The organism is Pseudomonas fluorescens (assembly GCF_902497875.1).
In the GTDB taxonomy this organism is placed as follows: Bacteria; Pseudomonadota; Gammaproteobacteria; order Pseudomonadales; family Pseudomonadaceae; genus Aquipseudomonas; species Aquipseudomonas fluorescens_BR.
Map to the genome: position 1 here is coordinate 1 of NZ_CABVHY010000017.1, position 57,671 is coordinate 57,671.

General features: G+C 62.9%; 46 protein-coding genes (1 of these 46 running past the window's edge). 9 read left to right on the plus strand and 37 right to left on the minus strand.

Annotated features, from left to right (window positions below):
• Positions 1-124: 124 nt before the first annotated feature.
• From F8N85_RS17810 to F8N85_RS17820, 3 genes are read right to left on the minus strand one after another with little or no spacing between them, the layout of a single operon-like run.
• On the minus strand, positions 125-754 hold the full coding sequence (locus tag F8N85_RS17810; protein WP_224795710.1) for a nuclear transport factor 2 family protein: 630 nt from the start codon (positions 752-754) through the stop codon (positions 125-127).
• 5 nt (positions 755-759) lie between these two features.
• A complete protein-coding gene (locus F8N85_RS17815; protein WP_150804862.1) occupies positions 760-1,533 on the minus strand; it encodes an SDR family NAD(P)-dependent oxidoreductase in 774 nt (257 codons plus the stop codon).
• A gap of 14 nt (positions 1,534-1,547) precedes the next feature.
• The gene (locus F8N85_RS17820) at positions 1,548-2,282 is read right to left on the minus strand and encodes an SDR family NAD(P)-dependent oxidoreductase (protein WP_150804863.1); all 735 of its coding nucleotides are present in this window, start codon (positions 2,280-2,282) and stop codon (positions 1,548-1,550) included.
• Between the two features lie 258 nt (positions 2,283-2,540).
• Here F8N85_RS17820 and F8N85_RS17825 point away from each other — a divergent pair, with 258 nt between their 5' ends.
• On the plus strand, positions 2,541-3,377 hold the full coding sequence (locus F8N85_RS17825; RefSeq protein ID WP_150804864.1) for an alpha/beta fold hydrolase: 837 nt from the start codon (positions 2,541-2,543) through the stop codon (positions 3,375-3,377).
• A 134-nt stretch (positions 3,378-3,511) separates the two neighbouring features.
• Here the strand turns inward: F8N85_RS17825 and F8N85_RS17830 are convergent, their stop codons facing one another.
• The 5 genes from F8N85_RS17830 to F8N85_RS17850 all read right to left on the minus strand — a co-directional run bounded on the left by F8N85_RS17830 (position 3,512) and on the right by F8N85_RS17850 (position 10,478).
• A complete protein-coding gene (locus F8N85_RS17830; protein ID WP_150804865.1) occupies positions 3,512-4,744 on the minus strand; it encodes an NADH:flavin oxidoreductase in 1,233 nt (410 codons plus the stop codon).
• A gap of 73 nt (positions 4,745-4,817) precedes the next feature.
• Positions 4,818-6,464, minus strand: coding sequence for a DUF1302 domain-containing protein (locus tag F8N85_RS17835; protein ID WP_150804866.1), 1,647 nt, complete (start codon positions 6,462-6,464; stop codon positions 4,818-4,820).
• An 87-nt stretch (positions 6,465-6,551) separates the two neighbouring features.
• Positions 6,552-8,168 (minus strand): FadD3 family acyl-CoA ligase, encoded by a 1,617-nt coding sequence (locus F8N85_RS17840; protein ID WP_150804867.1) that lies wholly within the window; start codon positions 8,166-8,168, stop codon positions 6,552-6,554.
• Positions 8,169-8,188: 20 nt separating this feature from the next.
• Positions 8,189-9,211, minus strand: coding sequence for a ferredoxin--NADP reductase (locus F8N85_RS17845; RefSeq protein WP_150804868.1), 1,023 nt, complete (start codon positions 9,209-9,211; stop codon positions 8,189-8,191).
• 79 nt (positions 9,212-9,290) lie between these two features.
• A complete protein-coding gene (locus F8N85_RS17850; protein WP_150804869.1) occupies positions 9,291-10,478 on the minus strand; it encodes an acyl-CoA dehydrogenase family protein in 1,188 nt (395 codons plus the stop codon).
• Positions 10,479-10,780: 302 nt separating this feature from the next.
• Here F8N85_RS17850 and F8N85_RS17855 point away from each other — a divergent pair, with 302 nt between their 5' ends.
• From F8N85_RS17855 to dmpG, 4 genes are all read left to right on the plus strand, one after another.
• Positions 10,781-11,554, plus strand: coding sequence for a glucose 1-dehydrogenase (locus F8N85_RS17855; RefSeq protein ID WP_150804870.1), 774 nt, complete (start codon positions 10,781-10,783; stop codon positions 11,552-11,554).
• 69 nt (positions 11,555-11,623) lie between these two features.
• On the plus strand, positions 11,624-12,415 hold the full coding sequence (locus tag F8N85_RS17860) for a fumarylacetoacetate hydrolase family protein (RefSeq protein ID WP_150804871.1): 792 nt from the start codon (positions 11,624-11,626) through the stop codon (positions 12,413-12,415).
• A 31-nt stretch (positions 12,416-12,446) separates the two neighbouring features.
• The gene (locus F8N85_RS17865) at positions 12,447-13,373 is read left to right on the plus strand and encodes an acetaldehyde dehydrogenase (acetylating) (RefSeq protein WP_150804872.1); all 927 of its coding nucleotides are present in this window, start codon (positions 12,447-12,449) and stop codon (positions 13,371-13,373) included.
• Positions 13,374-13,383: 10 nt separating this feature from the next.
• A complete protein-coding gene (gene dmpG / locus F8N85_RS17870; RefSeq protein WP_150804873.1) occupies positions 13,384-14,412 on the plus strand; it encodes a 4-hydroxy-2-oxovalerate aldolase in 1,029 nt (342 codons plus the stop codon).
• Positions 14,413-14,480: 68 nt separating this feature from the next.
• On the opposite strand, the gene F8N85_RS17875 is transcribed toward dmpG, so the two are convergent.
• The 11 genes from F8N85_RS17875 to F8N85_RS17925 form a co-directional block, all read right to left on the minus strand.
• Positions 14,481-15,314 (minus strand): SDR family NAD(P)-dependent oxidoreductase, encoded by an 834-nt coding sequence (locus F8N85_RS17875; protein ID WP_150804874.1) that lies wholly within the window; start codon positions 15,312-15,314, stop codon positions 14,481-14,483.
• Positions 15,315-15,326: 12 nt separating this feature from the next.
• Positions 15,327-16,094: an SDR family oxidoreductase gene (locus tag F8N85_RS17880; protein WP_150804875.1), complete on the minus strand. Its 768-nt coding sequence runs from the start codon at positions 16,092-16,094 to the stop codon at positions 15,327-15,329.
• A 200-nt stretch (positions 16,095-16,294) separates the two neighbouring features.
• Entirely contained in the window at positions 16,295-17,530 is a 1,236-nt protein-coding gene (locus tag F8N85_RS17885) for a helix-turn-helix transcriptional regulator (RefSeq protein WP_150804876.1), read from the minus strand.
• 155 nt (positions 17,531-17,685) lie between these two features.
• Positions 17,686-20,109 (minus strand): efflux RND transporter permease subunit, encoded by a 2,424-nt coding sequence (locus F8N85_RS17890; protein ID WP_150804877.1) that lies wholly within the window; start codon positions 20,107-20,109, stop codon positions 17,686-17,688.
• Positions 20,110-20,123: 14 nt separating this feature from the next.
• Positions 20,124-21,110, minus strand: a complete 987-nt coding sequence (locus tag F8N85_RS17895; protein ID WP_150804878.1) for a WD40/YVTN/BNR-like repeat-containing protein — start codon at positions 21,108-21,110, stop codon at positions 20,124-20,126.
• A 288-nt stretch (positions 21,111-21,398) separates the two neighbouring features.
• Positions 21,399-22,349, minus strand: a complete 951-nt coding sequence (locus tag F8N85_RS17900; RefSeq protein WP_150804879.1) for an OB-fold domain-containing protein — start codon at positions 22,347-22,349, stop codon at positions 21,399-21,401.
• Positions 22,350-22,353: 4 nt separating this feature from the next.
• Positions 22,354-23,565, minus strand: coding sequence for a thiolase family protein (locus F8N85_RS17905; RefSeq protein ID WP_150804880.1), 1,212 nt, complete (start codon positions 23,563-23,565; stop codon positions 22,354-22,356).
• A gap of 92 nt (positions 23,566-23,657) precedes the next feature.
• Positions 23,658-25,328: a DUF1302 domain-containing protein gene (locus F8N85_RS17910; RefSeq protein WP_224795707.1), complete on the minus strand. Its 1,671-nt coding sequence runs from the start codon at positions 25,326-25,328 to the stop codon at positions 23,658-23,660.
• A 67-nt stretch (positions 25,329-25,395) separates the two neighbouring features.
• Positions 25,396-26,481, minus strand: a complete 1,086-nt coding sequence (locus tag F8N85_RS17915) for an MBL fold metallo-hydrolase (protein WP_150804881.1) — start codon at positions 26,479-26,481, stop codon at positions 25,396-25,398.
• Complete coding sequence (locus F8N85_RS17920) at positions 26,474-28,327, minus strand: long-chain-acyl-CoA synthetase (protein WP_150804882.1); 1,854 nt, start codon at positions 28,325-28,327, stop codon at positions 26,474-26,476. Before F8N85_RS17920 ends, F8N85_RS17915 begins: the two co-directional genes overlap by 8 nt.
• Positions 28,324-29,409 carry an alkene reductase gene (locus tag F8N85_RS17925; protein ID WP_150804883.1) on the minus strand — a complete coding sequence of 362 codons (1,086 nt, stop codon included), beginning with the start codon at positions 29,407-29,409 and terminating at the stop codon, positions 28,324-28,326. The genes F8N85_RS17920 and F8N85_RS17925 overlap by 4 nt, the downstream gene beginning before the upstream one ends.
• A gap of 254 nt (positions 29,410-29,663) precedes the next feature.
• Between F8N85_RS17925 and F8N85_RS17930 the strand changes: the two genes are divergently transcribed.
• Entirely contained in the window at positions 29,664-30,992 is a 1,329-nt protein-coding gene (locus F8N85_RS17930; protein WP_150804884.1) for a spinster family MFS transporter, read from the plus strand.
• A gap of 71 nt (positions 30,993-31,063) precedes the next feature.
• Positions 31,064-31,498 carry a nuclear transport factor 2 family protein gene (locus F8N85_RS17935; RefSeq protein WP_150804885.1) on the plus strand — a complete coding sequence of 145 codons (435 nt, stop codon included), beginning with the start codon at positions 31,064-31,066 and terminating at the stop codon, positions 31,496-31,498.
• Positions 31,499-31,606: 108 nt separating this feature from the next.
• On the opposite strand, the gene F8N85_RS17940 is transcribed toward F8N85_RS17935, so the two are convergent.
• The 3 genes from F8N85_RS17940 to F8N85_RS17950 all read right to left on the minus strand — a co-directional run bounded on the left by F8N85_RS17940 (position 31,607) and on the right by F8N85_RS17950 (position 35,482).
• Positions 31,607-32,512: an NAD-dependent epimerase/dehydratase family protein gene (locus tag F8N85_RS17940; protein WP_150804886.1), complete on the minus strand. Its 906-nt coding sequence runs from the start codon at positions 32,510-32,512 to the stop codon at positions 31,607-31,609.
• Positions 32,513-32,614: 102 nt separating this feature from the next.
• Entirely contained in the window at positions 32,615-33,451 is an 837-nt protein-coding gene (locus tag F8N85_RS17945) for an SDR family NAD(P)-dependent oxidoreductase (RefSeq protein ID WP_150804887.1), read from the minus strand.
• 168 nt (positions 33,452-33,619) lie between these two features.
• Positions 33,620-35,482 carry a long-chain-acyl-CoA synthetase gene (locus F8N85_RS17950; RefSeq protein WP_150804888.1) on the minus strand — a complete coding sequence of 621 codons (1,863 nt, stop codon included), beginning with the start codon at positions 35,480-35,482 and terminating at the stop codon, positions 33,620-33,622.
• Positions 35,483-35,826: 344 nt separating this feature from the next.
• Here F8N85_RS17950 and F8N85_RS17955 point away from each other — a divergent pair, with 344 nt between their 5' ends.
• Positions 35,827-37,185, plus strand: coding sequence for a spinster family MFS transporter (locus F8N85_RS17955; RefSeq protein WP_150804889.1), 1,359 nt, complete (start codon positions 35,827-35,829; stop codon positions 37,183-37,185).
• Positions 37,186-37,769: 584 nt separating this feature from the next.
• On the opposite strand, the gene F8N85_RS17960 is transcribed toward F8N85_RS17955, so the two are convergent.
• The 10 genes from F8N85_RS17960 to F8N85_RS18005 all read right to left on the minus strand — a co-directional run bounded on the left by F8N85_RS17960 (position 37,770) and on the right by F8N85_RS18005 (position 49,289).
• A complete protein-coding gene (locus tag F8N85_RS17960) occupies positions 37,770-39,128 on the minus strand; it encodes a DUF1329 domain-containing protein (protein ID WP_150804890.1) in 1,359 nt (452 codons plus the stop codon).
• A 116-nt stretch (positions 39,129-39,244) separates the two neighbouring features.
• On the minus strand, positions 39,245-40,927 hold the full coding sequence (locus F8N85_RS17965) for a class I adenylate-forming enzyme family protein (protein ID WP_150804891.1): 1,683 nt from the start codon (positions 40,925-40,927) through the stop codon (positions 39,245-39,247).
• A 198-nt stretch (positions 40,928-41,125) separates the two neighbouring features.
• Entirely contained in the window at positions 41,126-42,268 is a 1,143-nt protein-coding gene (locus F8N85_RS17970) for an acyl-CoA dehydrogenase family protein (protein WP_150804892.1), read from the minus strand.
• Entirely contained in the window at positions 42,265-43,485 is a 1,221-nt protein-coding gene (locus F8N85_RS17975; RefSeq protein WP_150804893.1) for an acyl-CoA dehydrogenase family protein, read from the minus strand. The genes F8N85_RS17970 and F8N85_RS17975 overlap by 4 nt, the downstream gene beginning before the upstream one ends.
• A gap of 65 nt (positions 43,486-43,550) precedes the next feature.
• Positions 43,551-44,720, minus strand: coding sequence for an acyl-CoA dehydrogenase family protein (locus tag F8N85_RS17980; protein WP_150804894.1), 1,170 nt, complete (start codon positions 44,718-44,720; stop codon positions 43,551-43,553).
• A 10-nt stretch (positions 44,721-44,730) separates the two neighbouring features.
• Complete coding sequence (locus tag F8N85_RS17985) at positions 44,731-45,909, minus strand: lipid-transfer protein (protein WP_150804895.1); 1,179 nt, start codon at positions 45,907-45,909, stop codon at positions 44,731-44,733.
• A 17-nt stretch (positions 45,910-45,926) separates the two neighbouring features.
• Positions 45,927-46,346 carry a MaoC family dehydratase gene (locus tag F8N85_RS17990; RefSeq protein WP_150804896.1) on the minus strand — a complete coding sequence of 140 codons (420 nt, stop codon included), beginning with the start codon at positions 46,344-46,346 and terminating at the stop codon, positions 45,927-45,929.
• A complete protein-coding gene (locus tag F8N85_RS17995) occupies positions 46,318-47,451 on the minus strand; it encodes an acyl-CoA dehydrogenase family protein (RefSeq protein ID WP_150804897.1) in 1,134 nt (377 codons plus the stop codon). Before F8N85_RS17995 ends, F8N85_RS17990 begins: the two co-directional genes overlap by 29 nt.
• Positions 47,452-47,463: 12 nt before the next feature.
• Positions 47,464-48,447, minus strand: coding sequence for a bifunctional MaoC family dehydratase N-terminal/OB-fold nucleic acid binding domain-containing protein (locus F8N85_RS18000; RefSeq protein ID WP_150804898.1), 984 nt, complete (start codon positions 48,445-48,447; stop codon positions 47,464-47,466).
• 56 nt (positions 48,448-48,503) lie between these two features.
• Positions 48,504-49,289 carry an SDR family oxidoreductase gene (locus F8N85_RS18005; RefSeq protein WP_150804899.1) on the minus strand — a complete coding sequence of 262 codons (786 nt, stop codon included), beginning with the start codon at positions 49,287-49,289 and terminating at the stop codon, positions 48,504-48,506.
• A 141-nt stretch (positions 49,290-49,430) separates the two neighbouring features.
• Between F8N85_RS18005 and F8N85_RS18010 the strand changes: the two genes are divergently transcribed.
• Entirely contained in the window at positions 49,431-50,216 is a 786-nt protein-coding gene (locus F8N85_RS18010; protein WP_150804900.1) for an enoyl-CoA hydratase, read from the plus strand.
• Between the two features lie 70 nt (positions 50,217-50,286).
• Here F8N85_RS18010 and F8N85_RS18015 read toward each other — a convergent pair whose 3' ends face one another.
• The 5 genes from F8N85_RS18015 to F8N85_RS18035 form a co-directional block, all read right to left on the minus strand.
• Positions 50,287-51,069 (minus strand): SDR family oxidoreductase, encoded by a 783-nt coding sequence (locus F8N85_RS18015; protein WP_150804901.1) that lies wholly within the window; start codon positions 51,067-51,069, stop codon positions 50,287-50,289.
• Complete coding sequence (locus F8N85_RS18020; protein ID WP_150804902.1) at positions 51,066-52,763, minus strand: FAD-binding protein; 1,698 nt, start codon at positions 52,761-52,763, stop codon at positions 51,066-51,068. The genes F8N85_RS18015 and F8N85_RS18020 overlap by 4 nt, the downstream gene beginning before the upstream one ends.
• Positions 52,764-52,771: 8 nt before the next feature.
• Positions 52,772-54,481 carry an FAD-binding protein gene (locus tag F8N85_RS18025; protein WP_150804903.1) on the minus strand — a complete coding sequence of 570 codons (1,710 nt, stop codon included), beginning with the start codon at positions 54,479-54,481 and terminating at the stop codon, positions 52,772-52,774.
• Positions 54,482-54,666: 185 nt separating this feature from the next.
• Complete coding sequence (locus F8N85_RS18030; protein ID WP_150804984.1) at positions 54,667-56,262, minus strand: amidase; 1,596 nt, start codon at positions 56,260-56,262, stop codon at positions 54,667-54,669.
• A 96-nt stretch (positions 56,263-56,358) separates the two neighbouring features.
• Positions 56,359-57,671, minus strand: the 3' portion of a protein-coding gene (locus F8N85_RS18035) for a methyl-accepting chemotaxis protein (protein ID WP_150804904.1). Its footprint extends 340 nt past the window's final position; the window shows 1,313 of its 1,653 coding nt (coding positions 341-1,653); its start codon lies off the right edge, out of view; the stop codon is at positions 56,359-56,361.

Consider the following 57,671-nt stretch of genomic DNA (forward strand, 5'->3'; position numbering starts at 1 on the left):
TTCCAAGTGACCCGCCGTAAGGGCGGAACCATAAGCCGCCGTTACCGCAGCAACGGATATGCACCCAATCCGAACAGCGCCGACATTACCGCAGCAACGGATATGTACACCGCCCAACCATCCTTCAGCGCACGCGAATCTTCGGATCACCCGCCCCGCGCCGCAAAGTCGCAAGAAACCCCTCCAGCGGTGCCGGCTCGGCAATTTCCGGCAAGGCCTCCTTGTCCGGCCGTTGCGCCCAGAACGCATCCCAGGACGGGAACAGCTCGTGAAACGTGCCGGCATAAGGCTCGCGCCCCGGCCAGCGCATTTTCAAGCCGCCAATCGGTGGTTTATTCAGGTCGGTGGCGTACCAATAGCACGGCAAGCGACGACGGAAGCACCAGCGTCCGTCGATCCGCTCGTAGTCGTCCCAATACAGCATCTGCATGATCACCCACTCCGGACCCGTCTCATGCTCGTTCTTGGAATAGACCACGCCCGTGGCATGATCCGGATCGCTGAACTCGATGATGTGCTGCCCCAGGTGATGGGAAGTGCCGTGAAACTGCTTGCGCATGGTTTCGTCCAGCCATGCCTTGAGGTGTGCACGGCCCGTCTTGTCGCGCCCCACACGCACGTCCGGGGCGAAACAGTTGGCCATGGCATCCATGTCGCGCATGTCCAGGGCCAACGCGTACTTGCCGGCCAGTTGACGGATCGCGTCCAGCGATTCAAGGCGGTCGATGCGCTCAAGCAGCGCGGCGGATTCCAGGCCCATCAGTCGAACACCGTATACAGGTCGGAACCGCGTCCGCCGTCCACCGCCAGACTGGCACCGGTCACGTAGGAAGCTTCGTCGCTGGCCAGGAACAGAATGGCGTTGGCCAGTTCCACCGGCAGGCCGACCCGTTTCATCGGGATGACTTTCTCGGTGTTGGTGCGGGCCTTGGCGTCGCCGAGCATGCCGGCGGTGGCCGGGGTATCGACCACGCCGGGGATGATCACGTTGCAGCGAATGTTGTTTGGCGCGCCTTCACTGGCCGCCGCCCGGCTGAAGTTGATCACCGCGGCCTTGGCCGCCGAGTAACCGGCCATCCACGCGGTGCCGAACAGGCCGCAGATCGAGGCAATGTTGACGATCGAACCGCCGCCCTGCTCTTTCATCAGACGCATCGCGGTGCGAGTGCCAAAGAAGGTGCCGTCGACGGTAGTGGCGAAGTTGGCGTGCCAGTCGGCGGTGGACATTGTGTCGATGCTGCCCCAGGTGTAGGCCATCGCATTGTTGACCAGAATGTCCAGGCGACCGTGGCGTTGCGCGGTGGCTTCCAATGCGCTGACGTAGGCCTGCTCGTCGCTGACGTCGGCCACCGCAATTTCAGCGTGCCCGCCGAACCCAATGATTTTTTCCTGCACACCTTGCAACGGCTCCACGCGTCGCCCGCAGAGCACAACAGTGGCGCCCTCCTCGGCGAACCGCAGCGCGGTGGCTTCACCGATGCCCGAACCGGCGCCGGTCACAAAGGCGATTTTTCCCTGTAAACGCTTGCTCATCAGTCATTCTCCGATCAAATAAAGGCCATGCCGCCGTTAACCGCGATGTTCTGGCCAGTCATGAAGCTGGCGTCTTCGCTGGCAAGGAAGACCGCAACACGGGCGATCTCGTCGGTCTCGCACATGCGACCCAACGGTACGTTTTTCAGCAGTGCTTGCATGTAGTCATCAGGGATGCCGGCCATCATCGGCGTGTTGGTCGGCCCCGGCACGAGGGTGTTGACGCGTATGCCGCTGGCCGCCAGTTCACGGGCGATCGAACGGGTCAGGCCCATCACCCCGGCTTTCGAAGCGCAGTAATGGCTAGGACCGTCGCCGGTCAGCGCGGCAGTGCTGGAGAGGTTGATGATCGCCCCTTTGCGCCCGCCCTTGACCATCAGCTTGGCGCCTTCGCGGCAGCACAGGAAGGTGCCACCCAGGTTCACGCCGATCACCCGCGCCCAACTCTCGTCCGGGGTTTCGAGGAAGCTGTCCAGCGCGCCCACGCCAGCGTTGTTGACCAGGATGTCGAGGCCGCCGAAGTGCTGCTCGGCCTGGCCCATGGCATCGGCCACGGAGGCGCCGTCACCGACGTTGCAGGCCAGGGCCAATACGTTGTCGCCGAGGTCCGCCAGGCTCTCGGCGAGTGCGGTCTGATTCAGGTCGACAGCCACCACCTTGGCGCCTTCGGCAACAAAACCACGCACGATGGCCTGGCCCATGCCTTGCCCTGCGCCGGTCACAAAGGCGACTTTATTGAGTAACTTCATAGCGATCTCCGAATGTGCAAATACCCTGCGGCCCGCCGCCCTTGCAGTGGGCCGTCCCCTGAATGATTAGCGGCAAGTGCCTTGGCACACATCGTCCGATGGGACTATCGCCGCGTGGTCTGAACGGACGATGCCGGCAATCCCCCACGGCCCCAGCATTCATAGGTGCACACCACGTCAAGCTCAGCGTTCCCCTTCAATTCGCTGTCGCGCCTGACGCGGCTGTGCTTTATGAATCAGCAGAAAATGGAGAACCCCATGAACCAACCCGTAGACCTGCCCCTGCCCGTCGGCCATTACGCAACGCTGCCCAACAACGGCTTGCGCCTGCACTATCTGGATGAAGGCGCGGGCCCCGTGGTGCTGTGGCTGCACGGCAGCGGACCGGGCGCCAGTGGTTTCAGCAACTTCAAGGGCAACTACCCGCAATTCGTCGCCGCCGGCTACCGCAACATCGTGCTCGACCTGCCGGGTTTCGGCCGTTCGGACAAACCCGAGGACGCCCAGTACAACCTGGATTTCTTCGTCGACTGCGTAGCGGCGTTTCTGGAAGCCGTCGGCGTACAGCGCTGCACCCTGCTGGGTAACTCGCTGGGTGGCGCGATTGCCCTGGGCCTGGCCCTGCGTCTGCCGCAATTGCCTCAGGGTCTGATCCTGCTGGCACCGGGCGGTGTCGAGGAGCGGGAAACCTACTTCAAGATGGAAGGCATCGTGCGCATGGTCAGCCTGTTCAACGCCGGTCCCATCGGCATGGACGAGATGCGCAGCATGATGCGCCTGCAGCTGTTCGATGATTCGATCCTGCCGGAAAGCCTGCTGCAAGAACGCGTGGCGGTGGCGGTGACCCAGCCAAAGAACCTGTTCAGCACGATGATGGTGCCGAACATGGAAACACGCTTGGGCGAGATCCAGTGCCCGATCCTCGGTTTCTGGGGCACCAACGATCAATTCAACCCTGTCAGCGGCGCCCAGCGCATCATCGACGGCGCGCCAAACGCCCGGTTCATCGTGCTCAACCGTTGCGGGCATTGGGTCCAGGTGGAACACCGCGAACTATTTAATCGCAGCTGCATCGACTTCCTGCAGAACGGTTGATCTCCCAATACCGCTCCTCCTCTGTAGGAGCGAGCTTGCTCGCGAAGGAACCAAAGACAACGCGTTCATCCAGCAGACACGCGTTTTCGTTAACGTCCTTCGCGAGCAAGCTCGCTCCTACAGCGGGGGGTGGTTTAGCGATCTGCCGCCTTCTGGCTGTTCAACTCGGCATCGCCGGGCTGGCCCAGCACACAGGAGGTACCGCCGGGGGTGTACATCATCGCCACGCAGCGGTTGCAGGCGGTGCAGATCGAGTCGCGGCTGGCACCACTTTCGAGCTTGTTGACGTAGTCATTCTCGGCCAGCAATACCCGGCCCATGGCGACCAGGTCGAAACCCTCGGCCATGATCTTTTCGATGCTCGCCAGGCTCTTGGCGCCGCCCAGATAAGCCAGTGGCATTTTCACCGCGGCACGCACCTTGCGCGCATGTTCCAGCAAATACAGCTCACGGAATTCCACGGTTGGCTCTTTACGGCGCTGAATGGCCATCGCAAAGGCAATCACCTTGTTCTTCTGCTGCACCCGGTTTTCCTTGGGGAAGGAAGAGCCGAACATGGTGGTGATCGACTCGGCGTTCATCCCGGCGCTGAGCACCAGCAGGTGCGCACCCTCCTCTTCCAACATGCGGGCGATCTGTGCCCCGTCTTCGGCACTGTTACCGGCGCGCACGCCTTCAGTGACGCTGTATTTGCAGATCACCGCCATGTCCTGGCCGACCGCATCCAGTACCGCACGCAGCACCCGGCGCGGAAAGCGCAGGCGGTTTTCCAGGCTGCCGCCGTACTGGTCGCGGCGCTTGTTGTACATCGGCGAAATGAACTGGCTGAGCAGGTAGCCGTGGCCCATGTGGATTTCCACGGCATCGAAACCCGCCTGGCGTGCCAGGCGCGCTCCTTGTGCGAAGTCGCGCACCACTTGCTGCATGTCGGCTTCGTTCATCGCCTGTTTGAGGAACATGCCACTCATCAAGCCGATCTTGTTGAAGCCGCCGCTGGCTGACAGCGGGCGTTTGGTCGAGCGCTCGCGGATAAAGGTAAAGCAGCCGCCATGGGTGATCTGCGCGCTGGCCAGGCCACCGGACTGGTGCACACCGTCGGTCAGGGCCTTGAAGTGCGGCACGCTGGATGGGGTGAGGGTCAACTGGTTGGGCAAGGTGCGGCCATCATTGCTGACCGCGCAATAGGCCACGGTGGTCATGGCGGTGCCCCCAGCGACCAGGGCCGAGTGCAACTTGACCAATTGTTTGGAAGGCACGCCCTGGGCACTCATGCCCTCGTTGGTGGCGGACTTGATAAACCGGTTTTTCAGGGTCAGTGGGCCAATCGCAATAGGGCTGAACGGTGATGGGGTCGGACGAGGGTTCATGACAGGCCTCTCTTTGTTGTTATCAGGCTACAAATGAAGGCTGCGTCGCCATCTCGCGACGCAGCCATGATCATCAGAAGGTGTACTTGGCGTTGAGCGACAGGTAATCGCGGTCAGCCAGCAGTCGGCCTTGGGCGACATCCGGCGAGCTCAGGTAGGCGACATAGGTCATGCCGATCTGGAAGTTGCCCAGGTACTTGAAATCGCCACCCACGGTCAGGCGCTTCTCGTCACGGCCCAGGCCCTGATAGGCGCTGCCGTCGACGTTCTGCGTCCAGACCACTTTGGTGCTCAGGTCCAGGCCCGTGGCGATGGACGGGTAATCCATGTAGGCACCAATGCCCAGCAAGGTCGAACCGCGGGTCTGGGTCTTCGACTCGAACGTGTCGAAGGTGCCGTCCACGCCGGGCCCGCCGCCAGTGATCGTCAGGCTGTCCACCCCGTCGATGTGTTGATGCACCACTTCGCCCATGAAGGTAGTCTGATGGGCGAGCAGGCTTGGGCCCAGGATGTACATGGCGTTGAGGTTGCCTTGCCAGATCTGCCCGGTGGTGGGCGCGCCGTTGTTCAGGTAGACCGACGCGCCATCGCGGTAGCTCAGGTCACCGGCGTACTGCACCGAGTCGCCAACCTTGGAGGTGAAACTGATGCCCGTCAGCTTGACGTCTTCGAAGTAACCCAGGCGATAGGACGGCGCGGTGCCGTTATGGCCGATGCTCTTGAGCGAGGAGTATTGGGTGGTGCCGGTGAAGTCGAAGAACATCGAGCCGATGCGCTCGTTATAGCGGTAATGGAACAGCCCCACTTCGGTGTTCTCGGTGATCCGGTAGCGCGCGCCCAGGCCCCATTGGCCGCTGTCGCTGGCGTCTTTTTCACCGGCATAACCGACCGCCAGACCGTTGGGCAGGCGGTCGACCGCACCGCTGCCCAGGCGATAGAACTCGGCGCCGGGACCGAAGGTGTCGCTGCCGAAGTAGTCGCCCACGGGGTTGAGCTGGGTCTTTTCCCACTCGTACTGGTAGTAGCCCACCAGCGCCAGGTTTTCATTCAGCGACCACGATCCGGACACCTGCCCTACCGGCAGGTACGAGTCCTTGGCCTCGGTACCCGGCACGTTAAACTTGGTGGCGTCCACCGGGGCCTGGCCCTGGCTGATGTTAGGCCAGAACAGGCTCTCGCCCCAGGCCACCAGGTGCCGCCCGGCCTTGAGCGACAGGTACTGAGTCTCGCCGACATCGAAGTTGCCATACACATACGCATCGAGCAGTCGCGCCATGCTGCCACTGAGCCTGCGGGTTTCGTCGCTGAAGCCATCGTTGTGGCCGACCTTGTTCACCGTCTGCGGCGAGTCATTGGCGTTTTTCTGGTTGTAGACATCGTCGTAGAACTGACTGCCGCGCAACACCGCACCGAGGTTGTCGTGCTTGAGCTGCAATTCACCGAACAGGCTCAGGCGGTTGTTGATCAACGAACCGCGCTTGAAGTTGCGCGTGCCATCGTCGTTGTTCGGGTCGTTGAGGTATTGGCTGGCCTGCTTGGCGGTACGCATGGAGGCGGTGTAGTTGACCGTCAGCGACGAATCCAGGGTGGTGTTTTCCCCCAGTTCGATAGTCGGTGCAGCGCCGGCTGTGGCACTGGCGATGGTGATGGCCGTTGCCAACAGGCAGCGGCTACCGGTCAGGTTCCCCGAATGGCGCGCGACAGTGTTTCGCGTAAACATGCTCCTCTCCTTTTGTTGTTGTTTTTTCTTGTGTCGCCACAGCATGAAAAAAGCCCGTGCCGCGCGGTTTGGTGAGACGGGTGCGCCTTATGCCTGAGCGTTGTTGGCCACCACCGCCCGCAATTCGTTCTTCGCCACCTTGCTCGACGGATTGAGTGGCAAGGCGCTGAAGAAGCGCACCTGGCGCGGCACCTTGTAATTGGCCATCTGCTCACGGCTCCAGGCGATCAGTTGCGCCTCGTCAAGTGCTTTACCTTCGCGCAGCACCACGCAGGCACATCCGACCTCGCCCATGCGTTCATCGGCGATGCCGATCACCGCCACCTGGGCAATTGCCGGATGCCTGATCAGCGCCGCTTCGATTTCCGCCGGGTAGCAGTTGAAACCGCCGACGATGAACATGTCCTTCAGGCGGTCGGTGATGATCAGGTTGCCCGCCTCGTCCAGGCGCCCGACATCGCCGGTGTGCAGCCAGCCTTCGGCGTCGATCGCTTCGCGGGTCGCTTCGGGGTTCTGGAAATAGCCCTGCATGATGTGGAAGCCACGCAGGCAGATCTCACCGGTAAGCCCGGTGTCCAGTGCCTGGTTGTCCGGGTCGCGAATGCTCACTTCGGTCCCGGCAATTGGCCGTCCGCTGGTGCCGGCGATCACCTGCGCCGAGTCCCGGGGATCGCAGATCGTCGCCAGCCCGCCGCACTCGGTCAGGCCGTAAGCAGTGGTGACCACGGCAAATCCCAACTCGTTGCGCATGCGCTCGATCAGACTCGGTGGAATGCTGGCCGAACCGGTGACCGCAATGCGCAGGCTCGACAGGTCGGTCTGCTTGAGTCGCGGGTGGGCCAGCAGCGACAGGTACAGGGTCGGCGCGCCGGGCAAGACGCTGATGCGCTCTCGGGCAATGCGCTGGAAGACTGCTTCTGCGTCGAATACCGCGTGGGGCAGGATGGTCGCGCCGCCGATCAGGCAAGTCAGCCAACCGGCCTTGTAGCCAAAGGCGTGGAAGAACGGATTGACGATCAGGTAGCGGTCACCCGGCACCAGGCCGATGACCTTGACGTATTCGCTGAAGGCCCGCAGGTTCTGGCCATGGCCGCTCATCACGCCCTTGGGTTTGCCGGTGGTGCCGGAGGTGAACAACAGGTCGCACATGGCCTCGGGGCCGATTGTTAATGTGCGGCGCCTGGCACTCTCGGCATCGATGGTCGCGGCACCGCGCAGGAACTGTGCAAGGGTCAGGTCCGAAGACAGCTCGGGCGTGTCGCCATCAAGGATCACCAGGTGTTCAAGGTTGGCCGGCCGATGGGGAGCGAGCAACGCCGGGTAGTCGACGTCGAGAAAGCGCTGCTGGACAAACAACAGCCGGCAGCCGCTGCGTTCCAGCACATCGGCCGCCTCAAGGCCCTTCATGCGCGTGTTGATCGGCACCAGCACCGCACCGGCGCATTGAATGCCCAGCGCAGCGAGGATCCAGTCACCGCTGTTCGGCGCCCACACACCGACCCGGTCGCCAGCCTGAATGCCCAGCGCCATCAAGCCCCGAGCAAAGCCCATGACCCGTTCTGGCAGCTCGGCGTAATCAATGCACTGTCCGTTGTCTTCGATGGCCGTGCGACCGGCAAAACGTTTGGCGCTTTGAAACACCAACCGGGCAATGGTGGTGGGCACTGCGCTCAGCGGCAGGGAAATCTTCAGGCTCTGGTTCATCGTAGGCTCGGTGATCTGCATCATTCGGGAAAACGGATACGCAAGTGGGCGCTGGTCGGTACAGCCTGACAGGCCAGGATCCAGCCTTCGGCCAGTTCACCGCTGTCCAGCGCATCGTTGTGCAGCAGCTCGATCTCGCCACTGTCCAGCGTGCACATGCACGAGGCGCAGCCACCCACCCGACAGGCGCTGGGAGGTTTAAGGCCGGCACGCTCCATCGCTGCCAGTACGGTTTCGCCGCTATCGCAGGCCAGGCTGTGGTCCTCGCCATCCAGGCGCACCGATAACTGCGCAGCCATCGCCGCTTCACTGCTGACCGCCAGGGGCAGTTCGCCTTCGCCAGGCAGCGAGACAAAGCGTTCGACATGGACCCGGCCGCCAGGCAGGCCCAGGTTTTTCAGCGCACTGACCGCTGCGTCCATGAACGGCCCGGGGCCACAGATAAAGGCCTGGGCGTCTGTGAACGGACGCGCCAGCTCAGCCAATTGCTCAACGCTCGGAATGCCCTGCACCGAATCGAGCCAATGGACAATCTGCAGGCGTTGCGGGTGCGCGCTGGCCAAGGCCTTGAGTTCGTCGCGAAAGATCACCGAGGCTTCATCGCGGTTGGCGTAGATCAACAGAATCCTGCCGTGGCCGACCAATAACGCCGAGCGCAGGATTGAAAGCACCGGCGTCACGCCGCTGCCCCCGCCGAACAGCAGCAGGTCGTCGTCCAGACTGCGTGGCACAAACACCCCGGCGGGCGGCAGCACCTCCAGGATTTGACCGGCCTGCAGCTCGCCGCAGAGCCAGTTCGAGGCCCGGCCGTCACGCACGCGCTTGACCGTCACCCGCAGCGGTTCGCCCAGCAACGGTGTGCTCGACAACGAATAGCAGCGCGGCAACCAGCCGTCTTCGAAGGGGATGCGCAAGGTCAGGAACTGGCCAGGCTGATAACGGAAACGTTCGCCAAGATGCTCTGGCACGTCGAACACCAGGGAGCGCGCATCGGCGGTCTCCTCGATCACTCGCGCCACGCGCAGGGCAAGATAATTGTTCATAGGTCAGGTACTCATGACCACCTGCCCGTGTATCACGGGAAGGTGTAAACCCAGGGGTATCGAAACGGGCACCATGGCCTCAGACGTACGGGTCCGGGTTGGGCAGGCCCAGCATCACCGCGCCGTAGCTGCGCCCGTAGGCCATGTAGTTGTTGGCGATGTGCCCACGCGCCTGATGCAGGTCGCGGAACAGCCGCGCCACCGGGTTGGTGTTGTACAAGCCCGAGGCGGCCATGCTGCGCAGCAAGTCGTTGACCCGTTCGGCGCAGATATTGGTCACGTAAGCCGATTGGTAGCGGTACAGCAGGCGGGTCTCGGTGTCCGGGTATTCGCCGGCACGGGCCAGGCTCATCAGGTGCTCGTAGTTGCGCTCCAGCACCAGGCGCAGGCTGTCGACGGTAATCATCGCTTCGGCAACAGCGGTTTGCGCCACTGGATCGTCAGCGGTACGGGCGCCGTGCTTGCCGATGTGTTTCGCGGCGTTGTCGCGGAACTCGTTGATCGCGCCTTGCAGGGCGCCGATGGCCGAGGTCGAGACCGCGCGCGAGAACACCTGGGCGAAGGGGATCGCGTAGATCGGGTTGGTGTTGACCAGGCGCCCGGGCGTCGCTTCGAGGGTCCAGTTATTGGTGCGTTGTACGCGATGGGTCGGGACGAACACATCCTCGACCACGATGTCATGGCTGCCGGTGCCGCGCAGGCCCATCACATCCCAGTTACGTTCGATCTGATAGTCGTGACGCGGCAGCAGGAAGGTGCCGTGCTCGGCGGCCAGTTCGCCATCGGGCGGCAGGATGCCGCCCAGAAACACCCACTGACAGTGCTCGCTGCCGCTGGAGAAACCCCAGCGCCCGCTGATCCGGTAACCGCCCTCGACTACCGTGACCTTGGCCGCCGGCATGTAAGTCGAGCAGATCAACGTGCTGTGGTCATCCGCCCAGACTTCACGCTGTGCTTCGATCGGATAACGTGCCAGCTGCCAGGGGTGAACCCCCATCACGCCGTAGATCCAGGCCGTGGACATGCAACCCTCGGCGAGGATGGTCTGGATTTCGAAGAAGGTACGCGGGTCCACTTCATAGCCACCGAACGCCCGTGGCTGCAAGGCCCGCAGCAAACCGGCGGACTGCAACTCGGCAACGCTCTCCTGCGGCACCTTCAAATCCTTCTCGGCCTGCGCCGTGCGCGCCTTGAGTGCTGGCACCAGGCTGCGTGCACGTTCAAGCAGATCACGTTCGTCCTGGGTCTTTTCTCGCATGCTGTGCATCACTCAATTCTCCCGATCTCACTGCGCCACTGCGCGAGTTGTGATGGATCATCGGATCGAGCGAACAATCATTCATCGTCAAAGCGGACTAGGGCTGCACTCGGTTCCCCTGTAGGAGCTGTCGAGTGCAACGAGGCTGCGATCTTTTGACTTTGTTTTTTAAAAGCAAGATCAAAAGATCGCAGCCTGCGGCACTCCTACAGGTTGTGTGCCCTGCTTGATAGTCCGTTGAGACGATGCCCCGCCAAGCCACGCTGGCGATAGTAGGCGCATCAACAGTCGACCCCACGGAGCAAGGGCCCATGAGTATTTTGCAGCGTTTCCAAATGCACGGCAGCGTCGCCATTGTCACCGGCAGCGGCCGGGGTATCGGCCGGGCGATTGCCCTGGCGTATGCCGAAGCAGGCGCCGATATAGTGTGCTCGGCGCGCTCGCTGGACGAGGTACAGGCCGTGGCCGAAGAAGTTCGTGGTCTGGGCCGACGCGCCCTGGCGTTCGCCTGCGACGTCAACGATGCCGAGCAACGCCAGGCGCTGGTGCGCCATAGCGTTGAGCAAATGGGTCGTATCACTCACCTGGTGAACAACGTCGGCGGGGGCGGGCCCAACGATCCGCTGGCCATGACGCCTGAGCAGTTCGCCCAGGTGCTGAACTTCAACGTCGCCACCAGCTACGCCTTCTGCCAGTTGTGCGTGCCGCTGATGCGCGAGGCCGGTGGCGGCAACATCATCAATATCAGCTCGGTGGCGGCGCGCTATGCCCAGCGCCATTTCAGCGCCTACGGCACGGCCAAGGCTGCCCTCAGCCACCTGACTCGCTTGCTGGCCCAGGACTTTGCGCCGCAGATCCGGGTCAACGCCGTCGCCCCCGGCCCCACCCTGACCGAAGCGCTGAATGGCGTGATGCCGGCAGCCATGCGCCAGGTCATGGAAACCAACACCCCGCTTAAATGCCTGGGCACCCCGCAAGACATCGCCGCCGCCGCGCTGTACCTGGCCAGCCCCGCTTCGGCCTGGGTCACCGGCAAGATCATTGATGTCGATGGCGGTGCCGACTCGTCGGTCTGGCCCGGCTGAACCGACTCCTTTGGGCCCGTCCCTGTTGATGTTGGGGCGGGCTTTTTTTCCACCCTCTGGAGCCCCGCCATGGACGCCCATTTGATCAACGCGCTCGGTGACGAGCTGTTCAACGCTTTACGCAGCCGCCAGACCCTGGCGCCACTGACGCGGCGCTATCCGCAGATCACCCTGGAGCAGGCATATCGGATTTCCCTGCACTTCCTGCAACGCCGCGAAGCCCTCGGCGAGCAGGTGATCGGCAAGAAAATCGGGGTCACCAGCCGCGTCGTGCAGGAAATGCTCGATGTCCACCAACCGGACTTCGGGTTCCTCACCAATGCCATGCAGGTCGAGGATGGCAGCGATGTCAGCCTGGCCCGCTACAACTTGATCCAGCCCCGGGCCGAAGGCGAAATCGCTTTTATCCTCGGCGAAGACTTGCAAGGCCCGGGCATCAGCGCCGAGGACGTGCTGGCCGCCACTCAATCGGTGGCGGCATGCTTCGAGATCGTCGATTCGCGAATCGACGACTGGCAGATCCGCATCCAGGACACCGTGGCCGATAACGCGTCCTGTGGTGTGTTCGCCCTCGGCACTCAGCGCATCGACCCGCGCTCGCTGGACCTCGCCGCGGTGCACATGCAACTGCTGAAAAACGGCCAGCCGGCAGGCTCGGGCCTGGGCTCGGCGGTGCAAGGTCACCCTTGCGCGGCCGTGGCCTGGCTGGCCAATACCCTGGGCGAGCTGGGCATCCCGTTCCGCCGGGGCGAAATCATTCTCTCCGGTGCCCTGGCGCCGCTGGTCCCGGTGGTGGCTGGTGACCGTATCAGCCTGTCAATGACCGGGCTCGGTGAAGCCAGCCTGCGTTTTGTCCCTTGACCACCCCTTCCCTCCCCTGGAGCCAAAGACCATGAGCAAAAAGATCAAATGCGCGCTGATCGGGCCGGGCAACATCGGCACCGACCTGCTGTACAAACTGATGCGCAGCGAGGTGCTCGAACCGGTGTGGATGGTGGGCATCGACGCTACCTCCGAAGGCCTGGCGCGCGCTCGCGAACTGGGCCTGAAAACCACCGCCGAGGGTGTCGATGGCTTGCTGCCACACGTTCTTGAAGACCAGATCCAGATCGCCTTCGACGCCACCTCGGCCTATGTGCACGCGCAGAACTCGCGCAAGCTCAATGCCCTGGGCGTGTTGATGATCGACCTGACTCCGGCGGCCATCGGCCCGTACTGCGTGCCGCCCGTCAACCTCAAGGCCCAACTGGGCCAGGGCGTGATGAACGTCAACATGGTCACCTGCGGAGGCCAGGCCACCATTCCGCTGGTGGCGGCGGTGTCCAGCGTGCAGCCGGTGGACTACGCGGAAATCATCGCCACCGCGGCCTCCAAGTCCGTCGGCCCCGGCACCCGGAAAAACATCGACGAGTTCACCCGCACCACCGCAAGTGCGGTGGAAAAGGTCGGCGGCGCGAAGAAAGGCAAGGCGATCATCATCATCAACCCCGCCGAGCCACCGCTGATGATGCGCGACACCGTGCACTGCCTGACCGCCAGCGAACCCGACCAGCCGGCGATCACCGCCGCCATCGAGGCCATGATCAAGCAAGTGCAACGCTATGTGCCCGGCTACAGGCTGGTCAACGGCCCGGTGTTCGACGGCAATCGGGTGTCGATCTTCATGGAAGTCGAAGGCTTGGGCGACTACCTGCCCAAGTACGCCGGCAACCTCGACATCATGACCGCCGCGGCGGCGCGTACCGCCGAAATGTTCGCCGAGGAAATCCTCAAGGGCGAACTCGTGCTGACCGCCACCGCCCAAACCGCCCACGCATAAGGAGCCGACCATGGATCTTCGCGGCAAAAGCATCACCGTTCACGACATGTGCCTGCGCGACGGCATGCACCCCAAGCGCCACCAGATCAGCCTGCAACAGATGAAAGACATCGCCTGCGGCCTCGACGCGGCCGGCGTGCCGCTGATCGAAGTCACCCATGGCGACGGTCTGGGTGGCAGTTCGGTGAACTACGGCTTCCCCGCCCACTCCGACGAGGAGTACCTGTCGGCGGTGATCCCGTTGATGAAAAAGGCCAAGGTCTCGGCGCTGCTGTTGCCCGGCATCGGCACCGTCGATCACCTGACAATGGCCCATGAACTGGGGGTCAACACCATTCGCGTGGCCACCCATTGCACCGAGGCCGATGTCAGCGAACAGCACATCTCCCATGCCCGTGGCCTGGGCATGGACACCGTCGGTTTCCTGATGATGGCCCACATGAACAGCCCTGAAGGCCTGGTCAAGCAAGGCTTGCTGATGGAAAGCTACGGTGCCAATTGCATTTACCTGACCGACTCGGCGGGCTACCTGTTGCCCCATGACGTCAGCGCCCGCGTGGCGGCGATGCGTGCGGCACTCAAGCCGGAAACCGAGATCGGCTTCCATGGCCACCACAACCTGTCGATGGGCGTGTCCAACTCCATCGCCGCGATTGCCGCCGGCGCCAACCGTATCGACGCCGCCTGCGCAGGCCTCGGCGCCGGTGCCGGCAACACGCCGATGGAAGTGCTGGTGGCGGTGTGCGATCGCATGGGCATCGACACCGGTGTCAGTGTGTTCGGTATCCAGGACGTCGCCGAAGATTTAGTGGTGCCGATCATGGACTTCCCGATCCGCAGCGACCGCGATGCCCTGACCATGGGCTACGCCGGGGTCTACGGTTCGTTCCTGCTGTTCGCCAAGCGTGCCGAGAAGAAATACGGCGTCTCGGCCCGGGAAATTCTCGTCGAGATGGGGCGGAGGGGAATGGTGGGCGGCCAGGAGGACATGATCGAAGACACCGCCATGACTCTCGCCCGTCAGCGGCGGCAGGCGTAAGGCCGCACTGCCCCTGTGGGAGCGAGCCTGCTCGCTCCCACTCCTGATTGGTGTCAATGGAATAGGTTTCAACGCCAGTCGGCGACAATCCCGTGTTCCAACGCAAACGGCTGTGCCGCAATGGTCCGGCGTTGAAACGCCGGTGCCTGTTCGGCAGTGGCCAGCCACAGCATGACCGCCGCCGGCACATGGGGCGGAGCGCTGCCGGAACGCAGAGCGATCAAGCCTTTGTCGCCGATGGTCGCCTTGAGCGCTTCGGTGGTGACCACCCCCGGATTGAGGGTGTAGGCGCGAACGCCGGCATCACCCAACTCTGTGGTCAGCACCCCGGACAACCGCGACACCGCCGCCTTGCCCGCGCCGTAGGCATAGCCCCAGCCACCCTTGCCCGCCGCCACCGGTGGGTCGCTTTCGCCGGCGCCGGAGGTGACGTTGATCACCACCCCGCCGCCGCGCGCCACCATGTGTTGAGCCACCGCCCGGGTCAGCAGGAACGGTGTGAGGATGTAGCCCTGGAACATTCGCTCGAGGGTTTGCACCTGCAGGTCCATGAACCCGGCGTTGAGGTCGCTGCCCTGATAGATCGCGTTGTTGATCAGCACGTCGATGCGCCCGTACTCGGCCAGCACCGCCTCGCAGGCGCCGAGGGCCGAGGCGCTGTCGAGCAGGTCCATCGGCACCACGAGTACCCGGCAACCGAGTTCGCGCAACGCCTCGGCGGTGCCGTTGAGGCTGCCGGCCAGCGGCGCCCCGGCGGCATCGCGCAGCGCATGTTCATGCTGTTCGCCCTCGTTGAGGGTGCGGGCGCTGATCGCCAGGTCGAAACCGGCACGGGCGAACGCCAGTGCCGCTTCGCGGCCAATACCACGGCTGGCGCCGGTGATGAATGCCACCTTGTTCATACAGGTTCCTTTTTAGAAGCGCGGGGCGCGGACCATGGCGTCCATACCGCCATCGACGAACACCACGCTGCCATGGATAAACGATGCTTGCGGCGATTGCAGGAAGGCCACCACGGCGGCGATCTCATCAGGGTGCCCGGAGCGGCCGAGGGGTGCCACGAAATCGCGGGTAGCCTGGCCAAAACGTGCATCTTCCAGCGAGGCCTGGTGCAACGGGGTGGTTACCGCTCCCGGCGCCACCACGTTCAACCGCATGCCCTGCTTGCCCCAGCTCACAGCCAGGCTGCGGGCGTGGTGACTGATGGCGTATTTGGAGGCGGCATAGGCGACGTGAGGCTCGCCCAGGGTGTTGGCCAACTCCAGTGACTGGGCCTCATCGCCGGCGAGCATCATTTCGATCATCGGCTGGCCGTCAGGGCCCGTATGAGTCGCCGCCACCGAGCCGATCACCAGCGCTGCCGGTTGTTGGCTTTTGGCCAACGCCCCTTGCAGGCCGTCCAGCAACTGACTGACGCCGAAGTAGTTGACCGCCAGCATCAACCCGCAGGTGGGCGCCGTGACACCGACCCCAGCGCAGCAGATAAGTCCGTCGAGGACCCCGCCACTCTGCTCAAGCACTTGTGCGATGGCCGCGTCACGCCCTTGGGCGGTGGACAGGTCGGCGATCACTTCAGCGTTGCTGCGATCGATACCGATGACCTGATGTCCGGCTGCGCGCATGGCGGCGGATACGGCGGCCCCAATTCCCGAGGCACTCCCGGTAATGGCTGTTATAGGCATAGTGGTTCTCCGTGATAGGTCCGCCCAGTATCGACAGGGCAATCACGCGACGGCATCGTCTGTGCGGACTACGTAGGAGAGAGGCTTGCCCCAATGCCAGTCAGTTATGCGCAATTCATGTGGGAGCGGCGATGCGGTGTATCTGTCACACCGCGTCATCGTTCTTCGCCGGCAAGCCAGGCTCCTGCGGCGAGCCGGGCTTAGGCCTGGCGATAGATAGGCACGGCCAGTTTCAGCGGCGGAACCTTGATTTTCTCGCCCATTTTCAACACGAGCTTGGGTTTACCCAAGGCCACCACGCTGTTGAGCATGATGCGCACCAGCTCGGTCTGTCGTCGCACGCCGGTCTTGGAGAAGATCGAGCGCAAGTGCGCCCGCGCGGTGTTACGCCGGATATTCAGGGCCTCGGCAGCTTCTTCCAGGGACAGGCCGTTGGCCAGTTCCATGGCCAGGGCGGTTTCGGCCTTGGTCAGGTTGAACAGCTGCTTGGTCACCACTTCGCTGGCCAGGGATCTGCTCGACGCATCGCGGATGTACACCAACGCCGTCGGTTGGCCCTTCTCCTCGGCCCAGTCCAGGGACGGAATCGATTCGACCACCACACCGAGGTTGACCAGGCCTGAAGGCCGCGTCACCGACATGGCCTCGGCACTTTTCGGGGCATCCGGGCAGAACGCGCCGCGAATCAAGCGTTGCAGTTCACGGTTGTCACTTGGATAGGTCGCCTCCAGGCGCCCGCCCACCAGTTTCAGGCCATCGGAACGGGCGAGAATTTCCTGGGCCACCGGGTTGATCTGCAATACGCTGCCGCTCTCGTCGAGCACCAGGGTCGCCACCGATAACCGGCTGATGGCCTGGGAGTACAGCCCGCTCAGCGATTCGCTGCGGTCCAGCAGGTTATGCAATTGCGAGGCACGACGCAGGTGTGGCAGGAAACTGGCGCACAGCGCCCGCTCGTTGGCGCAGAAGTTGGGGGCGTGTTTCGGGCGGGTGACGCGAAAGCGCAGTTTGCCGCCGTCCGGGGTGGAAATGTCTGCGCACATCACGTGATACACATCGTTGGGACCGCAGAACGCCTTGAAGTAGGCGCTGTGTTCCCATTCCGTGGAGCTCATGATGTCATCGACGGTGAACACCGTGTCCAGTGGCTGGTTGGCGAACGGCGTATTGGTCTGCGGGTAAGTCATGTAGCAGACGTCACCGGCACCTTCGCGATCGCCAACGAGGATCATCACGCCCGTATCGGGTTGGTCCGGCACCCGCAGGATCAGCGTGACGTAGTTGGCCTCGTAGAGTTTGAGAAAGCTTCTGAGGGCGTGGGCCATCAGTTTCGGATCGAGGGCGCCGTCGTAGATCTCGCCCACCAGCTCGTTGTAGCGCGTGAGATCCAGGCCAAGGCTCGCCAGGGCTTCCGGGGTCAGGACACCATCTTGCATAGTCTTCTCCTCGCTCGGGTAAGGACGGTGCCCTTCCCTTGTTATTTTTATATTTTCGGCTAGTGGCCTGCGGGGGCCCCGAAAACAGGGGCCCGCGCATCAGTTTCCCTGTCGCCTGCCTACTCCACAATAGGCCCGACAGGTTTATTTTTTCGCTATTGAGAATCACGCGCAGCCGGGCTGTTTTTCAGCTGATACGTGCCTTGTGGTGCCGGGTGCTGGCGTGCCCGTTCGCTGACCAACGGTCGCCCGCGATTGAACCAGGCCGCCAGCGCCGGCAAGAGGAAAATCGCCCCCAGCACGTTGACCAGGAACATGAACGACAGCAACACACCCATGTCCGCCTGGAACTTCAGCGGCGCGAAGGCCCAGGTGCAAACGCCAATGGACATGGTCACGGCAGTGAATACCGCCGCCGTGCCGCGTTGGCACATGGCCTCGTAGAACGCCTCACGCAGGTTGGCTCCGCGCAGCATTTCATGCTGGATGCGCTCGTACAGATAAATGCCGTAGTCGACGCCCACGCCCACCCCCAACGCCATCACCGGCAAGGTGGCGACCTTCAGGCCGATCCCGAGCATGGTCATCAGGGCGTTGCACAGGATCGCGACAATTGCCAGCGGCACCAGAATGCACAGCACCGCGCGGATCGACAGGAAGGTCATCCAGCAAAACAGCGCGACTGAACCAAACAGCGCCCCCAGCATGATGATTTCGGCGCGCTTGACCGCCTCGTTGGAGGCCGCCATCACCCCGACGTTGCCACCGGCCAGAAGGAATTCGACTTGCGGCGAGCTGATCTCGGCAATGATCCGCTTGGCTTCAGTGATCGTATGACTGACCGTGCTGCCTTCGTGGTCGGCAAGGAACACCAGGATCTGCATCTGTTGACAGCCGTCGGTGACCAGCCCGTCATCGGGCACATAGGCCCGCGCGCCTTGGCTCAGGCCACGGGGCGAGCCTGGAATCGCCGCCCAGCGCGGATTGCCTTCGTTATTGCCGGCGATCACCCGCTTGCCCATGTCCGCCACACTCTGGATCGACTGCACGCCTGAGACAGTGCGCATGCGGAAATCAAAGGCTTCCACCGCACGCATCACGGTGGGCGACAGGCAGCCTTCTTCGACGCCCTTGACCTGGACGAACACCGACATCACATCGAGTCCGATGGAATAGCTGCTGATGATCTTGCCGTTGTCCAGGTTATAGCGAGAATCGGCCCGCAGCTCCGGCGCGCCCGCACCGATATCGCCCACCGCCAGGTCGCGAGCCTTGTAGGCCCCGGCCGCCAGCAGCAACAGACTGATGGCGAACACCCCGAGGGCTGGCCCCGGTTCGGCCAGCGCCGACAGGCGCCACCACAGGCGGTGCCTGCCCGCAGGACGTGATTGCGCCCGGCGCAATAGCGCAGGCTCCAGGCGCAGGTAGGAAATGATGATGGGCAGCATCAGTTTGTTGGTGATGATCATCAGCATCACGCCGATGCAGGCCGTCACCCCCAGTTCGTGGACGATGGGAATGTCGATCAACATGATCACCGCAAATCCCAGGGCATTCATCAACAAGGCCAGGGAACCGGGAATGAAAATCTTGCAGAACGCCGAACGCGCCGCTTCCCTGGAAGTGCTACCGGCCAGTACATCCTGCTTCCAGGCGTTGGTCATCTGCACCGCATGGGACACGCCGATGGAAAAGATCAGGAACGGCACCAGGATCGACATCGGATCAATGCCCAACCCCAGCAACGGCAACAGGCCCAGCAGCCAGACCACCGGCAGCAACGCCACCACCAGCGCTACCACGGTCAGGCGCAGGGAACGGGAATACAGCCACAGCAGCAACCCGGTGATCACGAAGGCCACGACAAAAAAGCCGATCACCGTGTTCAGCCCTTCGACCACATCGCCCACCAGCTTGGCGAAGCCGACGATGTTGATCTCGATATCGGGACTGTTGTACTTGGCGCGGATTTCCTCCAGGCGCTTGGCGATGTCGACATAGGACACTGGCTGGCCGGTCTTGGGGTCGGTGTCCTGCAGATCGGCACGGACCATGGCTGACTTCAGGTCATTGGCCACCAGCCGGCCTACCTGTCCGGAGGCCGCCGTGTTGCTGCGTACCTGAGCCAGGTCCGCGAGGGTGCCGCTAAAGCGCGGAGGCACCACCACGTCGCCAAAAAAACCTTCCTCGGTAATTTCGATGTAGCGCACATTGGCGGTAAACAGCGACGTCACGCTGGGGCGGCTGACCCCGGAAATGAAAAACACGTCGTCGGTGACTTTGCGCAGAGTGTCGAGGTACTGAGCGTTATAGATGTCGCCCTCGCCTTTCCAGCGCACGCTGACCAGGAGGCGGTTGGCGCCGGTGAAGTAGCGGCTGAACTTGAGAAAGTTGACCATGTACGGATGCGTCACCGGGATCTGTTTGTTGAACCCCGCATCCAGCTGCGTGTGGGTGGCGCTGTAGCCCAGGCCTAGCGTCACCAGCACGAACAGCAACAGCAGCCCCTTGCGCCAGGCCATCAGATGGTCGGCGCACGTTTCAACGCAACGCGTCACCCAGTGTTTACCTTGATTCATTGCCTGCCTCTCATTTACCGGGTGGCCTGTTTGGCCACTAGGGCAGCAACGCTGCCACCTGAACCCTGCAATACTCCGCGCTCGCCACCCACCAGCAGCCGCGAGCCGACCATCGTCGCCGAGGTCAACGTACCGAGCCCTGCCAGGCGTTCGACACCCACCAGCGCGCCCTGTGCATCCAGGCGCACCACCGAGCTGCCAGCGCCTACGATCACCAGCCCCGAGTGATCGGGCAGCAGCACATGGCCGTACAGCGGCAATTGGTTACCGACGTTGATCTGGGTCCAGCTGTCGCCGAAGTCGTGGCTGACGAACACATGCCCGCGCATACCGTAGGTCACCCAGTTATCCGCGCTCAGACGCACGATGCCGAACAGCGAGCCGCTGTAGAACGCCGGCAAGGTCTGCCAGTGCTGGCCGGCGTCGGCCGTGCGCAGCATCAGGCCCTGCTCCCCCACCAGCATGCGTCGGCCATCGTCGCCACCGGCCATGCTGTTGAGGTGCGCGCTGTCGATGTCCAGGGACTGAGGCGTCCAGGTCTGCCCGGCATCGACGGATTGATAGAACTTACCGAAGCTGCCGAACGCCATGACGTTGTCGCCACCGCCGGTCCAGATACCGAGCAGCGGTTCGCCCAGATCGGCGTCGTAGCGTATTTCCTGCCAACTGCTGCCGGCGTCTATCGAACGCAGGATCCAACCGTCATGCCCGACGGCGAGCAAACGCTTGTCGTCCAGTGCCACTACGGCAGTCAGGGTGGCATTGCGCTGCGTGGCGACGCTGGCTGGTTGCCAGCTGACGCCCTGATCGTCACTGAGCAGAATGCTGCCGCGCTCACCCACGGCTACCACGCGCGAGCCCAGGTTGAGCAGGCCGTTGATCTGCACCCGGTCGGGGCGTGTGGCCAACAGTTCCGCTTGCGGTGGAGATTTTGGGGAAAAGGTGTAGCCGATGGTCAAGGCGACCACCAGGCAAACTGCGTAGCCGATCACAGAGCGCATGAGTAATGCTCCTGTCTAAGGCACGTGTGCATAGGGCAAGTCATAGGGCCGATCCTCTTGTTCTTGTCAGGCGCCAGGGCATGCGAGGCAATCGAGATGGCTTGCCTCTGAGGGGATAGTCGACGCAAGGTCCGGGTGACACATCGTCCAAATGGCTTATGCAATGGCGCAAATGGCGTAGCAGTGTTTGCGCTGCACTGCGGACGGTGACAGGGGGTGTTCTCGGTAGCTGTGTACGACGCAGAACCACTGTGGGAGCGGGCCCGCTCCCACAGGGTTTGGTGGCGATCAGGCGATGTAGAGGATCACCAGTTCGTTGATCACCGACGGCCGGTCCTGGCCCACGACATGGATATTGAGTTCCAGGGTCAATTGGGTGCCACGGGCCGACAGGTCGACTTTTTTCACCCGGGCCCGCGAATGAATACGCGAGCCGGCCGGCCCTGGCGCCGGGAAGCGCAGGCGGTCGGAGCCGTAGTTGATCTGGGTGGTGAAACCGCTGATCTCGAAGCCCAGCGCCAGTTTCATCCGCGACTGCAGCACCTGCACCAGCGCGCCGTGGGCGATGGTGCCGCCGAACGGACTTTGCAGGCGCGCCCGCTCCGGATCGGTATGGATCCAGTAATCGTCGCCCGACAGCAGGGCAAAGGCATCGATCAGCGCCTGATCGACCAGCACCACATTGCTCCAGTCGCTGAACTGCTCGCTGATCAGGGTCTGCAAGGCCGGCCCATCGTTGAGGTCAATCTGTCGGGCTGGCGGTTGCTCCGACGCCGCAGGTGCCGGTTCGCTCTCCTGCGTGGGCAACGGCTCAAGGCTCGCCGCGTCCTTGTCCACCCCGGTAAAGCGCAGCAGGCGGTTGCCCTTGGCGTCGACTTCGGCGAACACTGGCTGCAATGGCATGCCAATGCGGATTTCGGCTTCATCAAGGCCCACCAGGTTGGTATTGATGCGCACGCCTTGGGCCAACTCGACCACCGCCAGTTTCTGCGGCATTTCGTCGATAAAGTCAGGCAAGGTGGCAATGCGCGTCACGGTGTAGCTGTACAGCGTCGCGGTGCCGTCGACTTCGCGCCAGGCCAGGTCATGTTCCAGGCACACCGTGCAATGCCGGCGGGGGTAGAAGTTCCAGTGCGCACAGGCGTTGCATTGCTGGATCAACAGGCGGCGAGCCTTCAGGCCCTCCCAGAACGGTGCGGAAATCTGCGTCGCGACCGGCATCGGTTTGTTGTTGGACATGTGCTTATGCTCCCTGAAGTATCAATGCGCCCTGCTCGCTCATCACGCCGCCGGTGCCGGAGACATAGACGTTGTCGCAGCGCCCCAGTTGGCGCTCACCGGCAGTGCCGGCGATCTGCGTCACCGCCTCGATCACCTGGCTCATGCCACCGGCCGAGGCCGACTGACCGAAACTGAGTTGCCCGCCATGGGTGTTCATCGGGAAATCGCCTCGCCAGGTCAGGTCGTGTTCGCGCACGAACGCCATGCCCTCGCCCTTGCCACAGAAACCGGCATCTTCCAGGGTCAGCAAGGTGGTGATGGTGTAGCAGTCGTAGATCTGCGCGGCATCGACGTCCTTGGGCTTGAGCCCGGCCATGGCAAAGGCCCGCTGGGAAGCCGGACCAATCGGCGTGTTCAGCATGTCCTCGGCATAGGACGGCGACTTGAACGCCAGGTGTTCGCCAAACCCGGTAATGAAGGCCGGACGCTTGCGGGACCGTGCCGCCACTTCCTTGTTGGTAATGATCATCGCGGCGCCACCGGCCACCGGCATGACGATTTCCAGGACGTGCAACGGGTCGGCGACCATTTTGCTGGCCAGTACCTGTTCGATGGTCAACGGCTGGCCGTAGAACATCGCCTGCGGATTGGCCAGGGCGTTGGTGCGCTGGTCGACGGCGATCTTGGCCATCGCCCGCTGGTCGTAGTCGTACTGTGCGGCGTAACGCTGGGCGATCATCGCGTAGCCAGTGTTCTGACCCATGTGCCCGTAAGGCAAGTCAAACTCGGCTTCGGGCGCGCCAAACGCCGTGCTGTGTCCACCGAAACGCATGGACCGGGCCATCCAGCCGGGGTCCTCATCGGGGCCCAACGGCGCCATGCGTGCCGGGATGACGCACAGCACGGCCTGGCACAGCCCCAGTTCGATGGCGGCAGCGGCGCGCCAGACCATGCCCACCGACGTGCAGCCGCCCAGGTCGACCACTTCGGCGAAGTTCAGGCGCAGGCCCAGGTACTCGGCGGCCATCGCCGGCACGAACACCGAGGTTTCATGAAAATGCGGGCCGTTGATCACCAGCCCATCGAGGTCCGAGGCCTTGAGCCCGGCATCGCGCAAGGCCTGGGCCGCCAGGTCGGCGACTTGCTCAAGGTGGAACATCTTGGGCGCGGTCGCGTATTTTTCCGGTTTGTATTGTGCGGTGCCAACAATGGCCGCATGCCCTTTGAGCCCCATAGTGCCTCCATGCCGAAGCGTTACGCTGCGGCGATTTCCAGGTTGTGTTGAAGGTCCGGGCACGTCAGACGACCCGGACCTTGCGAAGTCGATCAGAAGGTGTATTTCATCGAGAACGTGGCGTAGTCGCGGTCGGCGAACGGACGGTTGACCGGGTCCGCGTCACCCAGGTAGCTGATGTACCTCAAGCCGACTTCCAGATTGCCGAGGTACTTGAAAGTAGTGCCCATACTCAGGCGTCGGTCACCCTGCATACCGGAGATGCTGCCGGCCATGGGCGTCGCACCGCTGAAGACGTTGGAGAAACTGAAGGGCACTTCCAGATCCCAGCCTTGGAAAACTCCCGGATAACTGAACGATGCGCCCAGGGTGTAGGCACTGGCAGACTTGGTGCGCCTTCCACCACTGGTGTTGTAGGTATAGTCATCGGAAGGCGCCACTAAAGCGGCCACGGCGGGCACTAGGTTAAGACTTTGCAGGTTGGGCGCGGCCGAAGTGGATTCGACGCTGTCGACCTGCACACGGATCACTTCGGCGGTCAGGGTGGTCTGGCTGGCCCAGGGACGGCTCCCCAGGATACGCATCGCCGACAACTGCATTTGCTGGCCCTTACCCTTGGCTGGCGTTGCGCCGAGGCCGGTATTGACCATCACTGGAGCACCGTCGCGGTACGACCATTCGCCACCTACCTGAACGTCACCGAGCTTGGTCGTGGCGCTGATACCGGTCAGCTTGATGTCTTCGAAGTACTTGATCCGATAGCCATTAGGGCCAGTCATGGCAAACAGACCGCCCCCGAGTGCTCGCGGGTCGTAACCCACCAGCGCGCTGGCCGGGTTCTTGTCGTGGTAGTTGACATGGAACAGCGACAGCTCGATCGCCGGTACCGGGCGATAGCGCACTTGCACGCCCCACTGGCCACCATCGCTCGGTTCGTCGGTCCCCCGGTAGGCGACCTTCTGGCCGTTGGCGTAGAGGAACTCACGGCCCGGCCCCACCACATCGCTGCTAGACAAGTAGCTGCCCACCGGCGGTAGTTCAGTGCCCTTCCATTCGTATTGCACGTACGCGCCGAAGCTCAAGCTCGGATTGATGCGGTATGAACCGGAGAACTGACCCACCGGCAACAGTATTTCCTTGACTTCAACACCTGGCTGCGACGCTTTTACCGCGTCAGACGGGTTTTGTACGCCGTTCACACCCGGGTAGAACAGACTCTCGCCCCAGGATTCGATGTGCCGCCCGGCCTTGACGTCCAGCATGGTGTCGTTGTCAAAGCGCCAGCCGCTGAACACATAGGCATCGAGCAGTTTGCTGCGACCGCCGCTGTAGTAACGGGTGTCACTGGTGAACTCGTCGTTGCTGCCGTTTTTGTTCACGGTGGCGGGCGAATCGTTATCGTTTCCGCTGTGGTAGACGTCATCGTAGAAGGTACTGCCGCGCACCACGGCGCCGTAGTTGTCCTTGCGCAGGATCATTTCCGCCAGCGCGCCCACGCGGTTGGTGGTGAGGCTGCCACTATCGAAGTTGCGGTTGGCATCGTCGGCGTTGACCGTCAGCAAGCGATCGCTCTGACTGCCGGTGCGCACACCAATGCCGTAGCTGGTGGTCACCGACCAGTCCATGGTCAAACCGTTGTCGAACTCGATCGTATCTCCGGCCCATACCGGCGTGGACACCAGCGCAATCGCCGCCGCCAGGCTGCTGACCTGAAATGCGCTCGAAACCATGACCTTAGAGTTATTTTTGTTTTTGTTGATCACACTGACTCTCCTCAAGGGCAACCGGTTGGCTGCCTGGAATGTTCAACACTGCTGCCGTGCCATCCGCTCAAAACACGTTGAGCGGTGTAACCGCGCACGCTCCCCTTACAGCACGCCGGTAGCGATAGCGCCCCCGGTCCTCTTCCCGCGCAAGCGACCCTTCGGCCACCAGGTAGTTGGCATGGGCCAACGTTTCGCCCAGCGCCATCAGTTCGTCGAAACGACCCGACAGCTTGGGAAACAACACGGCCATCAGTTCGAGCACGGTGCGCGGCTCGTCACAGTTGGCCAGCAGCAGCGCCAGATGCCCGCGGTGATGGGCCTCCAGCTGATCCAGGCGCTGATGCAAATTGAAAAACGGCCGCTCGTGCGCCGGCAGCACCAGCACGCTGTCGGGCAAGCTGCGCAAATGCTCGATGGAGTCGAGCCAGTCGAGCAGCGGGTTGGCCAACGGCTCCGTGGAATGCACGCCGACGGTGGAAGTGATGCGCGGCAACACCTGGTCGCCGGAGATCAGCAAGCCGTCATCGGCGGCATACAGACACGCATGTTCCGGCGAGTGGCCGCGGCCGATGACCACCTGCCAGGTGCGGCCACCGATATTCAGGAAACTGCCCTCGCGCAAACGGCGGTAATGGTTCAGCGGCGCGGGCAGAAAATGGGCATTGCTCATCACCGCGAACATCTCGGTGCTTTGCTCGTCAGCCACGCCGGCCTTGCGGTAGAAGTCGAGGAAGTCCCAGCCCGGTGGTTGACCGGCGGGAAACTTGAGGTGCAGCGACTGGAACTCGCTGGCGGTCATGTAGACCGGGCATTGAAAGCGCTCCGAAAGCCATGCGGCCACCCCGGCATGGTCGGAGTGAAAGTGGGTGCAGACCACTGCCAGCAGCGGCAGGCCAGCACACACTTCATTCAGCACCCGGTCCCAGACTTCGCGGGTCTGCTCGGTGTTCATGCCGGTGTCCACCACCACCCAGCCGTCGGTGTGACGCAGCAGGTAGAGGTTGATGTGGTCCAGGCGAAACGGCAGCGGCATGCGCAACCACCAGACGCCTGGCGCCACTTCGCGCACCTGCCCGGAATCAGGCGCCTGAGGCCATGGATACCGCAGGCCGCCGCGCAGTTCGTGACCGTTGTCGTCGAGATCAGTCATGGTGGGTCACCGCGAAAGGCGTCAGGCCGGCCCGCGCCAGGGCCTCTACCGAATAGGGCACATAGGTGCGGGCTTGCTCGTCGCGGATGAACAGCGGATCGTTGCAACGGGTCGGGCAGTAGCCCTGGCGCTGTAGATCGACCTTGCGCAGCTTGAAGCTGGCCGTCAGGTCCGCCGACTGGGTGACTCGCACGAACACCGGGGTCGCATAGCGCGGCAAGCGCGTTTCGGTCAGGCGGTACAGGGCGTGCGGATCGAACGCCTGGCCCTCCTGCATCAGCACCGCGGCCATGCCGGCGCGGCCTTCATGGCCCGGTACCTGGACGCCATAGACGTTGATCAGCTCCAGGCCCGACAGATCGCTCAGGGCGTCCGCCACTTCCAGGGTCGAAACGTTCTCGCTCTTCCAGCGATAGGTATCGCCGATGCGGTCGACGAAGTAGCAGTAACCGTCGGCGTCCTCGCGCAGCAAGTCGCCGGAGCTCCAGTAGGCATCGCCCTCGCGAAACACATTGCGGCGGATTTTGCTCTCGGTGGCCTCACTTGAGGTGTAGCCCTCGAAACGTCCGCCACCGATCTCCGGGTGATCGACGATAAAGCCCATGGCCTCGCCAATCTCACCCACTTTGCAGACTTGATAGAAACCGTTTTCGTCCCGTGGATGGCAGTCGTTTTCAATGTCGTAACGCACCAGCCGCAGGTTGGTTTTGTTCCAGTCCGGCACCCGGCCGCAGGAACCGAAATAGTTGTCGACATTAATCACCGTGGTATTGGCCTCGGTAGCGCCCCAACCCTCGAACACCTGGATCGGACCGAAGCGCTCCAGCCAGCGCTGCCAGGAGTCCGGCGACAGACCGGCACCGAGCATGCAGCGCAGACTGTGCTCGCGCTCACCCGTTTGCACCGGCTGATTGAGCAGGTAGCGACAGATCTCACCGATATACTGGAAGATGCTGATCTGATGACGCGCGACGTCCTTCCAGAACTCTCGCACGCTGAACTTGCGGCGCACCACGATGGCAGCACCCACCCGCAGGGCGGTGGAGGTCACCGACGTGGCAGCAGCACCGTGGTACAGCGGCAGACAGCAATAGAACACATCCTCGCAAGTGGCTTGCAGAGTGGTTTCCATCACATCGCCCGAGGACATCCAGCGCATGTGGCTGTAGCGCGCCGCCTTGGGCAAGCCCGTAGTGCCCGAGGTGAAGATCAGCAGGGTCGGGGCTTGCGCTTCGATGTGCGCGCGGATATCGCGGGGAAACGGCGTGCGCGGGGCTTTCTCCAGACGCGCATCGAAATGCCCGTCGACGCCCTTGGGCAGCGGTCCGGTCCAGGGATTTTCCGGGTCGCGTATCAGCCAGCACGGCAGGTCCGCAAAGCCTTCGGTGGCCTGCACATTGGCCAGGCATTCTTCGCCGATCACCAACGCCTTGGCGTCGGTGGTTTGCAACGCATGCAGCAGCGGGCGACCGCTGACCTGAGTGTTGATGAATGCCACCACGACCCCGAGCTTGACCAGGCCGAACCAGGTGCAGAAAAACGCCGGGCGGTTCTCCATGGCCAGGGCGCAGACATCGCCGGCGCGCAGACCATTGGCATAGAACGTGTGAGCCATCTGATTGGCCCGCGCATCGACCTCAAAGTAGCTCAGGGTCTGCTCGCCATAGATCAGAAACGTGCGCTCACCCTGCTCAGCCACCTTTTGCTCCAGACGGTCAGCCAAGGTGTAGAGGTCTTTCGGCTTGATCTGCCCGGCGGCGATCGAACGCTGGTCGAGCAACGCCTGTGTCTCCTCCCGTGGTACCGGGTGGGCCGGCAGGACGTTGGGCAAGTCGTTCAGGTTCATTGCGCCACCTCCTGGGCATTGGCTTGATAGGCGGGGTAGTCCGAGTAACCAGCCGAGCCCGGCGTATAAAGCGTTTTGCGGTCGAAGCGACTCAGCGGCAGGCCACGCCTCAAGCGTTCCACCAGATCGGGGTTGGCAATAAAGTGACGAGCAAACGACACGGCAGCCCCCTCGCCCGACGCGAGAGCGGCACTGGCCGAAGGACCGTCGAAACCATCGTTGAGAATCAACGCATGAGGACTGTGTTGACGCGCCAGGGCGAAGGCGTTGAGGTCTTCCAGTGGCGAGCGCATGATGTGCAGGTAAGCCAGGCCCAACGGCGCCACGGCCTCACACAAGGCGGCCGCCGTGGCAGCCGGATCCTGGTCGTCGATGTCGTTGTAGGGATTACCGGGACACAGGCGAAAGCCGACGCGTCCAGCGCCAATCGCACTGGCCATGGCCTCGATCACTTCCTTGGCAAAACGCACCCGCCCGGCCACATCGCCGCCGTAGGCATCGCTGCGTTGATTGCTGCCAGAGGCCATGAATTGCATTGGCAGATAACCGCTGGTGCAGTGCAGCTCGACACCGTCGAAGCCGGCCTGGCGCGCATTCAATGCGGCCTGGCGATAGTCTTCGATGACCTCGCTAATGCCTTGCAACGTCAGCGCCTGTGGCTCGTCGGTGTCCACCAGACCCACGACATCGCTGAACACCTGGGTTCGCGCACGCAGCGCCGAAGGTGCCACCGTGGCGGCTCCCGCCGGCTTGTTGTGCTGGCTGGCCGCGCGGCCGACGTGCATCAATTGCAGGACGATGCACCCGCCCTCGGCATGCACCGCCTCGGTGACCCGTTGCCAGCCGGCGATCTGTTCGCTGCTGTAAATAGCCGGGGTCCGGCAATAGCCCAGGCCACTGGCGGACGGCGCGGTGCCCTCGGCCACGATCAACCCGGCGCTGGCACGCTGACGGTAGTACTCGACCATGGCGCTGCCGGGCACTGCATCGGCAAGAGCGCGACTGCGAGTCATGGGGGCCATGACAATGCGGTTGGCCAGTTGTAGCTCGCCCAGGGCGACCGGCTCGAACAAGACGCTCATTTCAATTCCTCAGCTTTTTTTGTTTTCAGGCTGTCGAATCGTTTGCCGCAGCTTGGGCAAGCACTGACACGCCAGCGAATATGGGCTGAATGATTGACGTTGAACGCGAGCGAAACATCGTCCGACAAGACTAGGTTCGCTATCGTGTACGGCGGCTTGCCTTGGGACGACAAAGATGGTCTGAACGGACGATGAAAAAAAACCGTGAACGGCCGAACATCGAGTCAATCAGAACAAAACCGGGAGCACCCGCCGTGAACCAATCCCCCCCTGTGACTTGGCGAACGCATTACGCGCTGTTCGTCCTCGCCAGCATCTATGTGTTCAATTACATCGACCGCCAGTTGATGGCGATTCTGATCGAACCGGTGAAGCTTGAATTCGGCATTAGCGATACCCAGATCGGCCTGCTCTCGGGCGTGACCTTCGCCGTGTTCTACACCGTGTTCGGCTTCCCGATGGGGCGCCTGTCGGACCGCGTCGGGCGCAAGCCGGTGATCGCCTTCAGCTGCATTGCCTGGAGCCTGATGACGATGCTCTGCGGCATGGCCGGCAACTTCCTGAGCCTGGTGCTGGCGCGGGTCGGCGTGGCCGTCGGTGAGGCCGGCGGCACAGCGCCGTCGGTGGCCATGGTCTCGGATTTGTACCCGGCAAACCGTCGTTCCACGGCCCTCGCGGTGCTGATGCTCGGTTCCAGCCTGGGGGCGATTGTCGGCCTGGGCCTGGGCGGCTGGATTGCCCAGAACCATGGTTGGCGCTACGCCTTCTTGCTGATCGGCGCTCCCGGGATATTCCTTGGCCTGCTCTTGCTGCTGACCGTTCGGGCGCCCCAGCGCGTAGCTCCACTGGGTAACGTCCCGGAGCAACAGGATGGCTGGTTCAAGACGCTGGTCGAGTTGCTGCGCACGCCCTCGTTCCTGTGGCTGGTACTGACCGGCGGCGCGGCGGCGATTGCGGGCTACTCGATTGGTACCTGGAGCCCGAGTTTCCTGATCCGTTCCCACGGCCTCGACCTGCAAGAGGCCGGGTTCCTGGTGGGTGTGGTGGGCGGCACCGGTGCGACCGTCGGCACCCTGGTGTGCGGCATGCTCACCGACCGTATGGCGCGGCGCGATGTCGGCTGGCAAATCGGCGTGCCGTTGCTGGGTACGCTGACCAGCATCCCTTTCGCCCTGGCGTATTTCCTCTGGCCCCAGGGCACGGCGTTCCACATCGGCAGCATCGCCGTGCCGCAAGCGTTCCTGTTCTATAGCGTCTTCGGCTTCTTTGGCGTGTGGTGGGCGACGCCGTGCCTGAGCGCCATTACCCACCTGTTCCCGTCCACGCGACGGGCCCAGGCCACGGCGATTTTCCTCATGGCCATGACCCTGCTGGGCGTTGGCGTCGGACCGCTGCTGGTGGGCATGTTGAGCGACTTCTTCGTGCCGACTCTGGGCGATGAATCCCTGCGCTATGCCCTCGCTTCGTCAGTGTCGCTGCTGGTACTGGCCAGCGTGTTCCTGACCCTGGCACTGCCGCGTTATCGCCAACAGATAAAGAACCCCGCCGTGCAGCCCGCACCGGTCCAAACCGTCACGGCCTGAGCCTCCTCCCCCACACACCATTGCGCCGCTGAAACCTGTCAGGTTCCAGCGGCTTTTTAATGAGGGTCACCATGAGCACCAGCGCCGTACAGATCAGCAACCTGCTTTACCGTTACGCCGAATGCCTGGACAGCGGACAACTGGTCGAGGCCGCCGAGTTGTTTCGTCATGCCCGCATCAAGGTCAAAAACCAGGGCGACCTGATTGATCACAAGATTCTGCTGGGCATCTGGCAACAGCGAGTCAAGCGCTACGCCTGCGGCACACCCCGCACCAAACACGTCATCAGCAACCCGATCATCGACATCGACGAAGCGGCCGGAACCGCGACGATTCGTTCCTATTACACCGTGCTGCAGGCGACTGACGACTTGCCCCTGCAACCTGTCGCCGCCGGGCGTTACCACGATGAATTCGAGCGTATCGGTGACGTTTGGCGGTTCAGTTTTCGTGATTATTCGCAGTTGGAAATGATGGGCGACTTGAGCCAACATCTATTGATGTAAACGCAATGAAGCCCAACAGACTTGAGCCTGTCGGGCTTCACATGGATTGGCTTCAAGCGACGGGTCGCTTCCTCGAGGCGCGACCCCCGGAAAAACGACTCGCTTCACTCATGCACGGTACTGATTGACCACCTCGCCAACCGCGCGCTGGATGTCACCACGCACATAACCCAGCAAGGCGGTTTCCGCAGCGTCGGGCTCGTAACTCACGGTGCTGCCGCGACCGGTATAAATGGCGGAATCCGGCAGCATCGGGTGCTCCTGATCCAGCGCCGGCACCTCGGCATCGTTGCCGGCGGCGCGCAGGAAGGCCTGGAAGTATTGCGCGTAGCTGAGGTTTTCGTCCCCTACCAGATAAGCCTTGCCCGACTCGCCACGCAGCAGCGCGCCGAGGATCGCCTGGGACAACGAGCGGGTGGAAATGAAGTTGCTGCCACCGACCGGGCCGAAGAACGGCAAAGGCGCAAACTGGCCTTCGGCATAGCGCGTATAGGCTTCGAACATTTCTACCTTCAGACCCGGCACTGAACCGACGACGAAGGGCGCGTTGATGCTGCACACCTTGAAGTCGGCGCTGGCCAAGGCGCGTACGCCCTCATCGGCCAGATGGCGCGAACGGACGTACGGCACGGTGTCGATCAGCTCCGGCGCCACTTGCGGGTAGAAGCTGCCTACCAACACCGCCTGCTGGATACCGGCGCTGCGTGCCAGTTCGAAGAGACGCGGAATCGCCTCGACGTTGGCCCGCTGCCAGTGGGCGTCGATGTCGCCCTCTTGCGGTACATGGCGAATATCGTTGCCAGCGGCGAACACCAAGGCATCGAAACCGGCCAGGTCCTCGCGCTTGAACGTACCGGCGACGTAGTCACCTTGAAGCTGCTTAAACTGCGCCAGTGCACTACCGGCGGCAGCCGGCTTGCGTCCGGCGATGGTCACTTCGTGGCCATTGTCCTGGAGGTAAAGAGCGGCATGACCGCCGATCAGGCCAGTCCCGCCAATCACGAGAATCTTCATCGGATATTCACTCTTGCTTGAGCCCGGGTTCGGGCCGATTCGGTAGGCGTGCCCAGGCGATTGCGGGCACGAAAAACAACTATCCCGCGTGCTGCGGTGTGTTCAAAAGTTGAAACCGTTGCCGCTCATCACCGGCATGTTGGTCCAGGTGCCACGCGGGTCGCGGTACCAGCCAGCGGCGGCCAGCGCTCCGCCGTCCACGTGCAGGGTGGTGCCAGTCACCCAGGCGGCCAACGGGCTGGCCAGGTAAAGCGCGGCACCCGCCATGTCCTCGACCTTGCCGAAACGACCGAGCGGAATCCAGTTGGGGATTTGCTCCCGGTGCTCGGCGCCAATCATCGCGGACATCGGCAGTTGCGGCGTCTCCGTGGATTCGGGGGCGATCTGGTTGACGCGAATGCCCACCGGCCCCAGCTCCAGCGCCAGGCTTTTGGTGAAGCCGCCAATGGCAGACTTGAAGGCGGCGTAGACGCTGCAGTTGGGGATTCCCCGGAAGCCTTCGATCGACGACAGGCTGATGATGCTGCCACCGGCACCCTGGCGGCGCAGCAGCGGCAACATGGCGCGCGTCACGCGGAAAATATGCTGCAGATTGACGGCGTACAGGCGATCGATGTCGTCGTCGGTGTAGCTGTCGAAGGGTTTGAAGATCATCAGCGAATCGCCGACGTTGTTCACCAGTACATCGAGTCCGCCGAAGCGCGCCTCGACCTGCTCGGCCAAGCTTGCCACTTGTTCCTTGCGGGTGATGTCGCCTTCCACGACCAGTGCTTCGACACCGGCAGTCTGCAGCCAGTCGCGCACCTGCGCGGCCCGTTCGGCATCGACTTCAGCCACCACCAGGCGTGCACCCGCGCGGCCGAAAGCCTCGACTATCGCCCGCCCTATACCCACGCCACCACCGGTGACGAGAACCGTCTTGCCTTTGAAATCGAGCATGCTGCCATCCTTCTTATTATTGTGCTGTCGATGGACCTGCGGTTGATTCGCAAATAACCCAGGTACTGATTTGGTGCGCAGTTGGCCCGGGATTATTTGCAACTCCCCGCACGGCAGGCATCGTCCGATGGGACTACCGTCGAAGGGGTATGAGGGTTATCGCAAACATCAGGTTTGAGGGGTAGCCGCGAAGGCCTTCAGGCCGATGCTGGCGAGCAACTCGGCCGAGTAGGGCTGATAGCTGCGGCGGCTTTCATCGCGGATGTACAGCGGATCGGCGAAGGCCGTCGGAGCATAACCCTGGCGCTGCAAGTCGACCTTGCGCAGCTTGAAGGTACTGGTCAGGTCGGCCGCGGCCGACACCCGCACGAAGATCGGTGCGGCATAGCGTGGCAGGCGAGCTTCAGTCAGCGCGTAGAACGCCTCGGGGTCGAAATCCTGGCCCGCCTGCATCAGCACCGCGGCCATTCCGGCGCGGCCTTCGTGCTCGGGGACCTGAACACCGTAGACATTGATCAGTTCCAGCCCCGGAAAATCGCCCAGGGCATCGGCGACTTCCTGGGTGGAAACGTTCTCGCTTTTCCAGCGGAAGGTATCGCCGATGCGGTCGACGAAGTAGAAGTAGCCATCCTCGTCATAGCGCAACAGGTCTCCAGAACTCCAGTACGCATCGCCCTGGCTGAAGACGTTGCGGCGAATCTTGCTGTCGGTAGCCTGCGCCGAGGTGTAACCCTCGAAGCGGCCGCCACCGATGTGCGGATGATCGATGATAAAGCCCATGCCCTCACCGATCTCGCCAACCTCGCAAAGACGGTAGAAGCCCTGCTCGTCGCGCGGATGACTCTCGCTTTCAACGTCGTAACGGACCAGGCGCATGTTGGTCTTGTTCCAGAACGGCACGCGGCCGCAGGAGCCTGGGCGGTTGTCCAGATTGATGATGTTGGTGTTGGCCTCGGTGGCGCTCCAGCCCTCGAAAATCTGGATCGGGCCGAAACGTTCCACCCAGCGCTGCCAGGAGTCCGGGGTCAGACCCGCGCCCAGCAAGCAACGCAAGCTGTGTTCACGTTCGCCATCGACCACCGGCTGATTGAGCAGGTAGCGGCAGATTTCACCGATGTACTGGAAAATGCTGATGCGGTGGCGGCGGATGTCGTTCCAGAATTCGCGGACACTGAACTTGCGGCGAATCACGATACTCGCCCCGACGCGCAGCGCAGTGGCGGTCACCGACGTCGCCGCAGCGCCGTGATAGAGCGGCAAGCAGCAGTAAAAAACGTCCTCGGTCGTGGCAGCGAGGGTCACTTCCATCACATCGCCGATAGACATCCAGCGCATGTGGCTATAGACCGCCGCCTTGGGCAAACCGGTGGTGCCCGAAGTGAAAATGAGCAGGCACGGCGTCTCGGCCGGTAGCTCGGCACGCAGCTCGCGTGGGAACGCGGTGCGCGGTGCAGCCGCCACCTGGTTGGCGAAAACCGTATCGACCCTCGCGCGCAATGACTCGCTCGCGGGGTTCTCGGCGTCCGGCATGAGCAACCAGGGCAGGTCCGGCAGGCCATCGGTGGTCAACAGATGGGTGAGGCATTCCTCCCCCACTACCATGACCTTGGCTGCGGTGGACTCCAGTGCGTGCAGCAACGCTCGACCGCTCACCTGAGTATTGATAAAGGCCACCACTACCCCCAGTTTGGCCAGGCCAAACCAACAGCAGAAGAACTCCGGGCGGTTTTCCATGGCGATGGCGCAGACATCGCCCGGGCGCAAACCACGGGCGTGGAAGACGTGCGCCAGCTGGTTGGCGCGGGCATCCACCTCGGCATAGCTCAAGCGCTGCTCGGCATAAATGATGAACGGGCGCTCAGCGAAACGCCTGGCTTGCTCTTCCACGCGGTCGGCGATGGTGTTGCGGTCCGCCGGCTTGATCTGTCCGCTGGCCACTGCCCGGCGATCGAGCATGGCTTGGGTCTGTTCGCGGGACACAGGCCCGTTGTCGAGATTCGCCAGTTGACTCAGTTTATTGAAACCGTTCATGTCTGACTCCGTAGAAAACCTGCCATTCATGCCAACGCTCGCGCTCCATTCGGCTCATCCCGATAACCGTGGGCACGAAGGCGGCACAGCGATCTTGCGCTCGCGCGATCCGACGCCTGAGGGCCGAGTACGCGGCGAATAATTAACGCTACCCGCCAGAACGACATCGTCCGATAAGACTAAAAAGATTCGGGCCGACCAACAGCCAGGACGGCCCTGCACGCCACCGGTAACATGCCGTTCCAGGCTGGAGCCCCAGTGGCTGTAGTCTGAACGGACGTCGCTTCACCCTCTCGACCAGGAGGACGATCCCGTGTACTAAAACAAGAACCGGAGTACCCGCTGTGAACCCACCCATCCATACCACCTGGCGCACGCACTACGCGTTGTTCGTGCTGACCAGTATTTATGTCTTCAACCACATCGACCGGCAGTTGATGGCGATCCTGATCGAGCCGGTGAAGGCTGAGTTCGGCATATCCGACACGGGTATCGGGTTACTTTCCGGCGTGACCTTCGCGGTCTTCTACGGTCTTTTTGGTTTCCCTCTGGGACGCCTCTCCGACCGCATCGGCCGCAAACCGGTGATCGCCGCCTGTTGCATCGCCTGGAGTGTGATGACCATGGCGTGTGGCATGGCCGGCAGTTTCCTGACACTGGTAATGGCGCGTGTCGGCGTGGCCGTCGGTGAGGCGGGCGGCACCGCGCCGTCGGTGGCCATGGTCGCAGAGCTATACCCGCCAGCTCGCCGCTCAACGGCGCTGTCGGTACTGATGCTCGGTTCTGCCCTCGGCGCAATCTTCGGGCTCGGTCTGGGTGGCTGGCTTGCCCAACATTACGGCTGGCGTTTCGCCTTTCTGCTGTTCGGCGCACCGGGCATCTTTCTCGGTCTGTTGCTCTGGCTCACGGTACGGACGCCAAAAACCGTCGCCGTACGCACAACCGCCGCTGTGCCTGCACACCTCGCGCAGAGCCCGGACGCTCAGGAAGGCTGGGCCAAGACTCTGGCTCGATTGTTCCAGACCCCATCCTTCGTATGGCTGGTGCTCACCGGCGGAGCCTGGGCCATCGCCGGTTATGCCATAGGCACCTGGAGCCCGAGTTTTCTGATCCGTTCCCACGGCTTGAACCTGCAGGAAGCAGGCGTCCTCGTCGGTGTGGCCGGTGGCATCGGCGCTACCGTCGGCACTTTGACCTGCGGCATGTTTACCGACCGCATGGCCCGGCGCGATCCGGCCTGGCAGATTGGCGTGCCTTTGTTGGCCACCTTGATCTGCATTCCCTCGAGCTTGGCTTTCTTCCTCTGGCCACCCGGCATTGCCTTCCATATCGGCGGCATTCAGGTACCAACGGCCTTCCTTTTCTACAGCGTGTTCAGCTTCTTCGGCACCTGGTGGGCGACGCCCTGCCTAGGCGCGATCACCCACTTGTTTGCGCCTAAACACCTGGGCCAGGCCTCTTCCATTTTCGTCATGGCAATGACCATGCTCGGGGTCGGCATCGGTCCGCTGATGATCGGCATGCTCAGCGATTACTTCACGCCGAGCCTGGGGGGTGAAGCGCTGCGCTATGCGCTGGCGGCGTCGGTCTCCATGGTGTTGCTCGCCGCACTGTTCCTCGCCATGGCCCTGCCCCGCTATCGGGCTCAACTGGCACGGCCGATCGAACTACCTGCCGAGCCGGCGGATGCGGCCATTGCCTGATTTCTTTTGATCCGTTTATGCCTGAGCAAAACCTGCCCCTGGCCATCGGTCACTGCGTCACCCTGAAACAGGTTGATGCTTTCAGGGAGCAATTCCCCGCCCCACCTGGCTTGTTTGAAGCGCCCGATGCAGTGCATCGGGCGTTTTGCATTGGTGCGCCAGGCGAGCAGTGCTTTCGGCACCCGCCACAGCATAGGTATACCTATGCCCACAAGAACGGCGCCAACCCTGTGGGAGCGGGCTTGCTCGCGATGCAAGCGACGCGGTCTTGCAGTTGAACTGCTGCGATGCCATCGCGAGCAAGCCCGCTCCCACGGTAGATTTGCGGCGTCCCTAAACTCGTAGCAGCTGCCGAAGGCTGCGTCCGATGGCGTAGCCGTCGTAAAGTCAGGCAGTGCCGTGTGCCCGTTAAACTTGGCACTGCGCTCCCACAGGGCATCGGTATTTACACATTTTCGAGGTCGGTCATGCGTAGTCTTGCGGCGTTCTTGCTTCTGTGTTCCCCGGGATTCCGTGATGAACCAAAAAAAAGCCTCGCCGTTATCCGGCGAGGCCTTTGCTTGTAGCGGGTGTTGCCGAACGGGTTAGCGCCCTATCGCACGCGCCGCATCCGCGGTGTATTGGTCCGGGGTGAATTTGCCTTCGTTGAGGATCGGCCCTTTCTTCGCTTCGTTGGTCATGCCGTAGCCGGTGTACTGGCCAGAGTTCAAGTCCATGAAGAACTGCGAACCGGCCTGCCAGCCGCTCATGTCGGGGTGGTAGTAGTAGTTGATCATGGCGTGTTTCCACAACTGCCCACGGGCGTCGTAGTTGTCGGCCATGACCGCGTTCCAGGTGTCTTCGTCGATGAACAGCACGCGCTTGCCATAGACATGGCGATAGCCGTCCTTCAAGTCGGCCTCCAGCACCCACACGCGTCGCAACTCATAACGCATGAAGTCAGGGTTGGGATGGTTGGGCGTCAGTATGTCGGCGTATTTGACGGTGCCGGTGTTGGGCTTGAAGGCGTTGGCCGGGCTGTAGATCTCGCGCTTGCCGATCAGTTTCCAGGAGAAGCGCTCCGGTGAACCGTTGTACAAGCGGTCTTCGTCGACGGTCATGGTGCCGTTGGTGCCGATCATCGGCTGATCGTACCCGTAACCCGGCAGTTGCCGTACGCGCCGGGTGGACGGGCTGTACGACCAGGCCTGGCGCGCATCGGTGCCGAAGTTGTAGGGTTCATGGGAAATGCTCAAGTTGCCGTTGTCGCGGGCCGGTTTGAGGGTCATGTTGTTGCTCATGGCCGCAATCTTGTCTTCGGTCCTGGAGTCGACGGTCGGTGAGTTGGCCAGTGCCAGGTTACGTGCGTAGGCACGTCCCCAGCCGATGCTGCCGTTGGGCAGCACCGAGGCCAGGTCGGAGGTTTTTTCCTCGGTGTAGGCACGTGCCGGCAGTTGGTGGTTCCACAGCAATTCCATGCCGTTTTTGGGGATCGGGAACGGCACCTGGCCGATCCCGGTGAAACCTGCACCGTCGTTGACCAGCTTGGCGGTCAGCGCATTGTCCATCACGCGGCGGCAAACGTAATCGGGGTAGCGGAAATCCCGGTGGCCGGGGTAGATGTTCATTTTGTAAGTGGTCGGGTACTTCTTCAGCAGGGTCTTCTGCCCTTCTGTCAGGTGCGACTCGTACTGGCTCATGTTCTGCGCGGTAATCACCAGGATCGGCTTCTCCGCCGCATAGGGATCAACCGGCTGGTCACCGGAGAACTTCACATGATTCCAGCCCGGCACTTCACCCAGGTATTTGCCGGTGTATGGCGGAATGGTGCCCGCGGCGTTACCGGCTTGCTCGGCGCCGACACAGGTCAGCTCCTTGCCCAGCTTGGCGGCTTCCTGAGGTGACACCTCGGCGTGCGCAGCACCCATCAGCCCGCTATTGGCTGTGACTGCGACCGCGAGCATGAGACCTGTTCTTGTTATTTTCATGTACTGCCTCCTACGCTGATAAGGCTTTGTGGTATGGACCCATTGTTCGTGTTCTGCCGGCCCAAACATCGTCCGGAAAGACTAAGGCTGCGTTATGCGCCCAACTTTTCTTGCAGTTGTGCCTTGAGCACCTTGCCGGTGGCATTGCGTGGCAAGGGCTCGAGTGCCCGATAGACCTGCGTCGGCACCTTGTAGGCGGCCAGGCGCTCAGCGATGAATGCGCAGACTTGCGCCTCCTGGGGCAGCGTCGATGCCTGGCCATGCACGGCCAGCCCCACCGTCTCACCCAGCAACGGGTCGGCGATGGCGAACGCCGCTGCCTCCAGAACGCCGGGCATATCGAGGATGCAGGTTTCGATTTCAGCCGCGGAAATCTTCTCGCCACCGCGGTTGATCAACTCCTTGACCCGCCCGGTGATGCTGAGGAAGCCCTCATCGTCGAGGTAGCCGATATCGCCGGTGTCGAGCCAACCGTCGCGCAGGCTTTGCGCAGTGGCCTCGGGCAGATTCCAGTAGGCGCTCATCAGGGTCGGCGAACGCAGCCAGATCACCCCGCGGGTGTTCGCCAACTGCGGCTGGCCAGGGCTGTCACCGATGCGAATATCGACGATCGGCAGCGCCCAGCCCGCCGTTGCCGGCTTGTACACAAACTGATCGCCACCAATCGCCGCGCCGATGCCGTTGCTTTCGGTCAGGCCGTAGCCGGCGCCGCCAATGGCGTCAGGCTTGAGCTTGAGCATGTTGTCGAGCACCCCGGCGGACGAAGCTCCACCGCCCAACCCCAAGCCAAACAGGCTGGCGGTTTGCTCACTGCCAAAGCGCGGCGAAGCGAGCAGTTGCTGCATCATTACCGGTGCCCCGTTGAACTGGGTGCAGCGCTCATCGCGAATCAGATCGATGGCCCGTTCGACATCCCACTTGTACATCAGCATCAAGCGCCGACCGCCGCGCAATGCCGACAGGAACTGCGCATGCAAGCCGCTGACATGGAACAGCGGAACAGCCGCCAGCGTGGTTGGCGCGAAGCCGCTGTTGATCACCACGCCGATGCGTTCCGGTGAGCTCATGGCGCAAAACGCGCCCTGGAAATCCAGTGCGAACAGCGCCTGGCAGATGGCCCGGTGAGTGGACACTGCGCCCTTGGCGCGACTGGTGGTGCCGGAGGTGTAAAGGATCAGTGCTGGCGCGTCGGGATCAATTTCCAGCGCAGGCAACGGTAATGCCGGCGCGCTGATCAAGTCTTCTAAACGCAGGCAGTACTCGGGCAACGTTTCTTCCTGGACTCCGACGACAATCGTCGCCCGCTGCTCACGGGCCAGATCTTCGCGCAGGGTCTTGAGGCGCGCTTCGTCGCACAGCAGCAGACGCGAACCGCTGTCTTGCAGCGCGTACTGCAACTCGTCGCGCAGGCCCCAACTGTTGAGCGGCACACACACCGCACCACAGCGCAGGATCGCGGCGAAGGCCACCAGCCACGCCGGCTGGTTGCGCATGGCAATCGCCACCCGCTCGCCCGGTTGCAGGCCAAAACGAGCGACCATCTGCTCGGCGAGGCGGTCAACCTGGTCATAGTACTGATTGAAGGTCAGGCGCTGCGACTGCCAGACCAGGAACTCACGGTCGCCGTGGACACGACCGGCGTCGATCACGTGCAGCAGGTCGTGCGCGGCGTGACGGAAATAGCGTGGTGCGCCGTCATCCGGCGTCACCACTTCAAAGGGCGAACCCGGGGCGATCAATTGTTGCCACGCGGTTTGCCAGCGTTCAATGCTCATCTGTGTTTTCTCCAGAACAGCCGAGGATGCGCACCCACAGGCGTGCAATTGGGCCGATGTCAGTCGGTCAAGCGGACATCCCTGTGGAAGCGAGCCTGCTCGCGATGGGGGCGTATCAGTCGAAATCAATGCCGCCTGTTGCACCGCTATCGCCGGCAAGCCGGTCTCGCTCCCACAGGAGTTGACTGCCTACAGGTTCTACGCGTGGGCCAAATACCGTTCGCAATGGAAATCCCGGTCGCCCAGGCAGCTCTGTGCAACGCGAGCGCGCTTGAGGTACAGGCCGACATCCAGCTCGTCGGTGACGCCAATGCCGCCGTGCATCTGCACCGCTTCGTTGGCCACCTTGATCGCCGTGTCGCCGGCCTTCCATTTGGCGAGGCTGACCAATCGAGAGCGTGTCCGGGCATCGTGGCCGGCGTCATCCAGGGTCGCCAGCGCGGCCATCAGGGCGCTGCGGCTCAACGCCAGGTCGATGTACATCTGTGCGGCGCGATGTTGCAGGACCTGGAAGGTGCCAATCGGCGTGTCGAACTGCTCGCGGGTCTTGAGGTACTCCAGGGTGGTCTCGAACAGTCGCTCGGCCATCCCCAACAGCTCCGCGGCGAGGCAGGTGCGGCCCCGGTCCAGTGCGGTTTCCAGCGCGGTCCAGCCTGCGCCCAGGCTGCCTAGCAGCGCCTCCGCCCCCAGTTGCACGTGGTCCAGTTGCAGGCGTGCGCTATTGCGCGAATCGATCAGCGACAAGGCGCTGACGGTCAGGCCCTGCGTATCGGCGGGCACCAGGAACAGGCTGATGCCTTGCGTGTCGCCCGGCTGCCCGGACGTGCGCGCCGCCACCACATAGGCATCGGCACCCATCCCGTCGACGACCCAGAATTTGTCGCCGTGCAGGCAATAGCCCTGCCCCTCGGCCTTCGCCTCAAGGGCAATGCGGCTCGGATCGTGGCGCGAGCGTTCGTCCACAGCCAAGGCCAGGCGTTGTTCGCCACCGATCACCGCTTGCAACCAGTGCGTCTGTTGCGCCGAGTTGCCCGCCAGGTGCAACAGCGAACCGCCGAGTACTACGCTGGACAACAGCGGCGAGGCGGACAGGTTGCGGCCCATGGATTCGAAGATCGGTCCCAGGCCCTTGCAGCCGAAATCCAGGCCTCCGAAGTCTTCGGGAAACGGAATTGCGCTCCAGCCCAGGTCAACTGCGTCGCGCCACAACGGCGCATCGAAGCCCAGGTCCACCGCGTCATCGCGCAGTCGACGCTGGGCACTGACCGGGCTGCGAGCGGCGAGAAAGTCCCGCGCGCTGTCGGCCAGCAAGCGCTGTTCATCGCTATAACGCAGGCTCATAGCTGTACTCCTGTTTTCACGGCAGTCTTCTTCACTTCAGGCAAACCAAGCACGCGCTTGGCGATAACGTTGAGCTGGATCTCCGAGGCCCCTCCCGAGATGGTCAGCGCGTAGCTGTTGAGCCAGGCGCGGGTAATCGCCAGTTGCTGCTCACTGAACGCCGTGCTCTCCCAGCCGAAGGCATGCCCGGCCATGGCGTCGAGCAGTACTTCGAACTTGTCGCGCTCCTGTTCGGTGTGCACCAGCTTCATGATCGACATCAGGCCGCCGATGTCATCACCGGCCCGCGCCTCTTCACCCATGCGCTGCACGGTCAGGTTGTAGGCATGCTCGTTCATCGCACAGGCCGTGGCCCGCGCCTGCAATGCGTGTTCACTCATGGTCTGTGGCGCCGGCACGTATTCACGCATCAAGGCCAGAAGGTCGAAGTGCGACGGCAGGCTGAACTCGCCGAATTTCGACATCGCCTTGCGTTCGTGCTGCAACAGGTACTTGGCCAGGTTCCAGCCACCATTCAACGGTCCGATCAACTGGCTCTTGGGCACCTTCACACCATCGAAGAACACCTGGCAGAACGCCGATTTTCCGCTGATCAAATCGATCGGCTGTGGCGTGACGCCAGGGCTGCGCATGTCCAGCACGATCAGGCTGATGCCTTCATGTTTAGGCGCGCTGAAGTCGGTGCGCACCAAGGCATACATCCAGTCGGATTTGTCGCCGTAGGAAGTCCAGATCTTGCTGCCATCCACCACGAAGTGATCGCCGGCATCACGCGCGGCCATCTTCAGGCTGGCCAGGTCCGAACCGGCGTTCGGCTCGGAAAAGCCCTGGCACCAGCGCACTTCACCACGGGCGATCGGCGGCAACAGATCGCGTTTCTGCTCATCGCTGCCGAACGCCAGCAACACCGGCCCGAGCATCCAGATGCCCAGGTTGATTTGCGGTGGGCGGCACTTGATGCGACGCATCTCGCTTTCCAGCACCGACAGCTGTTCGTCACTCAGGCCCGCGCCGCCATATTCCTCAGGCCACTCGGGACAGAACCAGCGCTTGTCGCGCATGCGTTCGAACCACAGGCGTGCGTCTTCACAGGGAAATTGCGGGTTCTGACTGCCCCACACCACATCGCCTTCAGCCATGCCGGTGCGCATCGACAGTGGGCAATTGGCCTCCAGCCAGGCACGGGTGTCCTGCCGAAATTGCTCGATAGTGCTCATGAAAGTCCCCTTCGACTCGCCCCGGATCGGGGGCGAGTACGGTTTTTGTTTTTGATGGACGAGCTTCAGCGTTGGGTACGCGGCATGCCGAGGCCAAACTGGGCGATCAGCTCGCGCTGGATTTCATTGGTGCCGCCGCCAAAGGTCAGGGTCGGGGCAGAGCGCAATTCAAATTCCAGTTCACCCTGCAACAGGGTGGCCGCCGAGCCGCTGCGCATCGAGCCATTGGCGCCGACGATCGCCGCCAGCTTGCGCAGGATCTCGATCGCCGACTCCGAGCCGAACACCTTGGTGGTCGAACTCAGCGCGACGTTCATGCGCTCGTGCTCCAGGTCGGCGGCGATGCGCATGTTGATCAGGCGCATCGCTTCCAGGCGTGCATAACACTCGGCCAGCGAACTGCGCACCCAGGCCTTGTCCATCGCCCGACGGCCCTGCTCGTCGCGGGCCCGCGCCCACAGGTAAACCCGGCGAAACAGCGCCACCACCTTGTCCGACCAAGTGCCCAGGCCCAGGCGTTCGTGGTTCAGTTGCGAGGTGATCAGCTTCCAGCCGCCGTTCAACTGACCCACCAGCATCTCGCTGGGCACCCGCACGTTGTCGTAGTAGGTGGCCGTGGTGGGAATGCTGGTAGTAGGAATCAGGGTGTGGGAGAAACCCGGTGTCGTGGTATCGACGATCAACAGCGAAATGCCTTTATGCCGCGCCTCGGTCGGATCGGTGCGGGCCGCCAGCCAGACGAAATCGGCCGATTCGGCACCCGAAGTCCACAGCTTGTTGCCATTGACCACGAAGCCTTCATCGTCCTGGCGGGCACTGGTTTTCAGCACCGCCAGATCGCTGCCGGCGCCGGGTTCGGAGTAACCGATGGCGAACATGATTTCGCCCGCGGCGATCCCTGGCAGAAAACGCTCTTTCTGCAGCTCGCTGCCATGGGCCATCAAGGCCGGGCCGACAGTGCTGATAGTCACGAACGGCAGCGGTGCCCCGGCGATGTTGGCTTCTTCGAAGAAGATCAACTGTTCGGTGGCGGCGTAGCCCTGACCGCCATGGGCCTTCGGCCAGCCGACCGCCAGCCAGCCGTCGCGCCCCATCTGGCGGATGGTCTGGCGAAACAGCTCGCCGCCTTCCTTGCCGCGCAACTGCTCGCGCATGTCCGGGGTCATCAGGGCCTGGAAATAGTCCCGCACCTTGTGGCGCAGGGCATGTTGTTCGGGAGTGAGGTCGACGAACATATGCTGCTCCTTAGGCTGCGCCGAGAATCAGGCCGCTGGTGGGTACGCCGGTGCCGGCAGTGACCAGCACGTTCTGCACATCCGCCACCTGGTTGACCGCGGTGCCACGCACCTGACGAACCGCTTCGGCGATGCCGTTCATACCGTGGATGTAGGCTTCGCCCAATTGCCCGCCATGGGTGTTGATCGGCAGTTTGCCGCCACGGGCGTGGTGCCCGGCGCGGATGAATTCCTTGGCTTCGCCGCGCTTGGCAAAACCGAACTCTTCAAGCTGCGGTAATACGAAGGGGGTGAAGTGGTCGTAGATCACGGCAGTCTGGAAAGACTCCGGACCCAGGCCTGACTGGCGATACAGCTCGCGGGCGACCACGCCCATTTCCGGCAGCCCGGTGATGTCGTCGCGGTAGAACGAGGTCATGCTCTGTTGGCCGTGGCTGATGCCTTGGGAACCGGCCTTGATGGTCACCGGTTTCTGCCGAAGGTCACGGGCGCGCTCGGCCGAGGTGATGACCATCGCCACGGCGCCATCGGATTCCTGGCAGCAATCGAGCAGGTGCAGCGGTTCGCAGATCCAGCGCGAGGCCTGGTGTTCTTCCAGGGTGATCGGCTTACCGTGGAAAAACGCCTGGGGGTTGGTGGCGGCAAAATCCCGCGCCGCCACGGCGACCCGGCCGAAGTCTTCGGAGGTGGCGCCATAGGTGTGCATGTAGCGCTGGGCAAACATGCCGACCCAGGCTGCCGGCGTATGGAAACCGTGGGGCATGTACCAGCCGTAGTTGACGTTATCGAAGGTCGGCGCCGAAGCGAAGCCGTAGTTACCGGTACCGAAGCGATACCACGAGCGTTCGTTCATGGCGCGATACACCACCACCACTTTCGCCATCCCGGTCGCCACTGCCATGGCCGCGTGCATCACCGGCCCGCAAGCCGCGCCGCCACCGTGGGGTACTTGCGAGAAAAACTTCACGTCCTTGCAACCGAGCAAACGGGCAATTTCGTATTCCGGGACCTTGTCCACGGAATAGGAACTGAAACCCTCGACCTCGCTCGGGTCGATGCCGGCGTCCTTGAGGGCACTCAAGGTGGCCTCCAGGGCCAGGCGCAATTCGGTGCGTCCGGAGTTCTTGGAAAATTCGGTTGCGCCTAGACCAACGATCGCGGCACGCCCGGAAATCGATGAATCAGTCATCTGTGTCTCTCCGGCTGTCAGGGCAGGACCAGCGCGACCGTGCCGGTCACGTGGTTGCCCATGGAATTTTTGCCGCTCAAGGTGATTTCCACCGAGCGGGTGTGCGCATCGACGCCGGTGACGCTGCCGCTGAAGGTCATGCAGTCGCCGGGGTAGTTCGGTGCGCCGAGCTTGATTTTCAGCGCGGTGAATTGCGCCAGCGGCCCGGCCCACTGCTCGATGAACCGCTGCACCAACCCATTGGTGGTGAGGATGTTCATGAACACGTGGGGCGAACCCAAGGCACGGGCCGCGTCCGCGTCGTGGTGGCCGGGGAAGTAATCACGGGTGGCAATCGCCCCGCCGTTGATCAGGGTCACCGTGATTGGCACGGCAAGCTCCGGCAGTACTTCGCCGGGGCGCACGTCTTCAAAGCGCTTGGTGTTCTTCGAGGTCATATTTCCATCCCAGCTTGTCGTTATCGTTGAGCCAGTCGCCCAGGCGTTCCAGGTTTGCAGCCGACCCCCCCAGGGCAAGACACAGGCCGCGGCTCCAGTAGAGAAAACGGTGGATCGGGTACGTCAGGTCGACGCCGATGCCGCCATGCACGTGTTGCGCGACATGGCCGATGCGGTGCCCCGCTTCACAGGCCAGCCACGCGGTGGCCAGGGCTTCGGAGGGCGCCAGCAAGCCGGCATCGATGCGGTAGGCCAGTTGCCACAGCACCGTGCGCAAGGCTTCGACGGCGATATGGGTGTCGGCCATGCTCATCTGCACGGCCTGAAAGCTGCCGATGCTGCGCTCGAACTGCCGGCGCTCGCTGACATAGGCCACGGTGCGGCGGATCTGCTCTTCGCTAACCCCCAATTGCAAGGCAGCCAGCGCCGCCACGCTGCGCAGTTCCAGCCAGGCAACGGCCTCGGCCGGCAACAGCGCTGCGCCGCTCACGGTCAAGCCCTCGATGTGCAGGTCGGCCACCGCTTCGCCGTGGGTCAACACCGCCGACACCCGTTGGATTTCGGGCGCTGACAGGTCCAACAGCAGCAAGCGCGGCTGGCCGTCGACCTGCACCAGTACCAGTGCAGCCTGGGCTTGATCACCCAGGGACAGGGCCGCGACCCGGCCATTGACCGACCAGCCCCCATCAGTCGCTTGCGCCTGCAGTTCGATGCCCAGCGCACTGCTCAACGCATCGACGGACAGGCTCAACAGCGCTTCGCCGGACGCCGCCTTGGCGACCCATCCCGCACTGTCGCTGGCATCGAAACGGGCCAGGGTCGCGGCCGCCAGTTGATGGCGCCACAACGGCACCTGGGCCAGGGCCTTGCCTTGAGCCTGCAACACCAGCATCAGCTCGGTCATGCCCAGGCCGCTGCCGCCATATTCTTCGGGAATGGCCAGGGCCTGCAGCCCGGTCTCGATGCATAGCTTCCACAGTGGCGCCATCATCGGTTCGCCGCTGGTGTCCCATTGGCGCATGTAGTCGTCATGGCAATGGTCGACAAACAGGCTGTCGGCCATTTGCGCAATGGCGCGCTGGTCTTCACTTAATTCGAAATCCATGGTGAATGGCTCCTACGCGTCTACCGGCCGGAACAAAGGCAGCGTCAACTGGTCATCGAAGGTCTGGAACTCGACCTGCAAGCGCTGGCCGATCTGTAGTTGCTCGCGCTCGATACCGACCAGGCCGGCAATCAGGCGCACGCCCTCCTCCAGCTCGATCAGGCCGATCGGGTTGGGGTAATCGAACGGCGCGACTTCGGGGTAGTGCATCACCACGAACGAGTACAGGCTGGCGCGGCCGCTGGCCTGCAAGGTGTCCCAGTCGAAGCTGTGGCACTGGATGCACACCGGCGCCGGTGGATGGCGCAAGGTTTGGCACGCGGTGCAGCGCTGGATCAGCAATTGGCCCTTCTCGCAGCCGTCCCAGAAAAACCGGGTGTCGTCGCTGATGCCCGGCAGCGGACGCTTGGGCTTGACCGGTGCCGCCTCAACCTTGGCAGGTGCTTGGGCATTCGCCGCACGGAACTTGAACACGCGGAACAGCAACTCGCCCACCGGCTCATCGCCGCTGGGCTCTTTTCCTCCAGGCTTTTCAACGAAGTGGCTCATCACCAGGGTGACAAAAAAACCGGTGCCCAGGGCAGTGGTTTTTTCATCGCCAACCGAGTCCAGGCGCGTGGTGTAGTAGAGCTTTTCGCCCAGGCGAACCGGGCGGGTGAAGCTCAGCTCGGAGTTCACCGCCACGGTGGAGGCATAACCGTAGGCTTCCATTTCCTTGAGCACCTCGTAAGGGTTCTCGTCGGTGGAGCCAAGTGGATAGTTGTTGGCGTGCAGGCCTTCCATGGTCCACACCTGCAACATCGCAGGCGGAGCGATCAGGCCCTCATGGACGGTGCCCAAGGCAAAACCCGCGTCGGTGTATAGCGGGTTGTCCACGCCCATGACTTCGCACCACTGGCGAATCATCGGGGCATTGACCTCGTCCCAGGCATACACGCGGCCGTACTGGCGCCCCACCAGGGCGCGCACATTGGATAGCAATTGTGGATCAGCCAAAGTCGTCTCCTTCACATTGAAGGCGGCCACCGAACCCGGTCGCCGCAATAGGTCGATCAGGTGGGCAGAACCTGCGCGGCACCGAGAAATGCCGGGCGTTCACCACCGCCATGCAACAACAGGTTGCAACCGCTGGCGTAACTGGCCAGCGGCGATGCGATGTAGAGACAGGCGTTGGCGATGTCTTCGGCCACTGCCATGCGGGCGGCCGGAATGCCGGCCGCGACGGCGGCGATACCGGCCTCGGAGCCGTAGTGCAAATGCGACTGCTCGGTCTGTACCAGCCCCGGGCTGACCGTGACCACCCGCACCTTGGGCCCCCACTCCACCGCCAGCGATTGCACCAGCGCCAGCACCCCGGCCTTGGCCGCGCCGTAGGCGGCGGTGCCTGGCGAGGAACGCAGCGCACTGATGCTGCCGATAAACACGATGCAACCGCCCTGCACCTGTGCCTGCATCAGCCGGTTGGCGTGCTGGGCGACGTTGAGCGGCGCGATCAGGTTCAGACCGATGATGCTTTCATGAAACCTGGGCGAAGCCGTGGCTGCGTCGGCGGAAGGGCTGCCGCCGGCGTTGTTGACCACCACGTCGAGGCGCCCGAAGTCGCGCTCGATGGTGGCGAACAGGCGTTGCAGGGAATCGTGGTCACGCACATCGGCGGCGATGAAGGTCGCGCGCTTGCCACCCTGCGTCGGCACCTGTTCAGGCTCGCGCCGGGCACAGACGATCACCCGTGCGTTCGCGGCCAGGAACCCCAGCGCGATACCGGCGCCGATGCCCTTGGTGCCACCGGTGACCAGCACCACCTTGCCGCTGTAATCAAGACCCGAATGCAGCTCCATCATGTGCTCCTTTTCTACTGACAAGAGTCACTCTAGGGACGAACTCAGGGCCAAACTACGTCTGAACGGACGATGAAAATTTAACCTTGCGAACAGGACACTGGCGGTCACTCACACATTGTCTGGTCTTTGAGGATGCCCATGTCCGACCCCTTCGCTGCACCGGTTCTGCTCGAACGCCCACTGCCGGGCGTGGCCCTGCTGCGGCTCAATCGCCCTCAGGCGAGCAATGCCTTGAGCCTGGAGTTGCAGGCGCTGCTGTCGCATCATTTCAGTGAGCTGGGGGTTGATCCCGACGTGCGTTGCATCGTGCTGACGGGCGGTGACAAGGTGTTCGCTGCCGGTGGCGACATCAACAGCATGGCCGGGGTCGGCGCCATCGATATCTACAAGCGTCACACCGAGCGGGTCTGGGGGCCGATCCAGCACTGCCCGAAACCGGTGATTGCGGCAATCTGCGGTTATGCCTATGGCGGAGGCTGTGAGCTGGCGATGCATGCCGACCTGATCGTCGCCGGACGCAGCGCGCGCTTCTGCCAACCGGAAATCCGCATCGGCATCATGCCGGGCATCGGTGGCACCCAGCGGCTGGTGCGCGCGGTGGGCAAGGTCAAGGCGATGCGCATGGCGCTCACCGGCCAACCGATCAGCGCCGAGGAAGCCTGGGTCGCCGGACTGATCAGTGACCTGGTCGACGATGACCAGGTGCAGGCCCACGCCCTGGAACTGGCGCGCGTCATCGCCGCCATGCCAGCCCTGGCCGCCGAACAGATCAAGGAAGTGATTCTGGCGGGCATGGACGCGCCACTGGAAGCCGGCCTGGCGCTGGAGCGCAAGGCCAATGCGTTGTTGTTCGCCTCACGGGATCAGAAGGAAGGCATGCAAGCCTTTATCGAGAAACGCCCGGCTCAGTTTGAGGGGAATTAACACCCCACAGGCGCGAATTACCCGTAGCAGCCTGGCTCCTACGGGTTTGTGTCGACAGATCAGGGTTGACTCAGATGCTCATGACCATCTGCCCACTATCAATGCGCAACTCGACTCCATTGATCGCCCGGGCCTCGTCGCTGGCCAGGAACAGCACGCTGGCCGCTACGTCCTCTGGCAGGCACATGCGGTTCATCGGGTCGCTGTCGATGGTCACCCGCGCCGGATCGAGACCCTTGGGGAAACTGCCACTGGTCATGTCCGTGAGGACGCCGTCCGGATGCAGGGTGTTGCAGCGGATGCGGTATTTGCGCCGTCGGCAGAACACTGCCACCGAACGCGACAATGCGGCGACCGCACCCTTGGAGGCGCTGTAAGCCAGGTAATCATCGCGCCCGGCGAGGGCCGCTATCGACGATAGGTTGATGATCGAACCACCGGTTTCCTTCATCAACGCGATGCCTTCGCGACAGCCGATAAACACGCTATCGGCATTCACCCGCATGACCTTGTGCCAGTCCTCCAGGGTCGCGTCCTCGATGTTGCCATGGAGCAGGATGCCGGCGTTGTTCAGCAGAATATCCAGGCGCCCATGCTGTTCGCGCAGATAAGCCATAACTTCCCGCCAATCGCTTTCACTGCTGGCGTCATGCCGGATAAAGGCCGCCGCCGACCCGATTTCAGCGGCCAGCGCCTCGCCCGCCGCGACATCTACGTCGCTGATCAGCACGTGGGCGCCTTCCGCGGCCAGTAAACGGGCGCTGGCCCGCCCGATGCCCTTGGCCCCGCCAGTCACCAGCGCGACCTTGCCTTGAACCCGGCCGGTTTTGTTGTTGTGGTTGCTCGTCATCATGTCGTCTCTTGTGCAAGGGTCGGATGCAACTGTTGATCCATAAACCGGGCAGCGGCGGCTCCAGCGCGACGTCCGGAGAACACACAGTCAGCCAGGGATAAACCACTGATGTAGAGGTGCGAAGGAATGCCCAGCGCGGTGCGCCCTGCGGCGTACAGGCCGGGTATCGCCTGGCCCTGCCCGTCCAGCACTGCGCCGTTGAGCTCGTCCACGCGCAATCCGCCGAGGGTCAAGGCACCCAGTGGAAAGACCGGGTTGGTCACGGAAATGTCGCAGGCATAAAACGGCCCCTGGTCGAGCACTTGACGCCCGCCCGGCGACTTGCCGAAAGGCTCGGGCGCCTCGCCACGGGCTGCTGCGTTGGCCGCCAGTACCGATTCGCGCAGCGCCGTCGGATTCATCCCGGTGGCCGTGGCCAACTGGCTCAGGTGCTGGCCCTTGCGGACCTTGAACAGCATCAGGACCAGGGCGGGCAAGCTTTGAAACCACCAATAGCCGCCAAACAATGCCTCACGGATGGCTTTCTTGCGCAACGGGGCATCCAGCACCAGCCAGGCTTTACCGCCCTGCTCTTCCATCAAGGGTTGACCCAGGGTCGCGCCGTAGACTTCTTCGTTGCAGAAACGCCGGCCCTCGCGATTGACCACGATGCCCTTGTGCCAACTGTACGGCGGGTTGAGGAAACGCCAGGCTGACACCCGCTCCAGCCCGGCACCCTGGCCCCCGATGCTGGTTCCCAGGCGCAGGCCGCTGCCGTCACAGCCTGTGGCACCGACTTTGAAGTTACGCTCGAATTTCGGCGCATGCCGTTTGATCAGTTCGCGATTGAAAATGAAACCGCCGGTACTGAGAATGACGCCGTTCCGGGCGTGAACCAGCCGTGGTCGGGCGAAGTCCCGTTCGAGCTGGCCGATCCGCTCACGCAGCTTCTTGCAGTAACCCGGGGCGAAATTCTGCAAACGCTCGGCTCGAGCGGCCAGGCGCGCATGCAGCTTCGCTTGCGGGCTGCCGGGCGGCATGCACCACATCTCGGCACCCACCACCCGCCCCTGCGAGTCCACCACCAGGCGCTTGGCCGCTGCTTGCAGCAATGGTCGAGCCCCGGCATGCAGGCAAGCGGTTTTGAGGTGGGCATACAACACCGCGCCGCACTGGCCTTTGCCCACGGTGCGATGGCCCCTTGGCGCCGGTGGCAACGGTCCGCCATGCTGCGGCACCAGCTCGTTACCGGAGTAATAGAGGAAGTAACCGTCAGGCGGGTAAGAGGTCTTGCCGCCCGGTGGCATCTGGTGGCCATAGGGCGCACCGTGGCTTTCCAGCCAGTCGAGGTTGCTGACGCTGTCGGCACAGAAGCGCCGCAGGGTGTCGTCGCTGATTACGTTTTGGGTTTCATGCTTGAGGTAGTCAAACATGGCTTCGGGGGTGTCGCTGAAACCCGCCGCCTGCTGATGGCGGGTACCGCCACCGGCGTAGACCACCCCGCCACTCTTGGCACTGGCACCGCCACCGGTGAATCGATCGGCAATCAAGACATCGGCACCCAGGGCACGAGCCTCCAGCGCCGAGCAGGCCCCGGCCGCGCCCCACCCGATAATCAACACATCGCAGTGCTCGTCCCACAGCAACGCGCTGCTGTCGGCGATTTGCAAAGGTGTCTGGATCGGCGTACAGAAACTGTCATCGAACGTCGCCATACAACCTCCTATCGCTGGCTGGCCAAGTGGTTGGCGGCGACATAAGCGAAGGTCATCGCCGGCCCCAGTGTGCCGCCCGCGCCTGGATAGCTGGTACCCATCACCGACGCCGAGCAGTTGCCAATTGCGTACAGGCCGGCGATGGCGGCGCCGTCCTCGCGGACCACTTGCGCATGTTCGTTGGTCAGCAGGCCGCCCTTGGTGCCGATGTCCCCGGCATCAAGACGCATGGCGTAGTACGGGCCTTTGCGCAATGGCGCCAGGCACGGGTTGGGCTTGATGTTGCTGTCGCCGTAGTAACGGTCGAACACATTGCCGCCGCGCCCGAAGTCCGAATCTTTACCCGTGCGCGCATAATCGTTGACCTTGACCACGGTGGTTTCGAGACCGGTGGCATCGACGCCGATCTGTCTGGCCAACCCGGCCAGGGTGTCGTCCTTCCAGTACAGGTTGTTCAACCACTCCTTGCGCAAGCGGCTGTCAGGCATGATCTGGCCCGGCATCAACGGCCCCATTGCGTAGTTGAAACGGAAATGCCCATCGAAAATCACCCAGGCCGGCACCGACTTGCCACCTGTGAGCCCGTTGTCGCGGTACATGGCATCGACGAACTCCAGATACGGCGCGGCCTCGTTGACGAAGCGCTGACCCAGGCTGTTGACCACGATGGCGCCGGGGAACGCGCGCTCGGCAAAGATCCCTCGGGGTTTTTCCTCGCCCGGTACGGCAATTGTCGGCGCCCACCAGGCCCAATCCATCAATGCGGTGGCCGCGCCCTGAGCCAGCCCGGCCTCCAGCGCAGCGCCGGTGTTGTTCCCCGGCGGTGTCGCACTCCAGGCCATGCGGGTCGGTTGCGGCAGGTATTTTTCACGCAGCGCCTGGTTCTGTTCAAAACCACCGGACGCCAGGATCACCCCGTGGCGCGCGTGCAGTTGCACCTCGGCGCCGTTACGCCGCACGGTGACGCCGCTGACCCGCCCGCCTTCGGTGAGCAAACCAGAAAAATCGGTGTTGAGCCACAGCGGCACGTTGCGATCCATCAGCGAGCGCCGCAGCGACGCCACCAGCGAGCTACCCAGGGACGCTCGGCGGTCGATCTTGCTTTTGCGGCGCCATTTGAAATCGAGTTTGTAACGCAGCATCAGGCCCATGATCAGCAGGCGCCAGCCAAAACCACGCGCCATGACCTTGTGCGCATCGCGGGCGGTCCAGGCGATGCATCCCATGAGCAAGGTCGACGGCGAAGGTTTGCGCAGGTTGTCCAGTTCGTCACCCAACAGGCTGGTATCGAAGAACTCCGGATCCAGGGTCCTGCCGCCGGCCAGCGCACCCGGCAGATGCGGGTAATAGTCGGGGTATTTGGCGGCCACCGCGTAGCGCACCCGACTGGTCCGGGCAAGCTCTTCGATCATCTTCGGTGCGTTGTCCAGATAGGTGCGCAGCCGGGACTCATCGACATGTTCGCCCGCTGCTGCCTGCAGATAAAGCAAGGCCGTTTCGTAAGTGTCGTTGCCGTTCATGTCGGCAAAATAGTGGTTGTTGGGGATCCAGATACCGCCGCCGGAGATCGCCGAGGTGCCGCCGTATTTGTCGCTTTTTTCCACGACCAGCACGCTGAAACCCTGGTCGACGAGGAACACCGCCGACGTCATTGCACCTGCGCCCGAACCAACGACAATCACGTCGTAGTGGGTCTGAGACTGAACTTGAGCCGTCATTGTTGTTATGCCATTAGCTGAGGTCAGAAATAACCGCCGACGACGCTGCGCGAATGCTGGCGGAGTGCAGCCCATGATCGGGGCTGCACTGGCCGGGCTCATCGTCAAAGCGGACTAGTAACCCGGCCGAATGCCGGTTGCTCATAAAGCTGGAACAACCGGTCGAAAGGGCCAGGCAAGCGCTGTTAGAGGACGGCGCGCCTGGCGGCCCAGGGACGATCCAGCTCCAGTTGACTGGCCAGGCGCAGCAGCCCGTCTTCGCCACCCAGGCGGGCAGTGAACATCATGCCCACCGGCAAACCGTTGTCGCTTTGGCCCAGCGGCAGCGAGATAGCCGGTTGGCCACTGACGTTGGCCAACACGGTGAAGCCGGCGCTGCCCATTGCGTGATGGGCATAGCTGTCCCACGGCTGGTCCAGCGTCAGCAAGCCCAGTTGCGGTGTCAGGTTGGCGGTGACTGGCGACAGGATCACGTCGAAGCGTTCGAACGGCTGCTCCATCGTCGCGCCGATGCTTTCGAACGACTGACGGGCGCGGTACAGGTCTTCACCCGTGGTGGCCTGAGCGCGTTCCAGGTTGACCAGGGTGATTTTCTCCAGGTCCTGCGCCGTGGCGGCCCGCCCCAACACTTGTTCGCGGTCGTGAATCGCGGTGCGCAATGCAGTGCCGATCACCGTACCGTGAGCACCGAACAGCTGGCGTGGATCGATGTTCAGCGTCAGCTCTTCGACTTCATGCCCCAGTCCCAGCAATTGCTTGATGGTCTGCTCCAGCGTGGCTGCAATCGCCGGTTCCAGCGCCGCGCCGGTCAATGACTGGCGAACCACGGCGATGCGCAACTTGCCCGGCTCGCGCTGCAACTCTTCGACATACGGCCGCTGCAGCGGCGGGATCCAGTAGGCACTGCCCGCTTCATGGCCCTGGCCGGCATCGAGAAACAGCGCGGTATCGCGCACCGTGCGCGAGACTACATTGCCGACGCTGGCACCAAACCAGCCTTCGAAATGCGCCGGCCCGCTCGGTGTGCGATAACGGCTGGGCTTGAGCCCGACCAGACCGCAATACGAGGCGGGAATGCGGATCGAGCCGCCACCGTCGGTGGCATGGGCCACAGGCACGATCCCGGCCGCCACGGCCGCCGCCGCGCCGCCTGAGGAACCACCGGCGCTCATGGCCAGGTTCCACGGGTTACGCGTCTGTCCCCAGAGCAACGATTCGGTGGTGGTGGTCAAGCCGAACTCGGGACAGGTCGTCTTGCCAAAAGGCACTGCCCCGGCCTGCTCGTAGCGGGTGATCAGGGTGCTGGTCCGGGCCGCTGGCGGGGCGTCCTTGAACAGCCGGCAACCATTGCTGGTCGAGGTGCCTTGCAGGTAGGTATTGAGGTCTTTGATCAACACCGGCACGCCAGCCAGCGTGCCCTGGGTTTCGGTGCCGGCGGAGCGGCGCTGGGACAGAAGCGCGCGGGCGTAGGTCTCGTGCAGCATGTTCACCGTCTTGACCCGGGGATTGACCGCTTGGCAGCGAGCCAGCGCCGCCGCCAGCAGGTCTTCGGATTGCAGCTCGCCGGTGCGGATTGCCTGGCTCATGGCCCAGGCGTCCAGCCCTTGGTAGTCACTGGCCGACAGACCCGCTGCACGGGCATCGGCAAAACGCCCCAGGATCCCGACGCCGGCGGCCAGAGCGCCGGCCTTGAGTACGCTGCGCCGGGACCAGCCGGTCTCCGACGTGTTGGATAAAGTGGTTGTCGAGGCAGTAATCGGTTGGTGTTCGTTGGTGTGCATAGTGATCATCGCGCCCTGTCAGTTTTTGTTATGAGGGTGATTCAACGGCTTTATGTCTCAGCGATTGCCCCGCCAGGCTTGATCCAGGCCGGGCATTCAAACCACATTGAAGCGGGCCGACAACTGATCCAGCGCCCGCGCCAGTTGTTCCAGATCCGACGCAGCAACGGCACTGCGACCGGCGTTGGCCGACAGCGCGCCGGTGCCTGCCGAGACGCTCTCGACCCGCGCGACCATTTCTCGTGTCACCCGCACCTGCTCAGTGATCACCATGGCAATGGTATCCACACTACGGATCACGTCATCGGTGCCACTGCGAATCTGCGCCACCGAGTCGCCGGCCTCATGCGCCAGGCTGACCCCGTCGCGCACGCGGCTGACCACCCGCCCCATGCCGTCGACCACGGCCAGAGTGCCTTCCTGAATGCGTTGCACGGTAAGGTCGATCTCACCAATCGAGCTGGCGGTACGCTGAGCCAACAAGCGCACCTCGTCGGCGACCACGGCAAACCCACGACCTTGTTCGCCTGCCCGCGCCGCCTCGATGGCCGCGTTCAGGGCCAGCAAATTGGTTTGCTCGGCAATGCTGCGAATGACTTTGAGCACGTGGCTGATTTCGTCGGAGAAACCTTCCAGTTCGCGAATATGCACGGCGGTATCGCTGATCACATCGCTGATGCGGTTCATCTCCTGGGCCATGTCGCGGATAAATCCCTCGCTCTTGCCCGAGCGCCCCGCCGAGTGTTGAGTGATGCTGCGCGATACCTCGACATGGTTTTCCACTTCGCCGATCGACGCCGACAGGTGCTCGACTGCACTGGAAATGCCGCGCACCGCGTCGGCCTGCTGCTGGGTGGCCAACGAGGCCAGCTCCGCCGACTCGGCCATGTGCGCTGCCTCAAAACTGACGCGCTGTACCAGCGTGCGCATTTGCGAGATCAGCCCGTGCAGGCTATCGCGCATCCCCGCGATGTCGCCGAGCATCTGCGCGAACTCGTCATGGCCCTTGACCACGATGGGTTGCGACAAGTCACCACTGGCGATGGCGCGCACGCTGGCGCCGGCCTGGGCAAAGGCGCGCTTGAGCCGAGTCAAGGTGGAAAACGCAGTAAGGCTGCCCGCGAGCACGCCCACCACAGCCAGCGCCAGGTAAGCCAGAACCGTCGAGCGATAGCGTTGTTGCGCCGCCTCATACGCGTGCTCGGCCGCGGCCTGCTGGAACGCTTGTAACTTGCCCAGCTCAAGCACGGCAGCATTGCCTTGCGGCTCGGCCATGCGCAGGAATGAAAGAATGCCTGGCAGCCGAAAATCCCCGGCACGAAACGTTTCTAGAAGGATGTCCAACTCGTCATGCCATGCCTGGTAATGGTTGGAGAAAGCGTCGGCCGCCAGTTGCTCTTCGTTGGTCA

Coding starts and splice junctions, on each gene's coding strand:
- F8N85_RS17970 (WP_150804892.1), bottom strand. CDS start 42,268: ATGAGCCTGCGTTATAGCGATGAACAGCGCTTGCTGGCCGACAGCGCG.
- F8N85_RS18025 (WP_150804903.1), bottom strand. CDS start 54,481: ATGACGGCTCAAGTTCAGTCTCAGACCCACTACGACGTGATTGTCGTT.
- F8N85_RS17840 (WP_150804867.1), bottom strand. CDS start 8,168: ATGAACCAGAGCCTGAAGATTTCCCTGCCGCTGAGCGCAGTGCCCACC.
- dmpG (WP_150804873.1), top strand. CDS start 13,384: ATGGATCTTCGCGGCAAAAGCATCACCGTTCACGACATGTGCCTGCGC.
- F8N85_RS17940 (WP_150804886.1), bottom strand. CDS start 32,512: ATGAAGATTCTCGTGATTGGCGGGACTGGCCTGATCGGCGGTCATGCC.
- F8N85_RS17900 (WP_150804879.1), bottom strand. CDS start 22,349: ATGTCCAACAACAAACCGATGCCGGTCGCGACGCAGATTTCCGCACCG.
- F8N85_RS17995 (WP_150804897.1), bottom strand. CDS start 47,451: ATGGATTTCGAATTAAGTGAAGACCAGCGCGCCATTGCGCAAATGGCC.
- F8N85_RS17880 (WP_150804875.1), bottom strand. CDS start 16,094: ATGCCTATAACAGCCATTACCGGGAGTGCCTCGGGAATTGGGGCCGCC.
- F8N85_RS17945 (WP_150804887.1), bottom strand. CDS start 33,451: ATGCTCGATTTCAAAGGCAAGACGGTTCTCGTCACCGGTGGTGGCGTG.
- F8N85_RS17835 (WP_150804866.1), bottom strand. CDS start 6,464: ATGTTTACGCGAAACACTGTCGCGCGCCATTCGGGGAACCTGACCGGT.
- F8N85_RS17905 (WP_150804880.1), bottom strand. CDS start 23,565: ATGGGGCTCAAAGGGCATGCGGCCATTGTTGGCACCGCACAATACAAA.
- F8N85_RS17935 (WP_150804885.1), top strand. CDS start 31,064: ATGAGCACCAGCGCCGTACAGATCAGCAACCTGCTTTACCGTTACGCC.
- F8N85_RS17820 (WP_150804863.1), bottom strand. CDS start 2,282: ATGAAGTTACTCAATAAAGTCGCCTTTGTGACCGGCGCAGGGCAAGGC.
- F8N85_RS18005 (WP_150804899.1), bottom strand. CDS start 49,289: ATGGAGCTGCATTCGGGTCTTGATTACAGCGGCAAGGTGGTGCTGGTC.
- F8N85_RS17985 (WP_150804895.1), bottom strand. CDS start 45,909: ATGACTGATTCATCGATTTCCGGGCGTGCCGCGATCGTTGGTCTAGGC.
- F8N85_RS17950 (WP_150804888.1), bottom strand. CDS start 35,482: ATGAACGGTTTCAATAAACTGAGTCAACTGGCGAATCTCGACAACGGG.
- F8N85_RS17830 (WP_150804865.1), bottom strand. CDS start 4,744: ATGAACCCTCGTCCGACCCCATCACCGTTCAGCCCTATTGCGATTGGC.
- F8N85_RS18015 (WP_150804901.1), bottom strand. CDS start 51,069: ATGATGACGAGCAACCACAACAACAAAACCGGCCGGGTTCAAGGCAAG.
- F8N85_RS17920 (WP_150804882.1), bottom strand. CDS start 28,327: ATGAACCTGAACGACTTGCCCAACGTCCTGCCGGCCCACCCGGTACCA.
- F8N85_RS17865 (WP_150804872.1), top strand. CDS start 12,447: ATGAGCAAAAAGATCAAATGCGCGCTGATCGGGCCGGGCAACATCGGC.
- F8N85_RS17990 (WP_150804896.1), bottom strand. CDS start 46,346: ATGACCTCGAAGAACACCAAGCGCTTTGAAGACGTGCGCCCCGGCGAA.
- F8N85_RS17845 (WP_150804868.1), bottom strand. CDS start 9,211: ATGAACAATTATCTTGCCCTGCGCGTGGCGCGAGTGATCGAGGAGACC.
- F8N85_RS17960 (WP_150804890.1), bottom strand. CDS start 39,128: ATGCTCGCGGTCGCAGTCACAGCCAATAGCGGGCTGATGGGTGCTGCG.
- F8N85_RS17885 (WP_150804876.1), bottom strand. CDS start 17,530: ATGCAAGATGGTGTCCTGACCCCGGAAGCCCTGGCGAGCCTTGGCCTG.
- F8N85_RS17965 (WP_150804891.1), bottom strand. CDS start 40,927: ATGAGCATTGAACGCTGGCAAACCGCGTGGCAACAATTGATCGCCCCG.
- F8N85_RS17915 (WP_150804881.1), bottom strand. CDS start 26,481: ATGACTGATCTCGACGACAACGGTCACGAACTGCGCGGCGGCCTGCGG.
- F8N85_RS18010 (WP_150804900.1), top strand. CDS start 49,431: ATGTCCGACCCCTTCGCTGCACCGGTTCTGCTCGAACGCCCACTGCCG.
- F8N85_RS18030 (WP_150804984.1), bottom strand. CDS start 56,262: ATGCACACCAACGAACACCAACCGATTACTGCCTCGACAACCACTTTA.
- F8N85_RS18020 (WP_150804902.1), bottom strand. CDS start 52,763: ATGGCGACGTTCGATGACAGTTTCTGTACGCCGATCCAGACACCTTTG.
- F8N85_RS17895 (WP_150804878.1), bottom strand. CDS start 21,110: ATGCGCTCTGTGATCGGCTACGCAGTTTGCCTGGTGGTCGCCTTGACC.
- F8N85_RS17860 (WP_150804871.1), top strand. CDS start 11,624: ATGGACGCCCATTTGATCAACGCGCTCGGTGACGAGCTGTTCAACGCT.
- F8N85_RS17850 (WP_150804869.1), bottom strand. CDS start 10,478: ATGCACAGCATGCGAGAAAAGACCCAGGACGAACGTGATCTGCTTGAA.
- F8N85_RS17815 (WP_150804862.1), bottom strand. CDS start 1,533: ATGAGCAAGCGTTTACAGGGAAAAATCGCCTTTGTGACCGGCGCCGGT.
- F8N85_RS17890 (WP_150804877.1), bottom strand. CDS start 20,109: ATGAATCAAGGTAAACACTGGGTGACGCGTTGCGTTGAAACGTGCGCC.
- F8N85_RS17980 (WP_150804894.1), bottom strand. CDS start 44,720: ATGTTCGTCGACCTCACTCCCGAACAACATGCCCTGCGCCACAAGGTG.
- F8N85_RS17855 (WP_150804870.1), top strand. CDS start 10,781: ATGAGTATTTTGCAGCGTTTCCAAATGCACGGCAGCGTCGCCATTGTC.
- F8N85_RS17875 (WP_150804874.1), bottom strand. CDS start 15,314: ATGAACAAGGTGGCATTCATCACCGGCGCCAGCCGTGGTATTGGCCGC.
- F8N85_RS17825 (WP_150804864.1), top strand. CDS start 2,541: ATGAACCAACCCGTAGACCTGCCCCTGCCCGTCGGCCATTACGCAACG.
- F8N85_RS17975 (WP_150804893.1), bottom strand. CDS start 43,485: ATGAGCACTATCGAGCAATTTCGGCAGGACACCCGTGCCTGGCTGGAG.
- F8N85_RS17925 (WP_150804883.1), bottom strand. CDS start 29,409: ATGAGCGTCTTGTTCGAGCCGGTCGCCCTGGGCGAGCTACAACTGGCC.